This is a genomic window from Dactylosporangium sp. NPDC049742 (genome assembly GCF_040674675.1).
Classification (GTDB): domain Bacteria; phylum Actinomycetota; class Actinomycetes; order Mycobacteriales; family Micromonosporaceae; genus Dactylosporangium; species Dactylosporangium maewongense.
In genome coordinates this window covers 228,503-286,173 of record NZ_JBFANF010000003.1, presented here as the reverse complement: position 1 = coordinate 286,173, position 57,671 = coordinate 228,503, and the positions used below count along the sequence as shown (strand labels likewise).

Here is a 57,671-nt window from a genome sequence, read left to right as displayed (position 1 = left end):
GCGTCGAGCGTCCGGATGTACCCGGCCAGGTGCGCCGGGGTGTGCAGCGCCCGGGTCCGCAGCAGCTCGCTCAGCTCGCCCGCACCGGAAGGGGCGGTGCAGCGGCGCAGCGTCCGGGGCGCGGCGGCGGACGGGTCCGCCGCCAGCTGGGCGGCGACCGGGCCGGCGATGCCGGCCACCCAGACCCGGTCGGGGTCCAGGCCCGCCACCCGCTCGTACCATTCGCGGTCCGGGCAGGACCGCAGCTCGTGTCCGGCGGCGCGGATCGCGTCCACCAGGTCTCGGGTGCTGCCGACGGTCGCGGGGACGGCGTCGACGTAGCGGGCGCCCGCCGTGACGTGGCCGTCGCCGGCCAGCAGCACCGCCTCCGCGGCGGCGTCGGCGGGCAGCGCCTGGAAGAGCTCGTTGCCCTCCAGGGCGAAGCTCTCCGGGTGCTGACCGGTCTCGATCATCGCCCGCGACCAGCTCCACACGGCGTCGGCCGCGTTGATCTGGAAGCGTTCCTGGTCGCCGAAGACGCTCGGGATCCGCACCACCGCGGCGGGCACGTCCAGCTCGGCGGCGTGCTCGAGGTACAGCTCGGCGACCGCTTTGGAGCGCACGTAGCCGTTCGCCGCCGACGGCAGCGTGTGCAGCGGGCCGGGCGGCACGGTCCCGCCGGCCGGGTAGCCGGCGGAGTCGAACACCGAGCTGGTCGACACCACGGTCAGCGCGGCGCGGCGACCGGCGGCGGCCAGTTCGAGCAGGCCGGCCAGGCTGTGCGTGTTGGCGGCGGCCAGCTGCTCGTACGGGTAGACGTGGTTGACCCACGCGGCGGTGTGCACGATGCGCCCCGCCTCGGCGGCGAGCCGGTCGTGGTCGGCGCGGGACAGCCCGAGCCGCGGCGCGGCGATGTCGCCGTCGACGAGCTCCACCCGGGCGGCGTGCTCCGGGCGCCACAGCCCGAGGGCGGTCATCCCGTCGACCAGGTCGTCGCGGCGGCGCTCCCCGCCGCGCATCAGGCACACGACCCGCGCGCAGTCGCCGCCGTCGAGCAGCCGGGCGAGGACGAACCGGCCGACGAACCCGGTCGCGCCGGTGAGCAGCACGACGCCGGGGTCGGCAAGGAGGCGCTCCCCCGGCCGCGGGATCCCCGCGACCCGCCCGGCGATCTCGGCGCGCATGGTGGCGATGTCGTCGCCGGCACCGGCGGCGGAGGCCACGGTGGTGCCGGCGCGGACCTCGTCGACGGCGTCGGCGAGGGGCTGCAACTGCGGCGTGCGGAACAGGGTCTCCATCGGCATGTCGACGCCGAGCGACGTGCGGATCCGGGCGACCATGTGCATCACCATCAGCGAGTGGCCGCCGAGCTCGAAGAAGTTGTCCTCGGTGCCGACCGCGGGCACGCCGAGCAGGTCCTGCCAGATCGCGGCGAGCTCCTTCGCGGTCCCGTCCGCCGGCGTCCCGCCGCGCGGGCCGGTGCTCGCGCCCTGGTCGTGGCGGCCGGCGAGCGCCTGCCGGTCGAGCTTGCCGTTGCGGGTCAGCGGCAGCTCGTCCAGCACGGTGACCGTCGCCGGCACCATCCACTCCGGCAGGGTCCGCAGCAGCGCGCGGCGGATCGCGGAGCCGCTCGGGCTCGCCTCGCCGGCGGGCACGACGTACCCGGCGAGGGTGGCGGCGCCGACCCGGTCGCGTTCGAGGACGACGGCGGCCCTGGCGACGTCGTCGAGGGCGGCCAGGGCGGCCTGCACCTCGCCGAGCTCGATCCGGTGGCCACGCACCTTCACCTGGTCGTCGCCGCGGCCGAGGTACAGCAACTCGCCGTCGTCGCGGCGCACGGCGAGGTCGCCGCTGCGGTACATCCGGGCGCCGGACCGCCCGCTGAACGGGTCGGGCAGCATGCGCTGCGCGGTCAGCGCCGGGTTGGCGACGTAGCCCTGGGTGACGCCGTCGCCGCCGACGAAGATCTCGCCGGGGACACCGGGGCCGACGGGGTGCTGCGAGCCGTCGAGGAGGTACAGCGACAGGTCCGGCAGCGGCGGGCCGATCAGCGACGCGGTCTCGGCCAGGTCCGCCTCCCGCACCCGCCGGTAGGTGACGTGCACGGTGGTCTCGGTGATGCCGTACATGTTGATGAGCTCGGGCTGGGCGTCGCCGTGCGCGGCGATCCAGGGGCGCAGCGCGGCGTGGTTGAGCGCCTCGCCGCCGAACACGACGTACCGCAGGGCGGTGCGCTTTTCGGGGCGGTCCAGCAGCGCCGCGCTCACCTGGCCGAACGCGGACGGCGTCTGGCTCAGGACGGTGACGCCCTCGGTCTGCACCAGCTCGGCGAACACGTCCGGCGCGCGGGTCGCCCACTGCGGCACCACGAGCAGCCGGCCGCCGTGCAGCAGCGCCCCCCACAGCTCCCAGACGGAGAAGTCGAACGCGTAGGAGTGGAACAGCGTCCACACGTCGTCCGGTCCGAAGCGCATGTGCTCGTCGCAGGCGGACAGCAGCCGCAGCACGTGCTCGTGCGCGACGAGGACGCCCTTGGGCTTGCCGGTGGAGCCGGACGTGTAGATCACGTACGCCGGAGCAGACGCCGGCACGTCGACGGTGACCGGGTCAGGCGCCTCGGGCAGCTCGGCCCAGTCCAGCACGAGGGTGCGCGGCCCGTCGTCGCCGAGCGCGGGCGCCTTGCCGGTCGCGGGCGTGACGAGGACGGTGCTCACCCGGCACTCGGCGAACTGGTCGGCGGTGCGGTCGGCGGGGTTGTCCGGGTCGATCGGCAGGTACGCCGCACCCGCCTGGAGCACGCCGAGGACGGCGGCGGGCAGGTCCACGCTCCGGTCGAGGACGAGGCCGACGATGCTGCCCGGTCCCTCGCCGCGCTCGCGCAGGGCGGCCGCGATCCGGTTGGCCCGGCCGGCCAGCTCCGCGTAGGTCAGCCGGTCCTGGTCGTCGGCGACGGCGACCGCGCCGGCCCGCGCCGCGGCCTGGGCGGCGAACGCGCCGTGCAGGGTCTCGTGCGCGGGAGCGGCGGTGAGCCCCTGCGCCGGGATGACGGCCGGCTCGCCGTCGGCGAGGATCTCCAGGTCGGCGACCGGGACGTCCGGGTTCGCCAGGCCGGCCCGCAGCAGCGTCTCCAGCCAGCGGGCCCAGCGCGCGACCGTGGACGCGTCGAGCAGCTCGTCGTCGAAGGGCAGGTAGCCGACGACCTCGTCGCCCTCGCACCACAGCTCGGCCATCAGGTCGTAGTGCGTCGCGCCGCCGTCGAGCTCGGCGAAGGACACCTCGACCCCGGGCATCCTCGGCGGGGTGGGCGCGCCGTCGCGCAGCGAGAACGAGGTCTGGAAGATCGGGGTCACGCCGGGGCGGCGCGACGTCTGCAGCTCCCGGACGAGCATGTCGAACGGGATCTCCTGGTGGCCGAGGGCCTCGCCGAGCGCCGCGCCGGTGCGGCGGACCAGGGTGTTCAGGTCCGGCCGGTCCCCGACCCGGACGTGGATCGGCAGCCAGTTCAGGAAGTAGCCGATCATCCGCTGCGTCTCCGCGCGGGGGCGGCCGGCCACCGGTACCCCCACCACCAGCGACTCCGAGCGCACCAGCCGGGACAGGAAGGCGATGTAGCCGGCGAGGAACGCGCCGAGCAGCGTGGTGTCGTGCCGCTTGGCGAGGTCGCGCAGCCCCCGGACGAGGTCGGCGCCGAACCGGACGTGCTGGAACTGTCCCTGGCTGCCGCGGATCGCGGGACGGGGCCGGTCGGTGGGCAGGTCGAGGGCCTCGGGGGCGCCGTCGAGCCGCTCGCGCCAGTGCTCCAGCAGCCGTTGCATCGACGCGCCGTCGACCGTGGCCCGCTGCCACTCGGCGAAGTCCGGGTAGTGCACGTCGAGCGGGGCCAGCTCCACCGGCACGCCGCGCTCCCGGGCGTAGAGCCGGCCGAGGTCGTCCAGCAGGATCCCCAGCGACCAGTTGTCGGACACGATGTGGTGCTGGACCAGCGCGAGCAGGTGGGTGGTGTCGTCGATGCGGAACAGGGTGCAGCGCACCAGCGGCCCCTCGGCGAGGTCGAAGTCCTCGACGACCAGGCCGGAGGCGAGCCGCCGCGCGGTGCCGCCCGGGTCCTCCTCGCCCGTGCAGTCGACCTCGTCGAGCGGCAGCGTCATCCGGTCCAGGACCAGCTGGTAGGGCTTGCCGTCGCGCTGCCGGAAGACCGTGCGCAGGGACTCGTGCCGCAGGGCGAGCTGCTGCAGCGCCCTGCGCAGCGACTCGGCGTGCAGGTCGCCGTCGATGCGCAGCGCGACCGGGACGTGGAAGATCTCGCGGCGGGTGAGCAGTTCGTACATGAACCACAGCCGCTCCTGCTCGAAGGAGCACGGTGCCTCGTCGCTGCCGGCGGCGCGGCGGGTGATCCCGAGGTCCGCACCCTGACGGGCCAGCATCCGCTCCACCAGCCGGCGCTTCTGCGCGGGCAGCGCGGCCAGCTTCGACCGCAACGCGGCCAGGTCGGCCGGCGCGGCGTCCGGGGTGGCGTCCGGCCGCGTCTGCACGTCGGTCTGCTGGTCCATGGCAGGCAACTCCTTGTCCGTCTGGTTCCGTTCGGGGACGTCGTGCGTCAGCGGGCCGTGAAGCCGCCGTCGACCACCAGTTCGGTGCCGGTGACGCCGCCGGAGTCGGGGCTCGCCAGCCACAGGCAGGCGGCCGACACCTCCGAAGCGGTCACCAGGCGGCCGAGCGCGTGCAGCGACGCCGACTGGCGCTCGTAGTCGTCCAGGCCCGAGCCCAGCGACTCGGCGACCGCGCGGGTGCTGCGGGTGCCGAGCTCCGCGTCGTCGGCGACCGTGCTGGGGCTGACGGCGTTGGCGCGGATCCCATGCCGGCCGTACTCGAGCGCGATCGACTTGGTCAGCCCGACCACGCCGTGCTTGGACGCGACGTAGTTGGCGTACATCTCGAACGCGACGCGGCCGCCGGTCGACGCCGTGTTCACGATCCGTCCGCCGCCGCGCTCCACCATGTGCGGCAGCACGGCCCGGCAGCAGCGCCACGTGCCGCTGAGGTTCACGTCCAGCGAGAGCTGCCATTGCTCCTCGGTCAGTTCGTGCGCCCGTACACCGCCAGGACCCAGCACGCCGGCGTTGTTGAGCAGCACGTCGATCTGGCCGAACTCCTCGATGCCCTCGTCGACGACCTTGTCGACGCCAGCCTGGTCGCGCACGTCGGCGACGCCGGTCAACACGCGGCTGCCGTAGCGCCGGCACTTGTCGGCGGTCTCCTCCAGGTCGCGGCGGCCGGACATCTCGTACGGGCCGGCCTGCGGGTCGCAGTGGTCGACCAGGATGAGGTCGGCGCCCTCCCGGGCGAAGGTCAGCGCGTGGGAACGGCCCAGCGCACGGGCCGCGCCGGTGATCATGGCGACGTTCCCGTCGAGCAGCATCATGCCTCCAGAAGTTCGGGCGTTCTCGCGGCCAGCTGGCGCCCGAGCCGGGGCAGGGCGACGGTCAGGACGTCGATCGCGCGGTACAGCTCGCTGATCGGGATGTGTTCGTCGGTGGTGTGGTCCAGGTGGGCGTCGCCGGGGCCGTAGGCCGCCATCGGCACGCCCCACGGGTCGAGGGTGTTCATGTCGGAGGTGCCGGCCTTGCGCTTGAACGTCGGCCGGGCGCCCTGCGCGGCGATCGCGGCGCGCAGCTGGCTCACCACCGGGTCGGACCGGGTGCGGGTCACCCCGGGCACCCGCTCGTCGACCCAGATCCGGCTGTGCGTGCGGCTGCGGGCGAAGCGCTCCAGGGCGGCGAAGTCGAAGCCCGGCGGCACGCGGCAGGTCAGGAACGCCTCGGCGTCGGCGAGGTCACCGCACAGGCGGATCAGCGTGCCGGCGGCGACGCCGAACGCGACCGGGTCCGGATCGGGGTCCGGCGACAGCCCGCGCAGGTAGTCCTGCACGTCGCCGGCCCAGCGGGCGGCGCGCTCCACCGCGGTCGGCTCCGGGCTGCTGGTGTGCAGCGGCGGCTGGTGCATCTCGTACCCGAGGCCGATGCGCCCCTTGTAGCCCAGGCAGACCCCGTCCCAGCCGCTCGGCTCGCCGATGACCACGGCGTCCGGACGCGGGACGGTATCCATCACGTGCCGCGCCCCCCGCGAGCCGGCGACCTCCTCGCCGACCGCGCCGACGGCGTGCACCCGCACGTCCCGGCTGCGCGCGGCGGCGCAGATCATCGTGACGAAGGCGCCCTTGGCGTCCACCGAGCCGCGCCCATACAGCAGGTCGCCGACCTGACAGACCGGGACCTGCCCGGGGACGGTGTCGATGTGCCCGAGCAGCATCACGGTCGGGGCGTCGCCGGGGCCGATGACGCCGTGGACGTTGCCGACCTCGTCGACGTGCGCGTCGAAGCCGAGCGTGTCCATCTGCTCCGCCAGGAACCCCGCGAGCGGCAGCTCCTGCCCGGACACCGACGGGATGCTCAGCGCGGCGCGCAGCAGCCACGCCGGGTAGTCCTCGCGCAGGACTCCGGGGCGGGTGCGGCGCACGGCCCAGCCGGCGGTCATGCGACGCTGCCTTCGCGCAGGACGTTGCCGCTGCCGGCTTCGCGCAGAACGTTGCCGCTACCGGCTTCGCGCAGGGAGCTGCCGCCGCCGGCCAGGGCCTGGCGGATCGGCCGGTGCTGCCCCGCGGCGCCGATGACGACGCGCGCGACGGTCAGGCTGGCGCGCAGCCCGGCCCGCACCTTGTGCCGCATCCGGCCGCGGACGGTGTCGCCGTCGAGGTGCTGCGGGCCGACCTCGGCGATCCTGCTGCCCGGGTCGTCCGGGTCGGCGTACACCCCGGAGACGTCGGTGAGCAGGACCAGCGCCTCGGCGTCGAGCGCCACCGCGAGCCGGGCCGCCATCTCGTCGGCGTCGACGTTGAGCAGGTTGCCGTCGGCGTCGCTGGCCGGCGGGGACACCACGGGGACGTCGCCGCGCTCCAGCACCGCGCGCACGGGTGCGGGGTCGACGTGCTCGATCCGCCCCGACTGGTCGTCGCGGATCAGCACGGTCTTGCCGGCCTTGATCGACCGGATGGCCGGCTTGCGGGACGCGGTCGCCAGCCCGCCGTCCGCCCCGCTCAGGCCCACCGCCCGCGCGCCGCGTGCCCGCAGCCCGCTGACCAGCTCGGGCTTGACCCGTCCGAGCAGCGCCATGGTGATGATCGAGAGCATGGTGCGGTCGGTGCGCCGGCTCTGGGTGCCGTCGGGTGACCTGATGACCTCGCGTTCGATGCCGAGCTCGTCGGCGAGCTGGTCGGCGACGGCGCCGCCGCCGTGCACCAGCACGGTGGGCGTGCCGGCCGCGGCCAGCTCCGCGACCTCGTCGAGCAACGGTCCCGGGTCGGAGCCGCCGCCGATCTTGACCACGATGACCCCGCTGTGGGTGTGTCCGGCATCCTGTGCCATGCCCCGCTCACCTCCTCTGTGCTTGCTCGCTGCTTCGTGTGCCGTGCCGGATCAGGCCGGGTGCAGGCCCGGGAACTCCAGGCCGGCGTCCTCCGGCAGGCCGCGCGCCACGTTCAGGCTCTGCACGCCGCCGCCGGCGGCGCCCTTGACCAGGTTGTCCAGGGCGGCGACCACGACGATCCGGCCGCCGTCCTCGTCGACCGCGCAGCCGACGTCGACGAAGTTGGTGCCGGACAGGAACTGCGGGTCCGGCAGCCGGTGCACCCCGCGACTGCGGGCCACCACCCGGACGAACGGGCGGTCGCGGTACTCCCGCTGAAGCACCCGCAGCACGTCCCGGCGCTCGACCGGCTCCGGCGGCGTGACATGGCAGACGACCTGCGCGCCGCGGACCGACGGCACGGCCGTCACGGTCATGCGGGCCCGGACCTTGGCGTGCGCCGCGATCTCCTTCTCGTGCCGGTGCCCGGCGGGTTTGTAGACTCTGAACGCGTTGCCGCGCTCCGCGTGATGCGACGACGGGCCCGGCTCGGCGCCGGAGCCGGACGAGCCGGTCCGTGCGTCCACCACCACGTCACCGGCGACCAGGCCCGCCTTGCTCAGCGGGGCCAGGGCGAGGATCGCGGCGGTCGCCATGCAGCCGGGCACGCTGATCCGCTCGGCGCCGGGCAGCTCATCGGCGTACAGCTCGGGCAGCCCGGTCCGGTAGACGTCGCCGGACGCGGAGCTGGCGCCGGCCCGGAAGTCCGGGCTCAGGTCGACGATCGTGCCGGCCAGCTCGGCGACGCCGGCCTCCAGCTCCGCCGAGGCTCCCGAGGGCAGCGCCAGGAATGCGGTGTCGACCGGGGCCAGCTCCTGCGGCGGGTGGAACGTCAGGCCGAGATGGTGCAGGTTGGGGTGCACCTCCGCGACCGGCCGGCCGGCGTGCCGGCGGGAGACGGCCTGCACCAGGTCCAGTTCCGGGTGTGCGTGCACCAGCCGGAGCAGCTCCCCACCCGTGTAGCCGGCCGCGCCGACGACGCTCACCTTCACCCTGCCGCCCCTTTCCGTCTGCAGTCTTTGTCGCGTGTTCGGTGCCCGCCGTGGGGTGGGACCCGCCTCAGGCACCCACCACCCCGGCGAACGGGCGGCTACTCGCCCCAGTCCTCTTCCACCTCGGGCGCGAGCGCCAGCACGACCGGGTCGGTCGTGACCACCTCCAGCTCGCTGGAGCAGTGCTGGCAGATCACGATCTCGGCAACCATGAGCTCGTCGGAGACGTCCACCGCGCCACCGCACTGCGGGCACTGCACGGTCGTTGCAACAGTCATCAGTTGCCTCCTGCAGATTGTATGACTACTGTTTGGCCAACACTGCAGAAGCTAACACATGCTTCACGGTCGCACATCCCGAGAGACGCCGTGGAAGCAACATCGAGGCGACATCCCGCAGGTCACGGCAAATCGCTGGGAATATCCACGCCGGCGACTCTGTGACCCTTCCCCACGTCGCGTTTTGTCAAACAGGATCTGGAGCAGACGCCAGTGATCGAGTTGCGGACCGCGGCGTGCAGGGTGATGCTGGCCCTCGACACTGTTGCAGACTCTGCACGTTGAGGCGACGAATAGTCTGCAACAAAGGCTGCTCCTTGCGTGTCCTCCCGAGCGGCGACCCGACGAGCACACCGTCCGGAGGTGCCTGTTCATGGCCGAGACCACCCACACCTTGCTGACCGCGGAGCTGGCCCTGCTCGGCGGGGACCGCGCCGTGCCGAAGGACAGCGACGGCGGCACCTGGCCGGTCGTCACCGCGGACGACGAGCGGGCCGTCCTCCGGGTGCTGCGCGACGGTCCGCTGAACGCCGCGTCGCCCGGCGAGCCCGAGATCGGCCGCCTCGAGGCGGCGTGGGCGGAAGCCACCGGCACGCGGCACTGCGTCGCCGTCGCCTCCGGCACCGTCGCGCTGCACCTCGCGCTGCGCGGCTGCGGGATCGGCCCCGGCGACGAGGTGGTCGTGCCGGCCCTGACGATGAACGCGACCGCCCACGCCGTGCACGCCGCCGGCGGCACCGCCGTGTTCGGCGACATCGAGCCCGGCACCTACAACCTGGACCCCCGCTCGGCCGCCGCGGCCACCGGTCCCCGCACGGCGGCGCTGCTGCCCGTCCACCTGCACGGGCTGCCCGCGGACATGCCGGCGCTGCGCCGCCTCGCCGAGCGGCTGGACGTGCCGGTCGTCGAGGACGCCGCGCAGGCCCACGGCGCGCGGCTGGAGGGCCGCCGGGCCGGCGCGCTCGGCACCGCCGGCTGCTTCAGCCTGCACCCGCACAAGAACCTGCCGACGTGCGGCGAGGGCGGGCTCATCACCACCGACGACGACGAGCTGCACGAGCGGCTCGTCAGCCTGCGCAACTTCGGCGAACGGGCGCCGGTCGGGGCACGCACGTACATCAGCCACCATGCCGCCTTCAATGCCCGGATGGCACCCGTGGCGGCCGCCTTCACCCACTCGCAGCTGGCCCGCTTCGACGACTACGCCCGCCGGCGCGAGCCGGGCATCCGCGCGTTCCTGGACCGCCTGGTCCAGCTGCCCGGGCTGGGCGTGCCGCGGATCCCCGCCGGCCGCACGCACGCCTGGCACATCCTGCGCCTGATGCCGCAGCCGGAGGCGCTCGGCCTCGGACCGGAGCACCGCACCGGGCTGCGCGCCGCCCTGCACCGGGCGCTGCGCGCCGAGGGTGTGCCGGTCTCCCAGTACCAGGTCGCGCCGCTGCCCGCGCACCCCGCGTTCCGGCCCGCCGGCATGACCGAGGCCGACGCCCTCGACTGGGTGGCCGAGCGCTTCCCCGTGACCGCCGCGGTCGTGGACGGATCCCTGTGCCTGCAACGCCGCCACCTCGATCCGGCGGCCGGGCCGCTGCTGGCCCGCTACGCCGACGCCTTCGAGAAGGTGTGGCGGCACCTCGACCTGATCCGCCAGATGGCCCGCTCGCGCCCCGCGCCCGGCTGGCGCGAGGCGCTCCGCAAGGGCTGACCCACGCACACATTCACACCCACCGAAGGGAGCCAGACATGGCCGCGCCGACCACGACCGGCCCGCCGCACTCCCCCGCCGTTCAGGATGGCGCTGTTGACGGCGCTTCTGACGGCGCTGTTGACAGTGCTTGTGACGGCGCTTTTGACGAGGCGTCCGTCGCGGCGATGGCGCACCAGATCCGGCAGGACGTCATCCGGATGGCGGGCGGGCCCGAGGGTGCGCACGCCGGCGGCAGCCTGTCCTGCGCCGACCTGATGGCCGTGCTGCACGCGCGGCTGCTGCGTCCCGGCGACGCGTTCGTGCTCAGCAAGGGCCACGCCGCGCCGGCGCTCTACAGCGCGCTGGTCCAGCTCGGCCGGCTCCCCGCCGACGAGCTCGACAGCTACGCCCAGCCCGGCAGCAGGCTCTTCGGCCACCCCGCGCACGACCTGCCCGGCGTCGAGTTCGCCACCGGCTCGCTCGGCCACGGGCTCGGCCTGTCGATCGGCCTCGCGCTCGCCGAGCTGCTGCACGGCGGCGACCGGCGCGTCTACACCGTCCTCGGCGACGGCGAGCTGCAGGAAGGCAGCGTCTGGGAGGCCGCGCTGCTGGCCGGCCACCGCAAGCTGCCCAACCTGGTCGCGGCCGTGGACCGCAACGGGCTGCAGATCACCGGCGGCACCGAGGGCTGCGTCGCGCTCGAGCCGCTCGACGCGAAGTTCGCCGCGTTCGGCTGGCAGGTGCGCACCGTCGACGGGCACGACCTGGCGGCGCTGCACGAGGCGCTGCAGCCGTCGCCGGACGGCCCGGTCATGGTGATCGCCACGACCGTGAAGGGGCGCGGCGTGCCGTTCCTGGAGCGCAAGGTCGCCGGGCACTACGCCAAGCTCAAGCCCGCCCTGGTGCAGCGCGCCCTCGCGGCCCTCGCCCGCGCGGCGAAGGGGGAGCCGTCATGACGCAGACGATCGCCGAGGTGGAGCTCGGCCCGGATCCCCGCACGGCGTACCGCGACACGCTGATCGACCTCGCCGTCGAGGACCCCAGGGTCATCTGCCTGGACTCCGACACCGGCGGGCTGGAGAACACCTTCGCGGAGCGGTTCCCCGACCGCTACATCAACGTCGGGATCGCCGAGGCGAACCTGATGACCGTCGCCGCCGGGCTCGCCCGCCGCGGCTTCATCCCCTACGTGCACACGATGGCCACGTTCGCCACCATGCGGGCCGCCGAGTTCCTCAAGGTCGACGTGGTCGGCAACCGGCTGCCCGTCCGGGTGATCGCCACGCACGGCGGGCTGTCCGCCGCGCACTTCGGCACCACCCACTTCGCCCTGGAGGACCTCGCGGTCGCCCGGGCGCTCGCGGACCTCGCCGTCGTCGTCCCCGGCGACGGCCGGCAGATCGGCGCCGCCACCCGGCAGCTGCACGAGCTGCCCGGCCCCGTGTACCTGCGGCTCGGCCGGTCGGCGACACCGGTGCCGCCGGGCGACGCGCCCGACTTCCGGCTCGGCCGGGCCCGGACGCTGCGCGAGGGCACCGACGTGACGATCGTGGCGACCGGGGCGATGCCGCTGCTGTTCGCGCTGGAGGCGGCTTCGCTCCTCGCCGGCGACGGGATCGATGCGGAGGTCCTCGAGCTGCACACCCTGCACCCGCTGGACCGCGACGGGCTGCTCGCCGGCTGCCGCGGCCGGGCGGGCGTGGTGACCGTCGAGGAGCACCGGCCGCAGGGCGGCGCGGGCGACGCGGTCGCCGAGGTGGTGTCCGCCGACCTCGCCGTGCCCATCCGCCGGGTCGCCGTGCGCGGCCGGCCCGGCGCGCGGGTCGCCGGCCAGCGTGACGCCCTCGAAGCGCACGGGGTGAGCGCCGACGCGGTCGTGGAGGCCGCCGGCCGGCTGCTCGACCACACCCAGAACACCGACCGGAAGACGAGGTGATGACGATGGCCGGGACGGCCCTGATCCACGACGAGGACCGGATCCGCTACGTGCAGAGCGTGTTCCAGCGCGTGCTGAAGGTCGACAAGGGGGTGACGCCCGACGACGAGTTCTTCGCCCTCGGCGGCACCTCGCTGACGGCAATGGAAGTGATCGACCTGATCGAGGCCGAACAGGGCCGCCGCCTGCCGGTGCGCAACTTCTACCAGGCGACCGTGGTCCGCGAACTCGCCGGCGAGCTGACGCCCGCCACCGACTCAGACGGAGGTGCCCGATGATGCGACCGAGAGCGGGACTCGCCACCGAGGCGAGCACCGAGGTGGACCTCGCCGGAGGTGGCGGGCCACGGTCCGTGGCCCCGGCCGCCGACCGGCCCGCGCCCGGCCGGTCGAGCGCGAAGCTGCACTCGCTGACGGGCCTGCGGTTCATCGCCGCGTTCCTGGTCGTGCTGTGCCACGTCGGCATCAACCTGCTGCCGTTCGTCGCCAAGGACCAGGTCTTCGTGATCCACGTGTTCTACGGCTTCGGCTCCGTCGGGGTGTCGTTCTTCTTCATCCTGAGCGGGTTCGTGCTGACGTGGGTCGCCCGCGACATCGACACCGTGCCGCAGTTCTGGCGCCGCCGGTTCTTCAAGATCTACCCGAACCACCTGGTGACGCTGGTCGCGGCGGTCCTGCTCGCGGCCACCGCCGCGCACGCGCTGTCGACCCGCGACACGCTGGCCACGCTGTTCCTGGTGCACGCCTGGATCCCCGACCAGCAGCTGCTGTTCAACCTGTGGTCCAACACGCCGACCTGGTCGCTGTCCTGCGAGCTGCTGTTCTACCTCGCCTTCCCGTTCGTGCTGAGCCTGCTGCGCAAGGTCCGCCCCGAGCGGCTGTGGCGCGGCTTCTGGATCACGTTCGCCGCGATCTGCGCCGTGCCGTTCGTGGCGCTGCTGCTGCCCGCCGGCGGGACCCACCGCGGCACCGGGCTGCCCTGGCTGCACATGTGGTTCATGACGTTCTTCCCGCCGGTGCGGATGCTGGAGTTCGTGCTCGGCATCTTCACCGCGCTGATCGTCATCAACGGCCGCTGGCTCAAGCGCTGGCCGCTGCCGGTCGCCGTCATCGTGGCGACGATCGGGCTCATCGCCGCCGGTGGGGCCACGCCGCCGATCCTGGGCTTCGTCGCCGTCTCCGCGCTGCCGCTCGCGTTCCTGGTCGGCGCCGTCGCCACCCGCGACATCGACGGCCGCGGCAGCTCGTTCGGCAGCCGCACCATGGTGTTCCTGGGGGAGATCTCCTTCGCCCTGTACCTGGTGCACTGGCTCGTGGTCGTCTACGGCTGGATCGGCAGGCACTCCCCAACGTGGGGCGCGAACCCGGCCGACGCACCCACCACGTGGGGCACCGTGCTGACCTACTCGGGGCTGACGATCGTCACGAGCCTCGTGCTCGCGTGGCTGCTCTACACGCTCGTCGAACGCCCGATCATGCGGCGCTGGAGCCGACCTGCGGCGAAACGCGACACCCTGGAGGCCGCACAGGCGGACCGGGGCTGAGATTCCTCGACAAGGCTCCCACCCGAGCGGGTGGGGGCCTTGTCGCCTTTCGTGCAGTGTCTTTCGGCCCGGGGTAGGGTGAGGTGACTGCAGAGGGGGCACCGTGAACGTCACCTGGAAACAGGTCGCGACCTGGCGGATGAAGCGGCAGTTCGTGCACCCGCGCACGAAGGCCAGCGCGAGCGAGATCGTCGGCAGGCTGTGTGGTGTGCAGGCGCAGGTGTGGAGCGCCGCCGAGCTGGCCGTCGCCTTGCGACAGACGACACCCGACGGCGACGCAGTCGACCGGGACGTCGCCGACCTGACGCTGCTGAAGACCTGGGCGATGCGCGGCACGCTGCACCTCTTGCGCCCGCAGGACGCCGGCGCCTTCCTGTCGCTCATGGCCGCCGCGGGCAGCTGGCTCAAGCCGTCCTGGACGAAGGCGTCCGGCGTCAGCCCCAAGCAGGTGGATGAGCTGACCGACGAGGTGTCGCAGATCCTCGAGGGCGGCGCGGAGCTCACCCGCGACCAGCTGGTCACGAAGCTCATCGCCGACAAGCGCTTCGCGGGCATGGAGGAGCGGCTGCGCTCCGGGTGGGGCTCGGTGCTCAAGCCCCTCGCCTGGCGCGGCGCCCTCTGCCACGGCCCCAACCAGGGCAACAAGATCACGTTCACGTCGCCGGCGAAGAAGTTCGGCAAGGACTGGAAGGGCGTCCCCGAGCCCGACGATGCCGCCCCCATCGCGATCGAGGCCTATCTCGGCGCGTACGGTCCGGCCAGCCCCGACACGTTCGACCGCTGGCTGACGCTCAACAGCACGAGCAAGCCGAAGCTGCGCAAGTGGTTCGCCGACATGGGCGACAAGCTCACCGAGGTCGACGTCGAGGGCCGCAAGGCGATGATCCTGACCGAGCACGCCGACGACCTCGCCGGCTCCGCCGACTGCAAGGGCGTCAAGCTGCTCGGCCACTTCGACCAGTACATCCTCGGCCCCGGCACCAAGGACGACGTGCTGCTGGACGCCAAGCACCGCAGCAAGGTGAGCCGCACCGCCGGCTGGATCTCCCCGATCGTCGTCGTCGACGGCCGGATCGAGGCCGTCTGGGAGATCGAGGGCAAGGACCTCGTGGTGACCCCGTTCGACGGCGCCGTCCTGCCCGAGAAGGACCTCCAGAAGGAGGCCACCCACGTGGGCAAGGCCAACGGCGTCAGCGGCCTGACGGTCCGCGTCGTCTGACCCCGCCCACACACCGGACCACCACAACCGGCACCGCCACCCGCGCCCGCCGCTCGGCGCTCGGTGCTCGGCGCTCGGTGCCCGGTGCTCCGCAGTGAGTGATCGAAGGACGGATCTGGTTGTCCGGGCGGCCCGGAACGTCCTTCGATCACGGCGAATCGGAGACGGCAGCGGCCGTAACGCTCCGAAGCCCGCCCCTTGCGCCGCCCGCGGAACAGCAACCCACCACCCCAGGCACCAGCCCCGGCACCACCGCCGGCGACGAGTTCGTGGTGTTCGCCGAGCCGGTCCAGATACCGCTTGCCCGCACCCACCACCCGGCACGACCGCCAGGCATCTCCCGCCCGCACCCGCAGCTCGGCTCGGTGCCCCACCACCGTGATCCAAGGACAGAGCTGGTCGTCCGGACGGCCCGGGACGTCCTTCGATCACGGGAGAGTGGAGGGCCGCAGCAGGCATGGCGGCGCTCATGCGCACGGGCGGTGTCGCATCTGGAGATCCGGGGCACGCTCCGGACGTCGGATGGCGGTGAGGGCTGCTGTTTGCCGCGCCGGGGGGTGATCGGAGGACGGGTCAGGCGAAGTGGGTGCGGTAGAGGTCGCGCAGCAGGGCGACCTCCGCGCCGTGGTGCATGACCTCACGGTTGACGTGCAGCATCAGCGTCGCCATCGGGCGGTCGGCCCACGGGCCCTCCGTCTCGCCGATCGGGCGCTCCAGGGCGGCCTCGTCCAGTGCGCTCACCGCGTCGCGCCAGTCGCGGTAGTGGCCCTTCAGCGCGGCGACGGCCGCGTCCGCGGTCACCGGCAGCTCGGCGGTCGCCATCGTCAGCGAGCCGTCGCCGAAGTGTGCGCTGGTGCGGAGTCCCAGCACGTGCAGCGAGACGTGTGTCATCCGCCAGGCGATCGTCGTCACCGGCGGCGGGTCCGGGGTGTCGTGCCCGCCGTCGAGCGTGGCGCGGCCGTCCGCCGCGGTCCGCACGGACCAGCAGTCCTTGACCGGCTCCCAGAAGTACTCGTCGTCGGTGAGGCCGGCCAGCGCGGGCGTCAGGTTGTGCTCCCAGTAGAGGTCGAGCTGGTCGAGCACCTCTGCGCGCCAGTCCATGCGGCGGACTCCCGTCGGTCGTTGCGGTGATGCCTGCACCGTAGGACCGCCGCTTCGACCGCCGGGCCGGGTTCCGCGCGGGTTCCCTCATTCGGGAGAAGCCCGCCGAAAGGGCTGCCGATCAGCGCAGATTCTGCAGCCTGACCTGGCCCCGGGCGACGAGCCCGCCGGCCGCGTCGACCGTCTCCACCGCCCAAACCTGCTGCGTGGCGCCGCGGTGGATGGGCACCGCCGTCGAGGTGAGCCGGCCGTTGGCCGCGGTGACCGGCGCGAAGAAGTCGGTGGTGTTGCTGACCCCGACCACGGTGCCCTTGTCGCCGAGCCACCGGTCGGCGGCCACGCTCGCGACGGACTCGACCACCGCGCAGTGCACCCCGCCGTGCAGGATGCCGTGCGGCTGCAGCAGGTCGCCGCGGGCCGACCAGGCGGCGACCACCTGGTCGGGGCCGACCTCCTCGAACTGCAGGCCGAGGTGCTCGACATAGGGTCCGAGTCGCTGCGAAAGCTTGTCCACGGTCATCACTCGAGTATCCCAGTGTCTGCCGGAGTCTGCAGAGTCGACGATCAGCTGTCGAAGAACTCGAGCTGCCCGTTGCGCCGCAGCCGGTCCACCCAGGCCTGGGCCGTGTAGCGGGGGACGTCGAAGTGCCGGGCGAGCTGCCCCACGCTGCCGGTGCGGCGCAGCTCCGCGGCGACCAGCTCGGCGTCGGGCATGCGCCGGTACGGCCGGTCGGGCTTGGCGCGGCGGGCCTGCCGCTCCTCCGGCTCCGGCGGCGTCGCCCCGTTGAGCACGGTCGCGGCGACGGCGCTGCTGAGCGAGCGGGCGAGCATGTCGAAGTCGATCGAACGGGCGGCGTTGACCGGCAGTGCCCCGCCTTCGGGCGCCATCACCGACAGCTCGACGACCTGCGCCTCGAGATTCTGGTTGATCCGGACCCGCGCCGTGATGGTGGCGGGCTGCTTGTCGCCGTCCGGGCTCTCGGCCACGATCTTGACCGTGTAGTGCGTTTCAACGTACTCCTGATCGGAATCCATGGTGGTCCGCCTTATTCTTTGCAATACCTCGGGGCGAGCCGAGGAAATGGTGCATGTCGAGTGGCACAGCTATCCTGTCGATACTATACTGCGGTCGAATCTTGAGAGCCCGCCAAAGGCGACACCCTCCGAGGGCTCAAACCCCCGCCTGACCTGGTAAAGCTTTCGACAGGTCGGCGGCTCGCAGTCGCCACAGCCTGTTGACTCTCTGCAACGGACATACACCATAGGGTGACGCCATCACCGGCGCACCCCACCGAGCTCCCCGATCGGAGCCGCGGGTGACTCGGCGACGGCGGCCAGCAGCTCCAGCACCTGGTCGATGCGCTGGTAGCCGGACGCGTGGTCCCACAGGTCCGTGTTGAGCTCGAGCATCGCCGACAGCCCGGCCGGGCGCAGCAGCCCGTGGAAGGCCATGTCGTAGCGGGCCGTGCCGTGGGAGATGAAGCGGTATTCGCAGCCCAGCCCGGCGAGGTCGGCCGGCATCCACGACTCCAGCTGCAGCTCGCACGTGACCTGGTAGATCGGGTGCACGCCGGTGACCCGCCGGGGCTGCACGGTCTGCACGATGTCGGCGAACGGCGCCTGCTGGTGCTCGTAGGCGCGCAGCACCGCCGCGCCGACCCGCCGCACCAGCTCGTCGAAGCGCGGGTTGCCCGACAGGTCGAGCCGGACCGGGACCACGTTGAGGAAGCACCCGACGAGCTGGTCGGCGCCGCGCTGGGTCCGGTTCGCCGTGGGGATACCGATGACGATGTCGTCCTGGCCGCTGAGCCGGTGCAGCAGCACGCCGACGGCCGCGCAGAACACCGTGAACGGCGTGGTGCGCCCGGCGGCGGCCACCTCGCGCAGCGTGCGCGCCGCGGCGGCGGAGACGGGCCGCTCCAGGAACTCGCCCCGGAACCTCGCCTTGTCGCCGCGCGGGCGGTCGGTGTCCAGCCGCAGCGGCGGGGCGCCGGCGAGCTCGCGGGCCCAGAACCGGCGCAGCCGCTCGCCCTCGGGGCCGTCGAGCAGCTCCTGCTCGGCCCGGGCGAGGGCGGCGAAGCCGACCTCGTGGCGCGGCAGGGCCGGCGCGTGTCCGGCGGCCCGCGCCTCGTACGCGACGGCGAGGTCCCGCATGATCAGCGTCATCGACACCTCGTCGGTGACCAGGTGGTGGAACAGCAGCTGCACCTGGTGCCGCTCGGGTTCGAGGCGGATGATCCGCGCCCGCAGCAGCGGCCCGCGGGTGATGTCGAAGCCGGTGTAGGCGATGTCGTGCTCGAGCCGTCCGCGCTCGGCCTCCCGCGCGGCGTCGTCGAGGCCGGTCAGGTCGTGGACCGGCACGTCGATCCCGGTGTGCGGCTGGATCCGCTGTACCGGCTGCCCGCCGACCTCGACGAACGTGCCCCGCAGCCCCGGCTGGTGCGCGACCACGTCGTTGACCGCGGCCGCGAACGCCTCGGGGTGCATCGGCCCGGTGAGGTCGAGCACGAGGGGGATCGTGTGGGTGAGCGAGCCCGGGTCGGCCTGCTCGGCCAGCCACAGCTGCCGCTGCCCGGACAGCAGCGGCACCTCGACGACCACGTCGTCCTCCAAAGAGGAGTCCGATGAGTCGGGCGCCTCGTCAAGGTCCGCGGGCAGGTCGGCGACCAGTTCCAGCATGCCGTCCAGCTCGGGGTTCGCGGCGCGCAGCGCGCCGGTCAGCTCCACCGGGGTGGGGTTCTCGAACAGGGTGCGCACCCGCACCCGCACGCCGAGCGCCTCCTGGATGTCGGCGACGAGCCGGGTGGCGAGCAGCGAGTGCCCGCCGCTCTCGAAGAAGTCCGCGTCCGGCGCGAGGCCCGGCTTCTCCAGGGCCTGCGCCCAGATCTCGACGATCAGGTCGAGCAGCCGGTCGGGGCCGTCGGGGCGGGCCGGCCCGGATTCGACTGAAGCAGCCGCGGGCAGGCCGTCCACGATCTCGAGGCGGCCGCCGACGTCCCGGCGGGCCGTGAGCCCGGTGGGCGCGCCGCCGAGCAGCAGCGCCGTGGGCTGGTGCGGCGACAGCCCGTCGGCCAGCCGCAGCTCCTGGCCGGCGTCGACGCCGGTCACCACCGGCCAGTCCTGTGCGCCGCGGGAGCGGTCGAGGGTCAGCGTCACCGGCGTGCCGTCCGGCAGCTCCAGGCGCACCCGCTCGGCGCCGTCCCCGGCCAGGGGCGCCGGCTCCGGCGTGTGCAGGTCGAGCTCCGGCAGCCGCAGCTCCGGCCGCGCGAGCCACTGCCGCAGCACCTGGGCGTAGTCGTTGACGAGCGCCCGGACGCCTTCGGGAGTGTAGAGGTCGCCGTCGTACTCCAGCCACAGCCGGACCCGCTCGTCGGAGAACTCGATCTCCACGACGGTGTCGAACCGGCCCCGGCCGCGCTCGACGTCCAGGACCCGCACCGGCAGCCCGCCGAAGCGCAGGTCGCCGACCGCGTCCACGCGCGGCAGGAACAGGTGCTGGATCAGCGGCGTCCGGTCGGTCGGCCGCGGCGCGGCGGCGGCCCGCACGATCCGGTTGAACGGCAGCCGCACGTGCTCGATCGCCGCCGCGACCCGCTTCGTGCAGCGGGCCACCGTCTCGGGCAGGTCGGGGGCGCCGCCGAGGTCCAGGCGCAGCGGGACGGTGTTGGACAGCTGCCCGACCAGCGTCTCCAGCTGCGGCGCGCCGCGGTTGGCCGCGAGCACGCCGAGGATCAGGTCGTCGCGGCCGGTGGAGCGGGCGATCGTGGCGGCCCAGCCGGCGAGGCACAGCGCGTAGGGCGAGCTGTGCAGGTCCCGGGCGGCGGCGCGCAGCGCGGGCCCGCCGACGCCCGGCAGGACCAGCTCGACGCGGCTGCCGACGCCGCGGCGGATCCGCCGGCGCGGCCGGTCGGGGCGCACGTCGAGGCTGGTGGGCGCGTCGCGGAGGGTCTCGCTCCACCACGCGGTGTCGGCGTCCTGGGTGGCCGGCAGCAGCGCCTCGCGCTCCCAGAGGACGAAGTCGCCGTACTGCAGCTCGGGCTCCGGCACCGTCGAGGGGCGCCCGGCGAGCGCGGCGGTGTAGTCCGCGGCGAGCTCCGCCAGCAGCAACCGGACCGCGGTGGCGTCGGCGACGATGTGGTGCACCGCAAGCGCGAGCACGTCCTCACCGTCGGGACCGCCGCCGTGCAGCAGCAGGAACGCGATCCCGCAGCCGGACGACGGGTCGATCCCGGTGGCGGCGAACCGGACGAGCGCGTCGTCGCCCGAGGTGCGGTCGTCGAGCACGGTGACGGGCAGCGGGTCCGGCACCGGGAGCACGACCTGGCCCGGCTCGCCGTCGTGCAGCCGCAGCGCGGTGCGCAGGACCTCGTGCCGCGCCAGCAGCGCGCCGACCGCGGCGCGCAACGCGTCCGGGTCCAGGCGGCCGGGCACGGCGAGCGCCACGCACTCGGTCAGCGGGGCCTGCTCCGCCGCCGACGCGTCGGAGGACCAGAAGTGCTCCTGGATGACCGCGAGGGGCATGAAGTCTTCACAGTCTCTCATGGAGATACGATAACTCACTGCGTGCGAATCGCGCGCGAAGTGACCGGTTCGGGTGGCTTCTGGCCCCGCAAGATGCGCTGTCTGCAGAGTCGCGTTACGGTGAGGCCGTCGGCAGTTGTGGTGTGTGGGTGAAGACTCGTGCCGACAGCCGCGCAGACCCGCGCACCGGAATACGAGCGTCTCGCACGAATTCCCGCAGAGGAGTCATGGGGCATGACCTCAACCAACGCGCAAAACAGGACACACGCACCGGCGGAGCGGGCCGAGGCACGCCCGGAAGGCGCCCCCAGGACGCCGCAAGGCCCGGCCGGCGCCGGCGGGAAGCCGCCCGCCGCCGGCGGTCGCCGCCCCTCGGTGCTGCGCAACCGCGACTTCGCCCTCGTCTGGGGCGGCGAGTCGATCAGCCTGCTGGGCAGCGAGATCAGCGTCATCGCGCTGCCGTCCCTCGCCGTGCTGGTGTTCGGTGAGGGCGCACTCGGTGTCGGTCTGCTGATCGCGCTGCAGTGGATCCCGTTCGTGCTGCTCGCCCCGGTGATGGGGGTGCTCACCGACCGCCTGAACCGGCGGATGATGATGCAGATCTCCAACCTGGCCCGGTTCCTCATCCTCGGCTCGCTGCCGCTGCTGTGGGCCCTCGACGGGTTGACCATCACCCACCTGTACGTGGCGGCGGTGCTCAAGGGCATCTTCGACGTGGTCTTCCAGCTCGCCTACCAGGCGTACCTGCCGCAGCTGCTGCCGCGGGAGGACCTGGTCGACGGCAACGCCAAGACCCAGCTGAGCCGGTCCGTCGCGCTCATCTTCGGCCGTAGCGCCGGTGGTGCGCTGGTCGGCGCGCTCGGCGCGGCGCGGGCGATCACCGCCGACGCCGTCACCTACCTGTTCGCCGGGCTCTCGCTGATGCTCGTGAAGTTCAAGGAGCCGGCCCCGCAGCCCCGCCCGGGCGGCGTACAGGCGACCCTCAAGGACCTGCGCGGCGGCGTGTCGATGACCTTCGGCAACCGGCTGCTGCGCTACCTGACGCTGATGGCCACCTTCGGCAACACGGCCGTGTCCATGGTCCTCGCGATGATCATCGTGTTCGGCTACCAGGACCTGCACCTCAGCGCCGCGCAGATCGGTCTCGTGCTCGGTGTCGGCGGCACGCCGGTCATCCTCGGCGCGATCCTGTCCCGCCGGATCAACGAGCGTCTCGGCATGGGCCGCACGCTGCTGCTGACCCACTCGATGCTGGTGGTCGCGTTCCTGCTGCTGCCGTTCGCCCAGTTCGGCAACACCGCGACGGCCGTGACGATCCTGATCATCTCGCAGGGCATCTCGTCGTTCACCACGCCGGTCGGCAACGTCGGTGTGATGACGCTGATCCAGAAGGCCACGCCGCCGCAGGCGATGGGCCGCGTCGGTGGCGTCGCCCTGCCGTTCGTCTGGGGCGCGAACGCCGCCGGTCCGCTGCTGGGCAGCGCGATCGCTGTCGCGTTCGCCAACGTGACCGCCTTCTACCTGGCCGCCGCGCTGGCCGTGGTCGCCGTGTTCTGGGTCCTCGCGGGCCGGGTGCACAAGCTGATCGACGACGTCCCGGAGCAGGAGCGAGTGGTCGTCCCGGCCGCCTGAGAACCGGCCGCCTGAGAACCGGCCGACTGAGAAGCAGGGGAGGAATCGCAGACATGATCACCCAGCAGGAAACCCCGGTCGTCCGAGCAGGCACGACGACCCTGGTCTCCCGGATCGAGGGGTTCGCCCGCAGCGCCCCGGACTCGCCGGCCGTCCGGCACGGCGACCGGGAGCTGACCTACGGCGAGCTCAACCAGCAGGCCAACCAGCTCGCCCACGAGCTGTCGGTCCTGGGTGTGCGGCGCGGTGACATGGTCGCCATGTACCTGGGCCGCTCGATCGAATGGGTGGTCGGCATGCTCGGCTGCCTGAAGGCCGGCGGCGTCTGCATGCCGCTGGACCCTTCGGTGCCGGTCGAGCGCTTCAACCGGGCCATCGCGGCGGGGCGCCCCGCCGCCGTGGTGGCGGTCGCGCACTGCCCCGACGCGGCCGAGGTGCCGCCCGTCCCGGTCGGGGTGCCCGTGGCGCCCTGCCCGGGCGGCGGCAACCCAACGCCGCCGGTCCCGGGCGGGCTGCCCGTGGTCACCATCGACGCCGGCGTGCCGGCCCGCGAGCACCTGCCGGACCCCGGCCCGGCGGCGCGGCGGGACGAGCTCGCCTACGCCATGTTCACCTCGGGCTCCACCGGAGCCGCGAAGATCGTCCTCGCGCAACACTCGTGGTTGGCGCTCAGCGCCGCCCGCAGCGCCACCATCAACGGCACCACCGCCGCCGACCGCGGCTCGTGGCTGGGCGCGGCCGGCGCCGGGATCGCGATCCACGAGGTCGGCGGCCTGCTCTGGCAGGGCGCGCAGATCGTCATCGGCGAGCACGACGTGATCGCGTCGCCGCCCGCGCTGCGCGACTGGCTCCTGCAGGAGGAGATCACGCTCAGCTTCGTCATCACGCCGGTCGGCGAGGTGCTGCAGAACCTGCCGTGGCCGGGCCAGACCCCGCTGCGGCTGCTCACGCTCGGCGGCGACCGGCTCAACAAGTGGGGTCCGCCGGACCTGCCGTTCGAGGTCGCCGTCTCGTACGGCAGCCTCGAGGCCTTCCAGGTCGCCAACTCCGTCCACCCGTGGCCGCTGCGGTGCACGCCGTCCACGGCGACGGCCGCCGACCGCCGGTCCGCGCCGCCGGTCGGCCGCCCGATCGAGGGCGTCACCGTGCACCTGCTGGAGGACGACGGCCTGACCCCGGTCGGTGACGGCATCGGCGAGGTGTGGATCGACTCCGACTGCCTGAGCCTCGGCTACCTCGGCGACCCGGCGCAGACCGCGGACCGCTTCCGCCCCAACCCGTTCGGCGCGCGGGGCACCAGGATCTACCGCTCCGGCGACGCGGGCCGGTTCCGCCCCGACGGCATCCTGGAGCACCACGGCCGCATCGACGACATCGTGAAGATCCGCGGGCACCGCGTCGAGCTCGGTGACGTCGAATGGGTCCTCGGCCGGCACCCCGGCGTCCGCCAGGTCGCCGTCGTCGCGACGATGGACGGCGACCAGCGCCGGCTCGTCGCGTGCTTCACGGCCGAAGCCGGCGAGATCGAGATCGCGCCCCTCGAGCTGCGCGACTACGCCCTGGAGCGGCTGCCGGACTTCATGATCCCGGTCGCCTTCGTCCAGCTCGACGAGCTGCCCCTGAACACGTCGAACAAGATCGACCGCCGTCGGCTCCCCCCTGCGGACTGGGCCCGCGGCCGCCCCACGCGCTCCTGGCGGGCGCCCGCCCCCGGCACGGAGACCGAGCTGGCGCGGCTGTTCGCCGACCTGCTGCACGTCGAGAAGGTCGGCGCCGACGACCACTTCCTGGAGCTCGGCGGCGACTCGCTGCTGCTGGCCCGCCTGCAGGGCCACATCGAGCAGGACCTCGGCACCCGCGTCGAGATGAACGACCTGGTGACCGACCCGACCGTCAGCGGCCTGGCGCGGCTGATCGGCGCCGCACCCGAGGCCGCGGCGACCCCCGCGCTCCCCCCGATCACCCCGCGCCGCCGATAGACCCCCGTAGCGCGCCCAGCGCGGCTGCCCGTACACGAGACCCCAAGAACGTCAAGGGCCCATGGGAACCCCCATGGGCCCACCGACCCGGCTTGGAGGCAGGCATGGATGCCGGCACGACCATGGAAGCGGATGTCGCCACCGACAGGCTGGTGACCGCGTTCGACCATCACGACCCCGACTACACCCCGTACACCGCGCAGCGCGTCAACAGCGAGATCCGCGACCGCGGTGTCACCTACTCCCCCGCCTACGGCGGCGTGTGGATCCTGTCCCGCTACGCGGACGTCCGCGCGGCCCTCACCGACTGGCAGACCTACAGCTCGGCCCGCGGGGTGCACTTCCCGCGCGCCGAGGGCATGCCGATGTTCTCCCCCATCGACTTCGACCCGCCGCCGCAGCGCGAGATCCGCGACCGGATGGCCGCCCCGGTGACCCGCGAGTCGATCGCCGACCTGGAGCCGCGGCTGCGCGAGATGGCGCACCGGCTGCTCGCGCCGGTCGCGGCCCGCGGGCACGGCGACCTGATGGCCGAGCTCGCCGAGCCGTTCGCGATCGAGGTGCTGGGCGTGGCGTTCGGGCTGTCCGACGCCTGCCGCAGCCGCGTCCGGGCGGCGACGAAGACGATGTGGACCTACATCTCCACCGACAAGGACGCGAGCAAGTTCTGGCCCGCCTTCCACGACATCCTCGCCGAGGAGATCGAGCGGGTGCGGCGCGAACCCGACGGCGGCTACATCGCGAAGCTGGCCGCGATGGAGCGCGACGGGAAGCCGCTGCCGGACGAGGAGCTGTACTCCATCATCGTCAGCTTCTGCGTCGCCGGGCACGACAACACGATGAACTCGATCACCCGCCTGGTCCACACCCTCGGCCGGGACCCGGGGCTGCAGCTGCGGCTACGCCGCGAGCCGGAGCTGCGCGCGGCCGTCGCCGAGGAGGCGCTGCGGCGCTGGTGCCCCACCGACCGGTTCACCCGCATCACGACCCGCGAGGTCACGGTCGCGGACACCGTCATCCCCGCCGGCGCCCGCGTGGTGCTGCTCTTCGACGCGGCCAACCGGGACCCGGAGAAGTTCCCGGACCCCGACGCGTTCGACCCCGACCGCGGCAACTCCCACCACCACCTGAGCTTCGGCCACGGCATCCACCACTGCATGGGCGTGCATCTCGCCAGGGCGGAGTTCGCCGCGGTACTGGACGAGCTGGCCGAGCTGCCCGTCTTCGACCTCGCCGGCCCGAGCGAGCTGCACTTCGAGAACGGCCGGCACATCATGTACGACCGGCTGCCGGTGCGGTTCCGTGCCGAGGAGGGGCGCTGACATGACCGACGTGACCACCGCACCGCCGCCGACGCTGCTGATCGACCTGGCGACCGGCCTGTGGCGGTCCCAGACGCTCACCGCGGCGATCGAGATCGGCACGTTCGAGATCCTCGCCGGCGGCGGCGCCACCGCGGCCGAGTTCGCGAGCCGCGCCGGCATCGCCGGACGCCCGGCCGAGATCCTGCTGACCGCGTGCACCGCGCTGGGGCTGCTGGAGCGGCGCGACGGCCGCTACCACAACAGCGCCGTCGCGGACACGTACCTGGTGCCGGGCCGCCCCGACTACTTCGCCGACTACGTGCAGATGGTCGCCAAGTACACCGCGCCCGGCTGGCTCAAGGCGACCGAGGCGGTGCGCACCGACGCGCCGACCAAGCCGGTGCCGGACCCCGACCGCAACATGTTCGAGGAGGGCAACCGGCCGGACTCCTTCTGGGACGGGCTCTTCGCCTTCTCCACCCTCACCGCGCGGCACCTCGCCCGGGCCGTGGACCTGTCCGGGGTGCGGCGGCTGCTGGACGTCGGCGGCGGGGCCGGGGCCACCCTGCTGGAGCTGTGCCGCCAGTACCAGCACCTGCACGGCACCGTGCTGGACCTGGCGCACGTGTGCGGCCTCGCCCAGCGGCGCATCGACGCGGCCGGCATGTCGCGGCGCGTCGGCACCGCGGCGGCGGACTTCTTCAACGACGCGCTGCCGGGCGGGCACGACGCGGTGCTGCTGTCGATGATCCTGCACGACTGGGACGAGGCGCAGAACCGGAAGATCATCGCCGCGTGCCTGGACGCGCTGCCGTCCGGCGGCACGCTGCTCATCAGCGAGCTGCTCGTCGACGACGACAAGACCGGCCCCGCCGACGCCGCCCTCATGAGCATGAACATGCTGGTCGGCTGCTGGGGCCGCAACTACACCGCCGCCGAGTACAGCGGCTGGCTGCGCGACGCGGGGTGCGCACACGTGCGGACCGTCCGCTTCGACTCGCCGGGCGCGAACGGCGTGGTGATCGGGGAGAAGGTGTGATGGACGCGCAACAGCGGCGCTGGTTCCTGCGGGAGCCCTCCCCCGACGCGAAGATGCTCCTGCTGGCCATGCCGTACTCCGGCTGCGGCGCCTCGATGTACAAGGCGTGGCCGTTGACCGTCGGCGACGCCGAGGTCGTGCCGATTCAGCACCCCTTCCGGGAGAACCGGATGCGGGAGCCGCACTTCGGCACCTACCAGGACGTCACGAAGGCGATGCTCGACGACATCGGTGACCTCGTCACCGCGCGCCCGTGGGCCGTGTTCGGGCACTGCGGCGGCGCGCTGCCGGCGTTCGAGACGGTCATCCAGGCCGGCGAGCGCGGCCTGCCGCCGCCGCACCAGTGCTTCATGTCGAGCCAGGTCGCGCCGCAGGACGGCCCGTGGGGGCGGTTCCTCGGCCTCGACGAGGACGGGCTGCGCGCCGAGATCGCCGGGCTGCTGGGCGCGATGGGCGCCGGCGCCGCGCAGGCCGAGGAGCTCGTCGACCTGTTCATCGACACCATGGAGGCCGACGTCGAGGCGAACCGGGTGTACTGGCGCCCGGCCGGCACCGTGCGGTGCCCGATCACGGGCATCGGCTGGGACGCCGACGTCGAGGTGCCGCACGGCCTGATGACCGGGTGGCCGCAGTGGGCGCCCTACGAGAAGGTGCTCCTGTCCGGGACGCACTACAGCTTCCTGGAGGCTCCACCGTCGCTTCTTCAGGTGCTGGCGGACCGGCTCAAGGCCGGCTGAGCGTATTCCCGCAGGACGGGACCCCGGCACGCCCCCCGGTGCCGGGGTCCCGTCGTCTGCCGACTATGCAGTCTGAATGGCAGAGTCGGCGAAGTCTGTATAGTCTGTAATGAATCGACTGGGAGGACCGTGGCATGCCTCAACAGAGCGAACTGCTTCGTCGACTGCGCCAGCTCCCCGGGGACCGCCGGGACGAGCTGCTGGCCCGCCTGGAGGGCGTCTCCTCGGGGATCCGATCGGCCCCGCTGTCGTTCCGGCAGGAGCAGCTGTGGCTGTTCGACCGGTTCGCCCCCAGCAGCCGGGCCTACGGTCTCGGCTTCGCCTTCCCGATCGAGGGCCCGCTGAAGCCCGAGGCGCTGCGCGCGGCCCTGGCGGACCTGCAACAGCGGCACACGGTGCTGCGCTCGACGTTCCCCGACGACGACAAGCAGGGCACCCAGCACGTGCAGCCGGCGCCGCAGGACGTCCGGCTCGACGTCGAAGACGTCACTGACGGCACTGTCGACGCTGACGGCACCGGCGACCGGCTGCGCGCCCGTGCCGACGAGGTCGTGAAGGACGAGCTGCGCCGCGGCCTGGACCTCAACTCCGGCCCGATGGTCCGGTTCAAGCTGCTGCGCGCCGGCGACGAGCGGCACCTGCTGGTGCTCACCAGCCACTACATCGTGCTCGACCCCCGCTCCGCCCGCGTGCTGCAGCGCGACCTCGGCGTCGCCTACGAGGCCCGGGTCGCCGGCGCCGCGCCGCAGTGGAAGGAGCCGGCGGCCGACTTCGGCGCCTACGCGAGCTGGCAGCGCGACTGGTGCCGGCAGGACGGCGTCCGCGACGCGAGCGACCACTGGCGCGGCGCCCTCGCCGGCTGGGAGGGCACCGAGCTGCCCACCGACCACCCCCGCCCGCGCCTGCTGGACCTCTCCAGCGACGTGGTCCGGGCGCCGATCCCGGCGCCGCTCGGCGACGCCGGCCGGGACGCGTTGCTCGCCGCGTTCCTCGTCGTGGTCGCCCGGCACACCGCCCGCAGCGACCTCACCATCGGCGTGCCCACCGACGTCCCCGGCCCGTTCGACCCCGACCTGCTCGTCGGCGACTGCGGCAACCTGGTGCCGCTGCGGGTCGAGCTCGACGAGGCCGACAGCTTCGCCGCCGTCGTCGCCGAGGTCCGCGCCGCCCGCGAGGCCGGCGCCGAGCCCGCGGCGCTGCCCTTCAAGCTGGTCCTCGACGCGCTCGGCGTCGAGCCCGACGCCGGCCGCCTGCCCCTCGTGCAGATCGGCTTCGCCGACGCCGGCGAGCCCGCCGTCCCGGTCGAGGCCGACGGGGTGCGCATCGGCTGCGAGCAGGTCGACGCCGGCGCCGGCACGTTCGAGCTCGCCCTGGAGGTCGCCGGCGGCGAGCGGCCCACCGCGGCCGTCCGCTACGCGACCTCCCTGTACAGCCGCGACACCGCCACCCGTCTCCTGGACCGCTTCCTGCAGACCCTGGAAGTGCTGTCCGCCCAGCCGGACCGCCCCCTCGGCGACGCCCGGCTCGGCACCGCCGAAGAGCGCACGGACGTCCTGGACCGCTGGAACGCCCCGATCGGCGAGCCCGCCGACACGACGCTGCACGAGCTGTTCGCCGACGTCGTCGCGGCCGGCCCCGCACGGACCGCGCTGCGGTGGAAGGACGGCAGCGTCCCGTACCGCACGCTCGACAACTGGTCGTGCCGGATCGCCGACCAGCTCGTCGCCGCCGGCGTCGGCCTCGGCGACCTGGTGCCCGTCGTCATGGAGCGCGGCCCGGCGCTGATCGCCGCCGTCCTCGGCATCATGCGCGCCGGCGCCGCCTACGTCCCGATCGACACCGGCCAGCCCGACGAGCGGCTCGCCATGATCCTGGAGGACACCGGGGCGGACACCGTCGTCGTCTCCGCCGGCACCGCCGGCCGGGTCCCGGAGCCGCTGCGGATCGTCGTCGGCACCGACCCGGCGAGCGTGCCGGAGGACGAGGAGGCGTGCCACCGGTGCGGGCCCGCCGTCGTGCCGCCCGCCTCCGCCGCGTACGTCATCTACACCTCCGGCTCCACCGGCCGGCCCAAGGGCGTCATCGTCGAGCACCGCAACGCCGCGAACTTCGTGCGGACCGTGCGGGGCATGTTCGACCTCACCCCCGAAGACCGGGTGCTGCACTTCGCCTCGCCCGGCTTCGACGTGTCCGTGTTCGAGATCTTCGGCTCGCTGCTCAACGGCGCCGAGCTGTACGTCATGGACGAGGACCAGCGTCGCGACGTCGACGAGCTCGACCGGGTGCTGCGCGAGCAGCGGATCACCGTCGTGGACCTGCCGCCGGCCATCATGGAGCTGCTCGCCCCCGAGAACTACCCGGACCTGCGGATCGCGTTCGTCGGCGGCGAAGCGTTCACCGGCGAGCTGACCACCCGGTGGGCCCGCGGCCGCGGCTTCTGGAACGGCTACGGCCCGACCGAGACCACCGTGACCGTCGTCGCCAAGCGGTGCGAGGGCGAGTGGACGTCGTCGCCGCCGATCGGCCGGGCGATGGCCAACCACCGCGCCTACGTCGTCGACGCCGCCGGCGCCGGTGTCCTGCCCGCCGGCGCGATCGGTGAGCTCGCCATCGCCGGTCTCGGCGTCGCCCGCGGCTACCTCGGCCGGCCCGACCTGACCGCCGACCGGTTCCGCCCCGACCCCGACGGCCCGCCCGGCTCCCGCCGCTACCTCACCGGCGACCTCGCCGTGTGGAACGACGACGGCGAGCTGGAGTTCGTCGGCCGCGCCGACCGGCAGGTGAAGGTCCGCGGCGTGCGGATCGAGCTCGGCGAGGTCGAGGCCGCGCTGCAGGCCGTCGACGGCGTCGCCCAGGCGGTCGCCGAGGTCGCCAACGACCCTCGCACCGGTGCGCTGCTCATGGCGTACGTGGTGCCGGAGCGCGCCGGGGAGCTGCAACTGGACACCGTCCGCTCCGCCGTGGCCGGCCGGCTGCCATCGGCGATGGTGCCCTCCGTCCTGGTGCCCCTGGAGGCGGTGCCGCTCACCCCGAGCGGCAAGATCGACCGGCGCCGGCTGCCCGCGGTCGAGTTCGCCGCGGTCGAGGAGCTCACCGAGGCCGACGAGGAGAACAGCACGCCGACCGAGCGCACCATGCGCGAGGAGGTCTTCGCCCCGCTGCTGGGCGCCCGCATCGGCAACGACGTGAACTTCTTCGCCGCCGGCGGCACCAGCCTCCAGGCGATCCAGCTGTCGTCGCGGGTCAGCTCGGTGTTCGGGGTGGCGGTGCCGATCGCGGAGTTCTTCGCCAACCCGACCGTGTCCGGCCTGTCCGCGCTCGTCGACGCCGCCGGTGCCACGCAGGGCTCGCAGCGCGACGCCCTCGCCGAGGCCCTGGCGGCGGTCGAGGGGCGCAGCGACGAGGAGCTCGCCGAGCTCGCCGCCGAACTGGACGCGCGATGAGCGGGCCGGAGCGAAGCGGAGGAGCCGCGAATCAGCATCGCAGGGACGGGTCAGGCCGACGCCGGAGCGCAGCGGAGGTGGCGGCATGACGACAGCGACGGTCACGTTCACTGCGGACTCGCAGTGGGTGCGCCGGGTGCCCCGGGAGGGCGCCCGGCTCCGGCTGGTCTGCCTGCCGTTCGCCGGCGGCGGCGCGTCGGTCTACCAGGGCATGGCGGCGCTGCTGCCGTCCTGGATCGAGGTCATGGCGGTGCAGCCGCCCGGGCACGAGGACCGGTCCCGCGAGCCGCTGCCGGCCAGCATCCCGGGGCTCGTCACGGCGTGCGCGATCGCGCTGCGGCCGTACACGACGATGCCCTACGCGTTGTACGGCCACTGCGCCGGCGCCCTGCTGGCCCACGAGGTCGCGCACGAGATGGGCCGGCGCTTCGGGACCTGGCCGCAGCGGCTGATCGCCGCCGAGCAGCCGGCACCGCAGGCCCCGCCGCCCCCGGCGCCGCTGCACCTGCGGTCGGACGAGGACCTCCTGGCGTCCATCCGCGACCGTGGCGGGCTGCCCGCGGCGGTCGCCGGCAACGCGCAGCTGCTGGAGTTCCTGCTTCCCGTGCTGCGCCACGACTTCGCGCTCTGGGAGAACTACCGGCACCGGCACCGCCCGCCGCTGCCGGTCCCGATCACCACGGTCCGCGGCACGGCCGGCTCGGTCGACGAGACCGCCCTGGCCGGCTGGGCCGAGCAGACCACCGCCGGGCGCACCGGCGTGACCGTCGAGGGCGGCCACTACTTCATCGTCGGACTGACCGCGGCGGCCGCCGGGGGGATCGCCGCCGCCCTGGACGGAAGGACACCCCCGTGAGCACCACCGACACCATCGCCCGGATCGCCGCCGGAGCCGCCGGTGTGCAGGACGCCGCCGCCGTGTACGACCGCAAGCTCCGCGCCGCCGCGTCCCGCGTCTCCGGCGGGCAGGCCACCACCAGCCTCCCGTCCGGTGCGGAGATCCCCGCCGACCGCCCCGCCCTCGTGCACGGCCCCTCGCCGGTGCTGCCGCCCGACGCCGTGGCGACGCTGCCCGAGGCCCTCGAACGCGCCGCCCGCGTCGCGCCCGGCCGAGGCACCACGTACGTGCTCCCCGACGGCAGCACTGACCGGCAGACCTACGCCGAGCTCTACGACGAGGCCCGCCGCGTCCTGAGCGGCCTGCGCCGGCACGGCCTGACGCCCGGCGACGCCGTGCTGTTGCAGTGCGCCGACAGCCGCACGTTCGTCACCGCCTGGTGGGCGTGCGTGCTGGGCGGGTTCATGCCGACGGCGGTCGCGCCGGCTCCGGAGTACAACACCGACAACGCCGCCGTGCGCAAGCTCGCCTCCGCGTGGGAGCTGCTCGGCAAGCCGCCGGTCATCGCCGACGCCGCGCTGCTGTCCGGCGTGGAATCCCTCGCCGACCGGCTGCCCGCGCTGCGGGTGCTCGCCGCGGACACACTGCCTTCGGAGGAGCCGGCTTCCTGGGACGTGCCGGACCCCGAGGCGCTCATCGTCAACCTGCTCACCTCCGGCAGCACCGGCACCCCGAAGTGCGTGCAGCACCGCCACCGCACGATCGTCGCCCGCACGTACGCGACCATCGCCGCGAACGGCTTCACGCAGGACGACGTCTCGCTGAACTGGATGCCGCTCGACCACGTCGGCGGCATGATCATGTTCAACCTGCGGGATGTGTTCCTCACCTGCGAGCACGTCAACGTCCGCACCGAGTCCGTCATCCGCCGACCGCTGCTGTGGCTCGACTGCGCCGACCGCTTCGGCGCCACCTGCACGTGGGCGCCCAACTTCGCGTTCTCGCTCGTCACGCAGCGCGCCGACGAGATCGCCGCCGGCTCCTGGAAGCTCGGCACGCTCACCAACATCTGCAACGCGGGCGAGGCCGTCGTCGCCCGCACCGCCCGCCGGTTCGTGGAGCTGCTCGCGCCGCACGGCCTGCCCGCCGACGCCATGGTGCCCTGCTGGGGCATGTCGGAGACGTCGTCCGGCGTCACGTACTCCCGCATGCACCGCGACGACCCGGCCGCCGGCACGATCGCGCTGGTGCCCGCGTCCCTGGACGGCGCGCTGCGCGAGCTGCCCGCCGGCACCCCCGGCGCGGTCGTCGTCACCGAGGTCGGCGCGCCGATCCCCGGCGTGGCGCTGCGGATCGTCGGCCCGGACGGTGCGGTGCTCCCCGAGGGGCGCGTCGGCCGACTGCACATCTCCGGCACGACCGTCCAGAACGGCTACGCCCACAACGACAAGGCCAACGCGGAGAGCTTCACCGCCGACGGCTGGTTCGACACCGGCGACCTCGGCTTCCTGCGCGACGGCCGGCTGTTCCTCACCGGACGCCAGAAGAACATGGTCATCGTCAACGGGGCCAACTTCCCCGCGCACGAGATCGAGGCCGTCGTTGAGCAGGTCGCCGGTGTACGACCCGCGTGCTCGGCCGTCGCGGGCGTGCCCGACGAGGACACCGGCACCGACGCCCTGGTCGTCTTCTTCGTCCCCGACACCGACGACGTGCCGGCGCTCGTCGACGACATCCGCACGGCCCTGTCCCGGGATCTGGCGCTGCGCCCCACGTACCTGGTGCCGGTGACGGAGCAGGAGTTCCCGCGGCAGAACGGCGGGAAGGTGCAGCGGGAGCGGCTCCTGTCCGGCTGGCGCGCCGGCGACTTCGACGACCGCTGCTACGCCGACTCCACGGGCCCCTCGGACGCCGCGGACCCGGCCGGCACCGCGGCGCTCTCCGTCGTCTGGGAGCCCGCCGCCACGCCGTTGGAGCGCGGGCCGGCGACGCAGGTCCAGTTCGACGCCACCTCCGGTGACGATGACCGGGACGTGCTCGGCGACTTCCTCGCCGTCGCCCGGACGCTCGGGCCCGACGACGAGCTCGCCGTCCTCACCCGCGGCGCCGTCCACGCCGTCGAGGGCGACCTGGTCCAGCCGGACCGTGCCGGGTTGACGGCGCTCGTCCGGACCGCCGCCTCGGAGCGCCTCGCCGCGAGGATCACGCTCATCGACGCGCCCGCCGACGCGACCGACGCCGACCTCGCCGCCCTGGCGGGCATGCGACACGACGAGACCGTGGTCGCCGTGCGCGACGGCCGGCCGCTCGTGCAGCGGCTGCGCACCACGACGCTGCCCGAGGCGTTCGATGTCCCCGCCGACGTCCTGCCCCGCGGCGGCACCTGCCTCATCACCGGCGGCCTCGGCGGGCTGGGCCGCACCGTCGCCGAGCACCTCGTCGCCGGGCACGGGGCGCGGCTGCTCATCGTCGGCCGGACCCCCGCGTCGCGGCTCGACGACGGCTCCCGCGAGGCCCTGGAGATCCTCACGTCGATCGGCGAGGTCATGTACCGCGCCGCCGACGTCGCCGACCCCACCGCCCTGGCCGCCGCGGTCGCCGACGCCGAGACGTCCTGGGGCCGCGGACTGGACCTGGTGCTGCACCTCGCCGGCGCTCCCGTCGCGCCGCAGTGGGAGCAGCTGTCGCGGCACGAGCTGCGGGCCGAGTCCCCCGAGTGGCTCGCCGGCATGCTACGCCCGAAGGCCGGCGGCTGCGCCGCGATCGACCGGCTCCTGGCGACCCGCCCCGGCACCGCCGTCGTGCTCTTCTCGTCCGTCAACGGCCTCTTCGGCGGCACCGGCTTCGGCGCGTACGCCGCCGCCAACGCCGTCCTGGACGGCTGGGCGCACCGCTGGGCGGCGACCGGCCGCCGGGCGCAGAGCATCGGCTGGAGCATGTGGGACGGCCCCGGCATGAACGACGGCAGCCCCCTGGTCGCCGCCGCCCGGCACCGCGGCCTGTCCCTGATCGACCCCGCCCACGGCACCGTGGCGCTGCTCGGCGCCCTGCACACCGGCGCCGTGCACCTGCTGATCGGCGCCGACCCGGAGAACGAGCAGATCAAGCCGTTCCTGGCCGCGGACCAGCTGCGCGGCGGCACGATCGCGGTCGCCGTGGTGCCCTCCCCCGGCGAGGACCCGGAACGCGTCCGCTCCGCCGTCGCCACCCGCCTCGCACGCGAGGGCATCTTCGCCCGCGTCGGCGTGACGACCCGCATCGAACGCGACCGCAGCGGCGCCCCCGACCCGGCCGCGGTCCTCGCCGCGATCGGCACCGGCGGCGCCGGCTACACGGCCCCCGAGGGCCCCCTGGAGGAGCTCGTCGCGGACGCCGCCGCCGACGTCCTGGCGGTCCCCCGCATCGGCCGGGAGGACTCGTTCTTCAGCCTGGGCTGCGACTCGGTCCGCGCGCTGCAGCTCGCCCAGGCCCTCAGCGACCGCCTCGGCGCGCCGGTGACGGTGGGCTCGCTCTACGAGTCGCCGACGGTGCGCGCCCTGGCCGCCACCATCGCCGCCTGACCGCGCCACCCTGGACCCGGCGCCCCCCGCGCCGGGTCCTTCCGCGCCGCACTCATCTCTGCCCGACGCCTTGAAGCGACACACCCGATCCAGAACTGGGGCATCTCGGGGCATTGACCAACGTCTGAGTGGCGGAAGGTTTCGCCTTCGCACCGTGCCGGCCGGAAGAAGAGGCTTCTCGTTGGGCGGGCGGGGCGGGCTAGGGTGGGCGGATGGCGCGGCTGGACGGGTTGGGCGCGGGTGAGGCGCGGCGGTTCCGCAGCGGGCGGATGGCGCTCGATCTGGTGCACACGGCCGGCGACCGCGGGCGCGGGCGGGTGGAGCTGCTGAGCGGGCCGGACGAGCTGAGCCGCTGGCTCGGGGTGGTGACCGGGCTCGACCCGGTCGTGGCGACTGCGGCCGACATCGATCCCGTGCACGCGCTGCGGCATGCCGTGCGTCGCGCCGCCGCTCGTACAGTGGCGAAAACGGCGACAAGTGTCGTGGACCGGCTCGCGCTCAACGCGGCCGCGGTGCTCGCCCCTCCCGTGCCGGAGCTGCGAGCCGACGGCGTCGCCGCCGTGCGGGGCGTGGTGGGGGTGCCGGAGGTGTTGTCGCTGCTCGCCCGGGACGCGATCGAGCTGTTCGGCGGGCCGCTCGCGGCGCACGTCCGGATGTGTGGCGGCTGCGGGCTGCTGTACGTCGAGCCGTCGCCGGGCGGGTGTTCGCCTCGGCGCTGCGCGGCCCGGGTCAGGATGTCGTGGCTGCGGTCGGCGTAGCGCGTCCCGGATCAGGGCGCCACGGCTACGGTCGGCGTAGCGCGGGCCGGGTCAGGGTGTCGCGGTTACGGTCGGCGTAGCGCGCCGGTTGCGGTGGCTGCGGGCCTTGTTGCGGTTGCCGCACCGCTCCATCGAGCACCAGCGGCGGTTCCCGGGGCGGGACGTGTCGAGGAAGATCAGCTGGCACGGGTCGCCGGCGCACTCGCGGAGCCGGTCGCGCAGCGCGGGGGTGCCGATCACGGTGAGCGCGTCGCGGGCGAACGCGGCGAGCACCTGCCGCCCGGTGACCGGGGTGACCCACCGCCGGACCAGGTCGGCGGCGTCGACGCGGAAGCGGGGCGGGGCGTCCGCATAGCCGTTGAGGACCTCCACGGCGGCCGCGTCGACCGGGCGGCCGTGGGCGATGGCGGGCGCGATCAACCAGAACGTGTCCCGCAGGTGCCGGACCCGCTCCAGATCCGCCGCCCCGATCCGGAGGTCACTCACAGTGAGCGGCACGGGCGCGGCGAGCCGGGTGCGGGTCAACCAGTCCGCGAAGTCGGCGGGCCGGTGCAGGATCTCCCACCGGCGGCCCGCGCCGGGCCCGCCGGTGGCGAGCAGTTCGACGCCGAGACTGCCGGGATCGAACGAGAACCGTTGCCCATACGCACTGGTCAGCACGTGGATGCCTGGGTGCATGTAACCAGTTTAACCGGTGCGAACCCCGGGTATCCAACGTGCGGAAGGGGGGTCGACATGACCATCGCAACGGAGCTGAAGAACCTCGAGAAGGAAATGTGGCGGGCCAACCGCGAGGGCGACGGCGACTTCTACGAACGGGTCGTACGCGAGGACGCACTAACCGTCAGTAAACATGGCGTCGCCGGTAAGGCGGACATCGTCCCGAACGTCACCAAGAACGAGAACCCGTTCCTCAAGACCGACCTGAGCCACCTGAAGGTCGTGCAGATCAGCGAGGACAGCGCCCTGGTGACGTACAAGGCGACGGTGACCGCGCTGATCGACGACGAGCAGCAGAAGTTCCAGGTCCTCGCGACCAGCGTGTACGCCCGCGAGGACGACGAATGGCGCTCGGTGTTCCACCAGCAGACCGAGGTCTGAGCAGGGTCGGCCCCGGTCCGTTGACCGGGGCCTTACAGTCGGCGGGTGGTCACGTTCGGAGTCGATGACGTCACGCCCGCCGCCGCGCCGCTGCCGACCCGCCCGCTGGGCGGGCTGTTCCCGGACGCGCTGGCCGTCGGCGGCGACCTCGGGCTGGCGGTGCTCGAACCAGACGGGGTGCACCCGCTGCTGAGCGCCGTCGCGCGGGCGTTCGCCGACCACCGGCCGCTCGTCCTGTCGCCCGACGCGGTGTGGCTCACCATCGCGCAGGGCGTCGCCCAGCACATCCGCCTGCACGCCGAGGAGCTGCGCCCGCTGCTGGTCCGGCACGCCGGCCGCAAGAAGCTCGCCGTCACCATCGACGGTCCCGTGCCGCAGGACGCCGCCTCGTGGGCGGCGCTGACCGACCAGTTCGCCGGCCTGCTCGCGAAGGAGATCGAGGACGCCGAGCTGTTCGAGTGCGACTTCTCCACCAGTACGCCGGTCGAGCGGACCGCCGGGCGGGTGGTGCTGCTGGACGCGTACTCGCCGTACTTCGCGCTGTGGCTGGTCGCGGTCTGTGGCATCCCGTCGGTGACCCTGACCGGCACCGTCGAGGACTGGCGGCGCATCCGCGGACGGGTCGACGCGCTCCCGCGCTTCGGGTTGGACACCTGGTGCCGGTCGCTCGCACCGATCCTCGACGAGTTCGTCGGTGCCGCTTCGGGCGCGCCGGACGTCGCCTTCTGGCAGCGGATCTACAGCCCGGTCGACGCGTACGGCGGCGAGGTCGTCACCGGCTGGGTCACCCGCTTCTACCCGTACCTTGCCGACTCGGCCGTCGACCGCCCGAACCCGATGCTGGACCTGCCCGTCGGCGAACCACGGGACGTCCCCAGGAACCAGGGGCCCGGCATCCACAGCTCATCGGTGCCGGCGACGCTGTCGCGGGTGGTCGTGCACGTCAACGACCAGATCGGCGGCGACAACCGGGCCGTGGCACTGCATGCCGGGCTCGTCGCGGTCGCCCAGGACCCGGACGGCGCCCTGCGACCGGTCGCCGGCTGGCACCTGGCGGAGGCGGCGCTCGAGATCGACGACGTGATCGACCGGATGGTGCGCGACCACGACACGACCCCGGTGGGCGGGCTGCCCCGGTCAGGGTCCGTGGAGGGGACCGCCGAGGTCGTCGCGCTCTACCACCGCGTCGGCTCCGCGACCCTGTTCGACGGCGCGTGGCGGCTGCTGCCGGCGAACGAGCGCCGCTCGTTCACGACCGGTGACGACCAGCTTTGGGGCATCACGCTCTTCGAGCTGGCGGACGGTCGTACCATCGGCTCGATCGCGCACTGGCAGACGCAGACGGTGTCGTGGGTGCTGTGCCGGATCAAGGCCGCGATGCCGGGCGATCGCGACTTCCTGGCGAAGATGGTGGACGACCCAGCGGACGTGCCGGTGCTCGGCACGTCCCTCGCGATCCTGCTCTCCGCCGCCCTGGACTGCGGCGGCGACGTCGCGCACCTGGAGACCGGCCGCCTCTCACAGCTGGGTCAGGCGTAGCCAGCGGCAACTCCAGTCGTCGTCGTTGCCCTCGACCGGCGGCCCGTGCTGCTCCTCGGCCGGCGCGTACCGCCCCCGCCGGCCCTCCAGCCAGCCGCAGCTTGCCCGGTACCGGCCGGGGGCCAGCGGAAGGACGGCGCCGACGCCGAGCATGTGCTCCAGGTTGAGCCGGTTGTCGGTCCGCGTCGCCTCGGCGGCGTCGACCGGCGCCCACACCACCGCGACCTGCCCGCCGCCCAGCTCCAGCTCGGCGACCGTCCGCTCCCGCTCGCGCGCGGCGGGCCCGGCGGCGTACCGGCGCGGGGCGTCGCTGTTGCGCACCCATGACCGCACGACGAGCAGGCCGTCACCGCCGACAGCGACGTCCGCGCCACCCGGCCCGTCCATCTCCCACACCAGCCCCACCTGGTCCGCACCGAACCGGACCAGCCCCGCCTCGAGCTCGTCGTCGTCCTCCGGGTACAGGACGGCGTGGGCGCGCGCGTAGTCACACGCCGGGTCCAGCTCGTACTCGTCGTCCAGGACCGCCCCGCCCCACCCGGCGAACGACGCCTCGGCACAGACCAGCAGCGGCCCACCCTCACCGCCGACCCGGGCCACCCACTCGTACGCGCTCACCGGGCGGAGACCAGACCGGTCTGGTACGCGATGACGACGAGCTGCGCACGGTCCCGCGCCCCGAGCTTCACCATCGCGTGGCTGACATGCGTACGCGCCGTCGCCGGACTGAGAAACAGCGCCGCGCCGATCTCGTCGTTGCTCATGCCCTGCCCCACAAGCGTAAGAACCTCCCGCTCCCGCTGGGTCAACACGGCGAGCCGGTCCTCGGCCACCCGCACGGCTGCCCGCCCCGCGGTGAACTGCGCGATCAGCCGCCGGGTGATCCGCGGAGCGAGCAACGCCTCACCGGCAGCGATCACCCGCACGGCGTGCAGCAGCTCCGCCGGCCCCGCATCCTTGAGCAGGAAGCCGCTCGCCCCCGCCTGGAGCGCCTCGAACACGTAGGCGTCGGTGTCGTACGTGGTCAGGATCAGCACCCGCACGTGCTCAAGCCCGCGCATACCCGCGATCCGCCCGGTCGCCTGGATACCGTCGAGCTCAGGCATCCGGATGTCCATCAGAACGACATCAGGCCGGGTAGCCCGGGCCCGCTCCACCGCCTCCGCCCCATCGGCCGCCTCCCCGACCACGACGATGTCGTCCTCAGCATCGAGCAACATCTTGAACCCGGACCGCACCAACGCCTGATCGTCGGCAAGCAGCACCTTCACCGGCCCATCGCTCACACCATCACCTCCACCACGCTCCGACGCCGCCCTGAGCCGAACCGCGCACCCATGCTTCGCGTCCCTCCACTGCGTCCGGGCGCGCTCACGCCGTCACACCCACTGTGCTCCGGTACCGCGGCGCGAGTTCCAGCCTATGTTTCGCGGGCCTCCGCCGTGCTCGGGGGCCGCTCATGCCATCACGTCCGCTGCGCTCCGGCGCCCGCCTGAGTTCCAACCCATGTTCGCGGGCCTCCGCTGTTCACGTCTGGTGCCCCTTCGCCGTGCTCCGGCGCTGGCGTGAGCTGAACCCCGTGCTCATGGTTCCCGTCCCTTCCCCGCCTTCGGGCGCTCATGCCATCACACCCGCTGCGCTCCGACGCTGGCCCGGGCTCAACCGTGTGCTCATGGTTCGCGGGCCTCCGCTGCGTTCGGAGACGCTCATGCCGGCACCTCCGCTGCGCTCCGGCGTGAGCTGAACGGTGCGCCCATGTCGGCGGGCCTTCGCCGCGCTCGGGACGCTCATGTCATCACGCCCGCTGCACTCCGGCGCCCGTCTGAGTTCCAGCCCATGTTCGCGGGCCTCCGCTGTATTCGGGCGTTCATGTCCGTCACATCCGCTGCGCTTCCGACGTCGGCGTGAGCTGAACCCGGTGTCGATGGTTCGCGTCCTTCCCTGCGATCGGGCGGTCATGCCATCACGCCCGCTGTGCTTCGACGCTGGCCTGGGCTCAACCGTGTGCCCACAGTTCGCGGGCCTCCGCTGCGTTCGGAGACGCTCATGCCGGCACCTCCGCTGCGCTTCGGCGTGAGCTGAACGGTGCGCCCATGTCTGCAGGCCTTCGCCGCGCTCGGGGACGCTCGTGTCATCACGCCTGCTGCGCTTCTTTGAAGTCGGCGTGAGCTGACCCCGGTGCCCATGGTCCGTGGGCCTCCGCTGCGCGACAGGGCGCTCATGCCGTCACCTTCGCTGCGCTTCTTGACGTCGACGCGAGCTGAACCCTGTGCACATGGTCCATGAGCCTCTGCTGCGCGACGGGGCGCTCATGCCGTCACCTCCGTCGCGGTCCGGCACAGGTCTGAGCACCTGCCCATGGTTCGCGGCCTTCGCTGCGATCGGGGCGCTCATGTCTGGCGCCCTTCGCCGTGCTCTGGTGTTGGCGGGAGCTGAACCCTGTGCTCATGGTTCCCGTCCCTTCGCAGCCTTCGGGGCGCTCATGTCGTCACGTCCGCTGCGCTTCGGCGTCGGCGTGAGCTCCAGCCCATGGTCCGTGGGCCTCCACTGCGCGACAGGGTGCTCATGCCGTCACATCCGACGCGGTCCGGCACAGGTCTGAGCACCAGCCCAGAGTTAGCCGGCCTCCGCTGCGCGACAGGGCGCTCATGCCGTCACCCCTTCGCTGCGGTCCGGCGTCCGTCTGCGTTGCAGTCCGTGGTTGGCCGGGCTTCGTTGCGCGGCGGGGGTGGTCATGCGGGGACCGCTGCGTTGGTGACCAGCGGGAGTCTGGCGCGGACCTCGAAGCCGCCGGCCGGTAACGGGGCGGCGGTGAGGTCGCCGCCGAGGAGTTCGCAACGCTCGGTCATGCCCGTGATGCCGCGGCCGGGCTGTGTGGCGGCGGACTTCGGGCCTGTGTTGGTGACCAGGACCTCCAGGACGTCGGCGCGCCGGTTGAGTGTGACGGTCACGCGGGTGGGGCCGACGTGGCGGATCACGTTGGTGAGCGCCTCCTGCACGATCCGGTACGCGGTGGTGCCGACGGAGGTCGGGACCTCGCCCGCCGTGTCCGCGTCGAGGGTCAGGTCGAGGCCCGCGTCGCGGGCGACCACGGCGAGCTCGTGCACCTGCCCCAGCCCCGGGTGCGGCACCCGGCCGTCGTCGTCGTTGCGGAGCACGCCGAGGACGGTCCGCATCTCCTGCAGCGCCTGGGCGCTCGTCTGCTCGATCGTCACCAGCGCCTCGCGGGCCCGGTCCGGGCGCTGGTCCAGCATGTACGCCGTGACGCCCGCCTGCACGTTGATGATGGCGATCGCGTGCGCGACCGTGTCGTGCACCTCGCGGGCGATCCGGAGCCGCTCCGCGTCCACGCGCGACCGGGCCTCCTCCTCGCGGGTCCGCTCGGCCTGCGCCGCCCGCTCCAGGGCCTCCGCCACCGCGACCCGCCGCGACCGGACCGACTCGCCCAGGGCTGCCGCCATGACGGACGCCGCGATCCGGAAGAACACCCACCCGATCGCCGCCCGCGGCTCCACGTCGGCGCCCACGATCAGCCAGCCGGTGGCCAGCACGGCGATGCCGGCGCCCGCGATCAGCAGCGACCGGCGGCCGTCGCCATAGGCGGTCAGCGTGTACAGCGCGACGAACAGCCCGATCCACCCCGGCCCGTCGGAGAACCCGACGACGAAATACGCCAGGCTGATCAGCGCCGAGGTGACGAACACCGCGACCGGCCAGCGCCGCCGCACGGCCAGGATCAGCCCGCTCGCGACCAGCAGGGCGATGCCGAGGTGGCCCAGCTCGGCCAGCGGGCGCGACCCCACGTCCTGCGGCTTCGCGAGGGTCCCCTGCACCTGCATGACCGCCACGAAGCAGCCGAGCAGGAGGTCCTGCACCAGCGCCCCCGGTCGTCTCATACCCGCAGCTTAGTTGCCCGGCACGACAGAAAACCTACGACGAGGGGCGCGACCGGCACGGCACCGCCTACGCAGATCTGCGTACCGGTGGCCGCCGCCCGCCTGAGGACGCCGGCCGGGTGGCGCCGCGACGATCGTCAGCGTGAGCCCACCGCGGCAGCGTCAAGCCCCGGTCCTCGTCGCCGCCGTCGGACTGTCGGGGGCCTTCGGCGGCGACGCGGTGATGAGGCTGCGGTCGGTGGACGCGGTCATGCACCTGCTCGGGCGGCCGGGCGCTCCTCGAACGTCTCCCGGATCGCCGCGTCCAGAGGCTTCCCGGACGCCGGCTCGATGAACAGGTCGGCGAGCAGCACGTCCGCGAGGTGGGACGGGTTGACGCCGGACTCCTTGCGCCCCAGGGCCTGCAGCCCACCGCCGAGCTTCAGGGCGGCGCGGACCACGGCGGCGGGCAGCCGGCGGGCCTTGCGGGGGCGCCCGGCCGCCGTCGCGATGCGCTCCAGCATCTCGCCCCAGCGGAGGTTCTCGTCGGCGACGGGAATGTCCTCGCCGCTGCCCTGTTCGAGGGCGTCGGCGGCGACCTCGGCCACGGCGCGCGCCGAGGTCACGGCGGTCCCGCCGGTGGGGGCGAGCAGCGGCGACCGGGAGCGGGCCCACCCGTCCAGCGCCGGCGCCCAGTTCGGCAGCCGGTCCCCGGCCCGCCCGAACACGAACGGCAGCTCCAGCACGGCGACCGGCAGCCCGGGCCCGGCGGCCTCGCGCGCCTCCGTCGCCTGTTCGACCCTGCAGCGGATGTACGTGTGCCGCTCGGTCAGTCGCAGTTCAGGGTGCAGCCGGTCCCAGTACGTGTAGTACGAGCCCATGACGACGCCGCGGGTCAGGCCTTCCTCCCGGGCCGCCGCGAACAGCCGCACCACCGGCTCGACGATGTCGCGGCGGAACTGCGGATGGATCGGCTTGCGCAGGGCGCGTTGTTCGTCGGTACGGGCCGCGTACACCACCCCGTCATGCCCGGTGAGCACCTTGCGCAGCTCGTCGGCCGGCGCGACCTCCATGTCGAGCAGGTGGTCGACCCCCGGCTGCGCGCTGCGCGCCACGGTCGTCACCTCGTGCCCCCGCTCGCGGAGCACGTCCACGACGTGCGCCCCGATCAGCCCGCTGCCACCCACCACAAGAATCCGCACGCCGGATCATGCACGCGGGGCCCACCCCCGTGTCAAGGGATCGTTTCGAATACATCGATCACGGATGTCGCGGCCGCAGCGGGCGGGTCGACTCCCGCACGTGCAGGGTGCCCGGCGGCAGGGTGGTGTGGCTGACCTCGCCGGTGTGCAGCGTCCGCAGCAGGGCCCGGGCGGTCAGCTCCGCCTGGTGCGCGGGGGTCTGCTCGACGGCGGTGATCGCCGGGACGGTGATCTGGCACAGGTCGGAGTCGTCCCAGGCGATCACCGACACGTCCCCCGGCACGGAGCGGCCCAGGTCGTGCACGACCTTGAGGGCGGCGGCGGCCATGACGTCGTTGTCGAAGACGACCGCGGTCGGCGGGTCGGCGCCGCTCATCAGGTCCAGCATCGCCCGCATGCCGTCCACCGCGCTGTAGTTGGTGTGCAGCACGCGATGGCGGTCCAGGCCGGCCCGGTCCACGGCGGCGGCGAACGCCGCGTCGCGCTGCCGGGTGTGCAGCAGCTCCGCGACCCCGGCGACGCGGGCGAACGAGCGGTGCCCCAGCGCCCGCAGGTAGTCGGCGATGCGCGCGGCCGTGCCGGCGGCGTCGGCGTCGACGCTGCTGATGGTGTCCGGTCCGGTGTGCCCGCCGATGACGGCGGCGGGCAGGCCCAGCTCGACGAGCGCGTCGATGCGCGGGTCCTGCGGGCGGACGTCGGTCACGATGACGCCGTCGACGTGCCGGCCGGCGAACCACCGGCGGTACACATCCACGGTGTCGTCGACCTCGTCGACCAGGTGCAGCAGCAGGCTCATGCCGTTGCGGTTGAGCTCCGCCTCGACGCCGCTGAGCATCTGCGTCAGGTAGGAGTCGACGATCAGCACCCGCGGCGGGCGCACCAGCACGAGGCCGATCGCGTTGGCGCGGGACAGCCCGAGGGAGCGCGCGGCGAGGTTGGGCGCCCAGCCGAGCTCGCGGGCGGCGGCCAGGACCTTCGCGCGGGTCATCTCGGACACGCCGGAGCGCCCGTTGAGCGCATACGACACCGCCGCCTCGGAGACGCCCGCGCGGGTGGCGACCTGACGGATCGTGACCCGGCGACTGAAGCGCATAAGGCAGACCGTAAGACGATCAATGCGCCGTGTCAACGTCATCATTGACACGCCAGCGGCGCCAACTCTAGTCTCCGGACTGATTCGGTTAAGTCTACGGAAGGCAGCCGATGATCAGACCCCTTCTCGCCGCATGCGCCGGACTCGCCCTCGTGCTGGCCGCCGGCCCAGCGAGCGCGACCACGCACGGCGACACCGGCTTCGTCACCCGCCATGGCGACGACCTCACCCTCAACGGCAAGGAGTTCCGGTTCGCCGGCTCCAACAACTACCGCCTGATGTACCGCTCACCGGCGATGGTCGACGACGTCTTCGCCGACGCGAAGGCCGCCGGCTTCACCGTGCTGCGCACCTGGGGCTTCCTGGACATCGGCGCCCAGGACGACACGGGATCCGTGCACCACAAGGAGAACGGCGTCTACTTCCAGTACTGGGACGGCACGCGACCCGCCTACAACGACGGCCCCGACGGCCTGCAGCACCTCGACCAGGTGGTGAAGTCGGCCCGGGACAAGGGCATCCGGCTGGTCATCCCGCTGACCAACAACTGGAGCGCCTTCGGCGGCATGGACCAGTACGTGCGCTGGCGCGGCGGCGCCCACCACGACGACTTCTACACCGACCCGGTGATCCGCGGCTGGTACAAGGACTGGATCAGCCACGTGCTGAACCGCACCAACAGCCTCACCGGCGTCAAGTACAAGGACGACCCCACCATCATGGCGTGGGAGCTCGCCAACGAGCCCCGCTGCGTCGGCTCCGGCGTCTACCCGCGCTCGGCGGCGTGCACCGACGCGACGGTCACCGCATGGGCCGCCGACATCAGCGCCCACCTCGACAGCGTCGACCGCAAGCACCTCATCAGCCCCGGTGACGAGGGTTTCCTGTGTACCGACAGGGCCAGCTCCGACTTCACCGTCAACTGCGCCGACGGCGTCGACTCGGCGGCCCTCGCCGCGCTCCCGGCGGTCGACTTCATGTCCTTCCACCTGTACCCGGACCACTGGAAGAAGGACCCGTCGTGGGGCAGCGGCTGGATCACCACCCACGCCCGCCTCGCCGACCGGCTGCGCAAGCCGGTGATGCTCGGTGAGTTCGGCCTGCTGGACAAGGCGTCCCGCAACGTCGTCTACCAGCAGTGGACCGACGCCGCGGTCAGCGCCCGCCTCGACGGCTTCCTGTACTGGATCCTCTCCGGTGTGCAGGACGACGGCACCGACTACCCCGACTACGACGGCTTCACCGTCTACTGCCCCAGCCCGGTGTGCACCACCGTCGCCAACGCCGGCGACGAGCTACGGCACGGCCGGCGCTCCCGCCCGCCGGTCGCCGACCACGACACCGCGCAGACACTGCGCGACGACCCCGTGACGCTCACCCCGGCCGCGAACGACATCGCCTACCGCACCAGGGTCAAGGCCGCCACCATCGACCTGGACCCGGCCGCCGCCGGCCAGCAGACCACGGTGACCCTGCCCGGCGGCTCGTTCGGCCTGAACGCGAAGACCGGCGTCGTCACGTTCACGCCCGCCGCCGGTTTCGTGGGGCGGGTGGCCGCGCCGTACACCATCCGCGACGAGGCGGGCCGCACCTCCAACGTCGCGGAGCTGCGCGTCACGGTGAAGAACCGGCCCGGCGACGCCCTGGTCCTGGCCTCGTTCGAGGCGGGCACCGAGGGATGGGCCGCGGCGAGCTGGCAGTCCAACGCCGGCACGGTGGCGCAGACGACCGAGTTCCATCCCGAGGGCTCCGCCGGGCTGCGGGTCACCACCGCCGACGGCGGCTGGTTCGGCGTCGGCGGCCTGACGGGGGTCGACCTGTCCGGCAAGTCCGCCCTGCGGTACGAGCTGCACACCACCACCGGCACGTCCTACAGCATCGCCGTGCAGACCGGCGACGCCTACACCTGGTGCCAGTCGACCTGGGGCTACGCGAGCGCCGGCAGCACCACGACCGTCGAGGCGGACCTGGCCACCGCCATGTCCTGCGACGCCGCGGCGCTGGCGGACGTGCGGGCCGTCTACGTCTGGTTCGACGGCAACGGCACGCACGACATCGACCACCTCCGCGCCCAGTAGGCGGCGCCCGGCGACCAGGGGCAGGCCACCGTCAGTTGTAGACGGTGGCCTGCCTCGAGGTCTGCTTCCAGCCGTTGGTGCCCCAGATGATGCGGTCGCCCCACCAGGAGCGGTTGTTGACGTTGAAGCCGTACACCATGTCCAGGTACTCCACGCCGCCGCCGTTGCCGGACCACGACCAGGCGAGCCAGCCGATCCCGCGGTAGTTGGCGTGGTTGACGATCGCGTCCTCGTCGACCGGGCCGTCGGAGTGCCAGTGGCCGAACTCCCCGACGACGAGCGGCAGGCCCGCGTTCACGTAGGAGTCGATGTACGTGTAGACCTCCTGCGCGGTGTCGTACACCCCGTACATGTGCACGGAGAACACCGTGTTGCGCAACGGGTCGGCGGACAGCACGCCCGCCGCGTTGTTCCGCATGATCCACTGGTGGTCCTGGCCCCAGTTGGGGGCGTCGACGATGAGCGTGTGCTGGAGCCCGCCGTTGCGCAGCTTCTGCACCGCGGCGCGCGTCGCGCCCGCCCACTGGGAGGCGCTGTTGTTGCCGAGCGGCTCGTTGCCGATGTTGATGATCGCGTACGCCTCCTGGCCCTGCAGCGCGCTCTTCACCGCGAGCCAGTAGTTGGCGGCGGCGTCGAGGGTGACGGCGCCGCCCTGGTCGCCGTAGCCCGTCGTGTCGTGGTTCTCCAGGACGCAGACGAGCTTGTAGGCCTTGCAGCGGGAGATGACGGCGGAGACGTCGGCCGCGCTGCTGTAGCCGTAGCGGCCGCCGGTGAGCACGACCCGGATGGTGTTGGCGCCGGAGTTCTTCATGTCCGCCCACACCTGGGTCTGGCTGGTGTACCAGGCGTGGCCGTGGTTGGCGCCGCGCATGATGAACTGGTTGCCCCGCGCGTCGAGCAGCCTGGTGCCGGAGACCCGGAACCCGGTCGCCGCGGCGGCCGGCGCCGCCGGTCCCGCGACGACGAGTCCGGCGGCGGCGAGCATCCCCGCGGCGACAGCGGCCAGTGTCCGTCGTGCCATGACAGCTCCAATCTGTCCTGAACCGATGAAGCAACGGCAGGCAGCACTGAGCCAGTCGGGACGGAGAATGGCAGCGCTGGCGGGCGTTGCCATCCCAGTGGAGCACTTAACGGATTAAGTTGCAACCAGTCGCTGGTACTCGTGCTCAGCGAGGCCGAGCGCGCCGAGCACGCCGGAGAGACCGCCCAGGTCCGGCGGGACGATGTAGGTGGACAGGTCGGCGGTGGCGGGCACGGCGTCGAGGGCCTTGCCGAGCCGGTCGGCGGTGGCGGCCCGCACGGCGTCCAGGAGCCCGGGGATGTTCAGGACGCCGCCGCCGACGACGATGCGGTGCGGCATCAGCAGGTACAGGATGGACGTCATGAGCTGCGAGAGGTAGTGCGCCTCGAGCGCCACCGTCCGGGACAGCAGCGGGCCGAGGTCGTGGGCGGGGCGGCCGGCCCGGCGGGCGATGGCGGGGCCGCTGGCGAGGCCTTCGACGCAGTCGCCGTGAAACGGGCAGGTGCCGGCGAAGTCGTCGCCGGGGTGGCGCTGGACGTGCAGGTGGCCCATCTCGGGGTGCAGCAGGCCGTGCAGCGGGCGGCCGTCGACGACGGCGCCGCCGCCGATGCCCGTGCCGACGGTCACGTAGACGACGGTGCCCTGGCCGCGGCCGGCGCCCCAGCGGTGTTCGCCGTAGGCGGCGCCGTTGACGTCGGTGTCCAGCGCCACCGGGACGCCGAGCCCGCGCCGCAGCGCGCCCACCAGGTCGGTGCCGCCCCAGCCGGGCTTCGGGGTGGTGGTGATCCGGCCCGAGGCGAGGTCGAGCGGGCCGAACGAGGCGACGCCCAGCGCGGCGATGTCGCGGCCGGCGGCGCGCTGGGCGCGGAAGTAGGCGATGACCCGGTCGAGGGTCTCCCCCGGCGAGGTCGTCGGGATGGTGGTGCGGTCCACGACCGCGTCGGGGCCGACCCCCACCGCGCACACCACCTTCGTGCCGCCTGCCTCGACACCACCGAACAGCACGCTCACTTGCCGGCCCCCGCGGTGAATCCGTTGTAGATGAAGCGCTGCAGGGCGAGAAATGCAACGAGCGTTGGAATGATGACGAGGATGACGCCCGCGGAGATGACCTCCCACTGCGCCCCGAACGGCCCCTTGAAGCGGTACAGCGACGTGGAGATGACCCCGAGCTCCTGCGACGGCATGTACAGGAACGGGATGTAGAACTCGTTGTACATGGCGATGCCCTTGATGATGACGACCGTGGCGATCGCCGGCTTCAGCAGCGGCAGGATGATCCTCCAGTAGATGCCGAACGCGGAGGCGCCCTCCATCGCGGCGGCCTCGTCGAGCTCGCGCGGCACGCCGCGCAGGAACTGCTGGAAGATGTAGATGGAGATGATGTCGGTGCCGAGGAAGAGCACGATCGCCGACCAGCGGCTGTCGTAGAGGTCGAGGGCGTCGACGACCTTGAACGTGGCGACCTGGGTGGTCACCCCGGGCACGAGGGTGGCGAGCAGGAAGAGCGCGACGACCACCCCGCGGAGGCGGAACCGGAAGCGGTCGATGGCGTAGGCGGCCATCGACCCGATGAGGACCGTGCCGGCGAGCGAGACCGCCATGATGATGGACGTGTTCACGAAGCCGCGGAGCATGTGCCCCTTGGTGAAGGCCGTGACGTAGTTGTCGAGGTTGAACCAGTCGCCGGGCGGGTCGAAGGGGCCGCTGTTGAGGTACTCGGTGTTGGTTTTCAGTGACGCCATCACCAGCACGACGGGCGGCAGCAGCACCACCAGGCACGCGCCGGTCAGCGACAGGTACTTCAGCACACGGGCGATCACGAGAGGTCCACCTTCTCGTCGGGTGCGATGCGGCGCTGCAACCACGTCACCAGCAGGATGATCAGCAGCAGGACGACCGCCATCGCCGAGGCGAGGCCGAGCTTGTAGTACTTGAAGGCCATGTTCACGGTCTGGATGACGAACGTCTCGCTGTCGTTGGCGCCGCCGGTCATGATGAACGGGATCTCGAACACCGACAGCGAGCCGGAGATCGCGAGGATGAACGACAGCCCGACGATCGGCCGGATGCCCGGCAGGATGATGTGCAGGAACTGGTCCCAGCGGTTCGCGCCGTCCAGCTCGGCCGCCTCGTACAGGTGCGCGGGGATCGACTGGATGGCGCCGAGGAACAGCACGAAGTTGAGGCCCAGGTAGCGCCAGATCGAGGTGCCGGCGAGCGAGTAGTTGACCACCTCGGGGTCGCCGAGCCACTGCTGGGTCGCGCCGCCGAGGCCGACCGCCGACATCGCCGAGTCGAGGGTGCCGCCGGGCTGGAAGAAGAACAGGAAGATCATGCCGATGGCGACGCCGTTGATGAGGTACGGGAAGAACAGCACGCCCTTGAACAGGTTCCGGAAGCGCGTGTTGAAGCTCAGGATCGTGGCGAAATACAACGCGAGCAGGATTTGCACCACGGACGCGCCGATGTAGTACAGGCTGACCTTGAGCACGCCGAAGAGTTCCGGCCGGGTGGCGATCTCGACGTAGTTGTCGATCCCGACGAACTCCCGGCTCGGGCTCAGCCCGTCCCAGGACGTGACGCTGTAGCCGAACATGTTCACCACCGGGATGTAGGTGAACACGATCAGGAACGTCAGCGGCGCAACGAGAAACACGTAGGGGGTCAGCTTCCGGCCCACGTCTCACCTTTCGAGGACAGAGGCGTGCGGCCCGGCGAAGGGCCGCACGCCAAGCAGCACACCTACTTGAGCTTCGCCCGGGTGTCGGCCCACTTCTTGTTCAGGTCGGCGAAGATCTGTTCCTTCGTCTCCTTCTTCGCGCCGCGGGCCGCGTCGACGATCCGCTGGCGGTACTTGCCGTCGAACAGCGCGATCTCGGCGGTGTTGCCGATCTTGTCGGCGAGCCCCTCCTCGCCCTTCGGCGCCGGGTTCAGCTCGATGAACTCCGTCTTGGCCGCCTGCAGGTCGGCGAGGGACGCCGGCAGCTGCGCGCTCGTCACCACCGAGACGCCGCCCTGGTCGGTGGCGTAGTTCGACTCGTCGGCGAACCAGTCGACCCATGCCCGCGCGGTCGCCTTGTTCTTCGAGTTGACGTTGATGCCGTTCTTGTAGTCGCCGCCGACGACGGTGTGGAACTTGCCGTTGACCTGGTTGGGGAACGGCCAGTAGCCGATGTCGTCCTTGCTGGCGGCGGCCGCCTGCATCTGCACCACGGACCAGGAGCCGAGCACCATCGTGGCGATCTTGCCGGTGCCGAGCATGCCCTTGGACTGCTCCCAGTTGGTCGTCGTCGGGTCCGGCTCGGTGTAGCCGCCCTTGACCGCGTCGAAGAGCAGCGAGTCGATGATGTACTGCTCCTTGCCGGGGCTCCACGGCGCGTCGTCCTTGGCGAGCTTGGTGGCCGCCTCCGGGTCGCCGCTGACCGCGCCGCGCACGCCCTCCCACTGGCCGAGCGGCCAGCCGTCCTTGTAGTTGGTGTACAGCGGGATCACGCCGGTCTTGTCCTTGATGGCCTTCAGCGCCGCCAGGAAGTCCTCGGGCGTCTTCGGCGGCTCGGTGACGCCGGCCTGCGCCCACACCTTCTTGTTGAACACGTAGCCCTGGGCATTGCCGGTGATGGCGAGGCCGTACACCTTGCCGCCGAACGTCTGCTCGGAGCGCACGAACCGGTACTTGTCCTTCAGCGCGTCCACGGTGCCCAGCGGCTCGAAGAACAGCGGCAGCTGGTCGGCGGTGACGGAGTTCGGGATCGGCAGCACGTCGCCGTAGTTCTTCGTGTTCATCCGGACGCGCACCTCACCCTCGTAGTCGGTGATCGCCTCGAACTTGACGTTCGTGCCGGGATACTTCGCCTCGAACTTCTTCTTGTACTCCGGCAGCACGGTGTCGACGAGGTCGGTCCGCTGCGTCAGTACCGTGATGTCGCCGGCGATCTTGCCGTCCGAGCCGCTGCCCGCGTCGTCCCCGCAGGCGGTGAGGACGAGGGAGGTCACTGCGAGCAAGGCGACGAGGTGCTTCTTCATATGCACGGGTACCACCTTCCGATCTGAGGGGGTGTTATCGGTTGTGCCGCACAGGTGCCAGGTTCAGAACGAGCGCATGAGGTCGAGCAGGCGGACGTCGACGTCGAAACCGTCGCGCCGCTCGAACCGGGCGCCGGGCCGGTGGTGCCCGACGATGCCGAACGGGCCTTCGAACTCCCACAGGGCGTAGCCCCAGCCGAACTGCCCGAAGACGTCGAACAGGTCGGCGAACCAGGCCCGGGCGACCTCGTCGGGGGTGTGCTCGTAGCAGCCGAACTCACCGACGTGCACGGGGACGCCCGCCGCTTCCAGCTCGCGCCACGGCGCGTAGAAGTCGCGCAGCCCGGCGGCGTCCCACCAGCGCCCGTCGTAGTCGCACGGGTAGGCGGGCGCCGGGAGCCCCTGATGCCCGGGCCACCAGGGCGCCCGGTAGTGCGAGACGCTCATCGGCTGGTATCCGCGGACGCTCTGCGTGGCGCCGAGGTCGGCGAGCTCGGGCATGGCGAGGTTGCCGCCGTCGAGGCCGTCGATGACCAGCGGCCGGTCCGGCGAGATCGCCCGCACCGCGGCGGCCGCGTGCCGGATGACGGCCTCATGGGCGTCGCGGGTGAAGCCGCGCAGCCCCAACGCGGGGGGCTCGTTGACGAGGTCGAAGCTGAGCGCTTCCGCCGGGATGCCGCTGTACCGCTGGGCGAACCGCTCCCACGTGGCGACGAACGCGTCGCGGGCCGGGCGGTCCGTCCACAGGTTGTACGGCTCGGTCTCCCACCCGGTGATGATGTAGCCGGGCGCGCGGTGCAGGTTCAGTGAAAGATGCAAGCCACGCTGCCGGCACGCGTCGAGGATCTTGTCGACGCGGGCGAGCACCGACTCGTCGGCCTGGTGCGGGTCGCCGCCGACGCTCCACAGCCGGTAGTCCGTCGGCAGCCGGATGAAGTTGAATCCCCACGCCGCGACGGCGTCCAGGACCCGCTCGTCGGGCCCGGCCGCGCCGGCGTGCGCGTTGAACATCCACTGGACGTTGAACCCGTGGTGGGGCATCGCGGATCGACCCTTCAGGCGGTGCCGGCCCCGGCCGCGCGCCTGGGGTGGAGGCGCGCGCTCACTGAACCGGATAAGTTCCATCAACCTAGGCCCGCACATTGAAGCTGTCAATCCCACCCCGCCGCCACACGCCAAGACTGAAGCGCATAACCATGTCAGGCGGGTTGCGGCGGTGCTGTAGCTTCGCGGGTCGCCGACCGACGGCGCGTGCCGAAGCAGAAGCAGGAGCCACCGTGACCGACCGCACCGAAGCCACCGAGAGACTGCTGCGGCGACTGCGTTCCGACGCCGGAGTGGCCCCGGCGTCGCGGGACGTGGAGCCGCCCGAGCTGGCAGTGTGGCGGCAGATGCGCGACGACCCGTTCCTCGCGGAGTGCTTCACCGTCACCGACGACCCGCCCGCCGTCCACAGCTACCTCGCCGACGGTCACCCAGGCGTGGCCAGATTCCTGGCCGACATCCTCTGGCTGGGCGAGAGCGACGGCCGCCTGCCGATCGGCTACTGGAGCGCGGGCGCGGACACCTTCGCCGGCGCGCCGGTCATCTCCGTCGACGACGAGGCGAGCGTTGAACTGGTCGGCACCAGCCTGGTCGACTTCCTCGGCACGTGGGTCGGCGAACTCGGCGCCGAGGAACTGCTCGACTTCTGCCGCCGGGCAGGCCTGCGGCCGCCGATGTCGAAGGCCGAACGCGACGCGGCACTCGCGGACCACCCGGACCCGCAGGAGGTGTTCGACTTCTTCCTGGACTCGGTAGGGTCGCCGCCACCCGCGCCTTCCTGATCGCCCTCGCCCGGAGCCATGCCGGTCACGCCCGGACCCGCGGCGCGAGGGGCACCGGCGGGCGGGACCCCTCGCGGCGCAAGCTGCCCGGGCGGTGTGCCGGACCGAGGGCCGGGCTACACGCGGACCTGGTCGTCGGTGTCGGCGAACTGGGTGGAGTAGAGCTCGGCGTAGCGGCCGCCGGCGGCGAGCAGGGACGTGTGGGTGCCGCGTTCGACGATCTGGCCGGCCTCGACGACGAGGATGAGGTCGGCGGCGCGGACGGTGGACAGGCGGTGCGCGATGACGACCGCCGTCCGGCCGCTGAGGGCCTCGGCGAGCGCCGCCTGCACCGCGGCCTCCGACGTCGAGTCGAGGTGTGCGGTCGCCTCGTCGAGGACGACGACCTGCTGGCCGGCCAGGAGCAGGCGGGCGATGGTGAGGCGCTGCCGTTCGCCGCCGGAGAGGCGGTAGCCGCGCTCGCCGACGACGGTGTCGAGGCCGTCGGGGAGGGAGGCGACCAGTTCGTCGAGGCGGGCCCGGCGCAGGACCGTCCACAGCTCGTCCTCGGTCGCCGACGGCCGGGCCAGCAGCAGGTTGGCGCGGACCGACTCGTGGAAGAGGTGCCCGTCCTGGGTGACCATGCCCAGGGTGGCGCGGATCGCGTCGAAGGACAGGTCGCGGACGTCGATCCCGCCGAGGCGGACGGTGCCGCTGTCCACGTCGTACAGGCGCGGCAGGAGCTGCGCGATGGTCGACTTCCCGGCGCCGGACGAGCCGACCAGGGCGATCATCTGGCCCGGCTCGGCCTTGAACGAGACGTCGTGCAGGACCTCCACGCCGCCGCGGGTGTCCAGGGAGGCGACCTCCTCCAGCGAGGCGAGGGACACCTTGTCGGCGGAGGGGTAGCCGAAGCGGACGGAGGAGAACTCGACGGACACCGGGCCGGGCGGGACCTCGCGGGCGTCGGGCTTCTCCGCGACGAGCGGGCGCAGGTCGAGGATCTCGAAGACCCGCTCGAAGCTGACCAGGGCGCTCATCACCTCGACCCGGGCGCTCGCGAGGGCGGTCAGCGGCGCGTACAGCCGGGTCAGCAGCAGCGCGAGCGCCACGACCGCGCCCGCGTCGAGCCGGCCGCCGAGGGCCGCGACGCCGCCGACGCCGTAGACGAGGGCCAGGGCGAGCGAGGACACGACGGTCAGCGCGGTGATGAACACGGTCTGGTTCATGGCGGTGCGGACGCCGATGTCGCGGACCCGGCCGGCCCGGGCGGCGAACTCCACCGACTCGTCGGAGGGCCGGCCGAAGAGCTTGATGAGGGTGGCACCGGGCGCGGAGAAGCGCTCCGTCATCTGGGTGCTCATCGCCGAGTTGTGCGTGGCGGCCTCGCGCTGCAGGCGGGCGAGCCGGGTGCCCATCCGGCGAGCCGGCAGCACGAACACCGGCAGGAGCAGCAGCGCGAGCAGCGTGATCTTCCACGACAGGCTCACCATCACCGCGAACGTCAGCGACAGGGTGACGATGTTGCTGACGACGCCGGACAGGGTGCCGCTGAACGCGCGCTGCGCGCCGATGACGTCGTTGTTGAGCCGGCTGACGAGCGCGCCGGTGCGGGTGCGGGTGAAGAACGCGACCGGCATGCGCTGCACGTGGTCGAAGACGGTGGTGCGCAGGTCGAGGATCAGCCCCTCGCCGATCTGCGCCGACAGCAGCCGGGCGAGCAGCCCGACGCCGGCCTCGACGAGCGCGATGACCGCGATCAGCACCGCGAGGGTGACGACGGTGTCGCGGGAGCCGCCGCCGACGATCGCGTCGACGACGCGGCCGGCGAGCACCGGCGTGGCGACGGCGAGGAGGGCCGTCACGACGCTCAGCGACAGGAACCCGGCGAGCCGGGCCTTGTGCGGGCGCGCGAACGCGGCGATCCGGCGCAGCGTGGCGACCGAGAACGGCCGCCGGTCCTGGGTCGCGTGGATGGCTTGGTACATCTGGTTCCAGGCGGTGACTTCCATACTCACGTCCGCCACCGTACGACCTGGAGTGGGCTTCAGGTCCAATCGGTTTACAAGAGGCCGAGGTCGCGGGCGCGGCGGACCGCCTCGGCGCGGCTGGACGCGTCGACCTTGCGCAGCACCTCCCGGATGTGGGTGCGCACGGTCTTCACCGACACGTCCATGAGCTCGGCGATCTCCTCGGTCGGGGTCAGCGCCGCGAGGTGCCGCAGCACCTCCGCCTGCCGGAGGCTGAAACCGGGCACGGGATCCGCCGCCGTCGCGTGCCGGCGCAGCAGCTGGCGCACGACGCCGTCGGCCTCGTGGACGGCGCGGGTGCCGCCGTCGTCGACGGTGAACCCGACGGCGGTCCGCAGCGCCTCGGCGGCGCGCTCGTCGTCGCCCTGCCGGGCGGTGCCGGCCGCGAGCAGCAGCCACGCCTCGACGAGCACGCCGACCGACAGGCCCAGCAGGCACAGCACCTGGTGGGCGCAGTCGACGGCGCGCTGCGGGTCGCCGGCCGCGAGCAGCGCCGAGCCGCGGGCCAGGGTCGCCTCCGGCCGCCCCGGGTCGAGGCGGGCCAGGGCGGTGCGGGCCTCCTCGTGGCGGCCCATCGCGACCAGGACCCGCGACTCGGCGAGGTCCAGCTCGTGCCGCACCCAGAGGCGGGCCGAGGTCTCCGGCGACGCGCCGCGCAGCACCGACAGCGCCGCGGGCAGCTCACCGCGGGCGCGCAGGAGCCTGGACCGCACGATGGTCAGGGTGGCCGCGTAGGCGCTCTCCCGCGGCATGATGTCGGTGGCCAGCCCCTCCTCGGCGGTGCGCAGGTGACGCCAGGCCGCGGCGGTGTCGTAGCGTTCGGCGGCCACCCATGCGAGCGCGAGGTCGGCGATGTGCCGCGGGCCCCGGTTCAGCGCCTCGGTGCGCGCCACCACGTCGGATGCGCGATGGGCGGTGTCGTACGCCGACCGCAGCCTCCCCAGCAGCGCCTCCGTGAAGGCGAGATGCTGCGTGCAGTACGCGAGGAGGCCGCCGCACCGTTCGCTGCGGGCCGCTTGGATCGCCGCGGCGAAACTCCCGGCGGCCTCGTCGAGCCGGCCGGCCCGCAGGTGCGCCGTCGCGACGCCGGACAGGACGAACACCCGCAGCTCCGGCCGCACGGCGATCCTGCCCGGGTCGACCTGCGGCAGCAGCCGCGCCGCGGCGCCGGTGACCGCGTCGAGCCGCTCCGCGTCGCCGGTCTCGTAGGCGACGGACTGCTGGACCATGCACGCGGCGAGCCGGACCGGCAGCGGCGCGTCGGGGGCGGGGCGCCAGGCGTCGCCGGCGAGGAGCCGCTCGGCCCGCGGGAGGTCGCTGTGGGAGAGCGCGTGGGCGGCGGCGACGATCACGCCCTCCGGCGTCGCGGGCTCGGCCGGCATCCCGGCGAGCAGCCCCGTGAGCCGGCCCGCCGGCCCGTCCACGATGACCTCGCCGACCGCCAGGTCGTCGACGACGAACCGGGCCGCGTCCTCCCACGCGCCGACGGCCGCCGCGTGCCCGACGGCGCCGTCGAGGTCACCGTGCCGGGCGGACCAGCGGGCCGCGACGAGCCCGGCGGTCCTGGCCGCGGCGGGCGGCAGCGGGAGCCGGTCGCGCAGCACGGCACCGAACAGCGGGTGGAGGCGGTAGGTGCCCTGTGCCTCGCTCACCGTCTCCAGGAACGCGCCGGCCTCCTCCAGGTCGGCGATGACGTCGCCCTCCTCGACGCCGCCCACGATCGCGGCGAGCTCGGCCGTGAACGTGTCCAGGCGGGCCACCCCGGCCAGCAGGCGCCGCCGGCGCGGGGTGCACCGGTCCAGGATCTCCCCGGTGAAGTAGTCGACGACGTAGTCGTGCCCGGCCAGCACCGGCACCCCGGCGCCGTCCGCCATCGCCAGCGCGCACAGGCGCACCC

43 protein-coding genes (2 of these 43 running past the window's edge) are annotated in these 57,671 nt (G+C 73.0%); 19 read left to right on the top strand and 24 right to left on the bottom strand.

Annotated elements, in window-relative coordinates; all coding sequences use genetic code 11:
• From AB0J72_RS06570 to lysW, 6 genes are all read right to left on the bottom strand, one after another.
• Window positions 1-4,529 carry the 5' portion of an amino acid adenylation domain-containing protein gene (locus AB0J72_RS06570; RefSeq protein ID WP_363395142.1) on the bottom strand. It extends 7 nt beyond the left edge of the window, so 4,529 of the gene's 4,536 nt are visible here — the first part of the coding sequence; the start codon lies at window positions 4,527-4,529; its stop codon lies off the left edge, out of view.
• A 47-nt stretch (window positions 4,530-4,576) separates the two neighbouring features.
• On the bottom strand, window positions 4,577-5,401 hold the full coding sequence (locus tag AB0J72_RS06565) for an SDR family oxidoreductase (RefSeq protein WP_363395139.1): 825 nt from the start codon (window positions 5,399-5,401) through the stop codon (window positions 4,577-4,579).
• A complete protein-coding gene (locus AB0J72_RS06560) occupies window positions 5,398-6,513 on the bottom strand; it encodes a M20/M25/M40 family metallo-hydrolase (protein WP_363395136.1) in 1,116 nt (371 codons plus the stop codon). Before AB0J72_RS06560 ends, AB0J72_RS06565 begins: the two co-directional genes overlap by 4 nt.
• The gene (gene argB / locus AB0J72_RS06555; RefSeq protein WP_363395133.1) at window positions 6,510-7,400 is read right to left on the bottom strand and encodes an acetylglutamate kinase; all 891 of its coding nucleotides are present in this window, start codon (window positions 7,398-7,400) and stop codon (window positions 6,510-6,512) included. Before argB ends, AB0J72_RS06560 begins: the two co-directional genes overlap by 4 nt.
• A 51-nt stretch (window positions 7,401-7,451) precedes the next feature.
• Window positions 7,452-8,432, bottom strand: a complete 981-nt coding sequence (argC, locus tag AB0J72_RS06550; protein ID WP_344509526.1) for an N-acetyl-gamma-glutamyl-phosphate reductase — start codon at window positions 8,430-8,432, stop codon at window positions 7,452-7,454.
• Between the two features lie 98 nt (window positions 8,433-8,530).
• Window positions 8,531-8,710, bottom strand: a complete 180-nt coding sequence (lysW, locus tag AB0J72_RS06545; protein ID WP_344509524.1) for a lysine biosynthesis protein LysW — start codon at window positions 8,708-8,710, stop codon at window positions 8,531-8,533.
• A gap of 373 nt (window positions 8,711-9,083) precedes the next feature.
• Between lysW and AB0J72_RS06540 the strand changes: the two genes are divergently transcribed.
• From AB0J72_RS06540 to AB0J72_RS06515, 6 genes are all read left to right on the top strand, one after another.
• The gene (locus tag AB0J72_RS06540; RefSeq protein WP_363395129.1) at window positions 9,084-10,412 is read left to right on the top strand and encodes a DegT/DnrJ/EryC1/StrS family aminotransferase; all 1,329 of its coding nucleotides are present in this window, start codon (window positions 9,084-9,086) and stop codon (window positions 10,410-10,412) included.
• 38 nt (window positions 10,413-10,450) lie between these two features.
• Window positions 10,451-11,350: a transketolase gene (locus AB0J72_RS06535; protein WP_363395126.1), complete on the top strand. Its 900-nt coding sequence runs from the start codon at window positions 10,451-10,453 to the stop codon at window positions 11,348-11,350.
• Complete coding sequence (locus tag AB0J72_RS06530) at window positions 11,347-12,330, top strand: transketolase C-terminal domain-containing protein (RefSeq protein WP_363395123.1); 984 nt, start codon at window positions 11,347-11,349, stop codon at window positions 12,328-12,330. Before AB0J72_RS06535 ends, AB0J72_RS06530 begins: the two co-directional genes overlap by 4 nt.
• A gap of 5 nt (window positions 12,331-12,335) precedes the next feature.
• On the top strand, window positions 12,336-12,608 hold the full coding sequence (locus AB0J72_RS06525; protein ID WP_344509517.1) for an acyl carrier protein: 273 nt from the start codon (window positions 12,336-12,338) through the stop codon (window positions 12,606-12,608).
• Entirely contained in the window at window positions 12,605-13,873 is a 1,269-nt protein-coding gene (locus AB0J72_RS06520) for an acyltransferase (protein WP_363395120.1), read from the top strand. The genes AB0J72_RS06525 and AB0J72_RS06520 overlap by 4 nt, the downstream gene beginning before the upstream one ends.
• 103 nt (window positions 13,874-13,976) lie before the next feature.
• Window positions 13,977-15,092, top strand: a complete 1,116-nt coding sequence (locus tag AB0J72_RS06515) for a winged helix DNA-binding domain-containing protein (protein ID WP_363395117.1) — start codon at window positions 13,977-13,979, stop codon at window positions 15,090-15,092.
• Between the two features lie 573 nt (window positions 15,093-15,665).
• Here AB0J72_RS06515 and AB0J72_RS06510 read toward each other — a convergent pair.
• The 4 genes from AB0J72_RS06510 to AB0J72_RS06495 all read right to left on the bottom strand — a co-directional run bounded on the left by AB0J72_RS06510 (window position 15,666) and on the right by AB0J72_RS06495 (window position 20,735).
• Window positions 15,666-16,193 (bottom strand): DinB family protein, encoded by a 528-nt coding sequence (locus tag AB0J72_RS06510; RefSeq protein WP_363395114.1) that lies wholly within the window; start codon window positions 16,191-16,193, stop codon window positions 15,666-15,668.
• 121 nt (window positions 16,194-16,314) lie between these two features.
• Window positions 16,315-16,713, bottom strand: coding sequence for a PaaI family thioesterase (locus AB0J72_RS06505; RefSeq protein WP_363395111.1), 399 nt, complete (start codon window positions 16,711-16,713; stop codon window positions 16,315-16,317).
• Between the two features lie 44 nt (window positions 16,714-16,757).
• Entirely contained in the window at window positions 16,758-17,228 is a 471-nt protein-coding gene (locus tag AB0J72_RS06500; protein ID WP_363395108.1) for a hypothetical protein, read from the bottom strand.
• Between the two features lie 240 nt (window positions 17,229-17,468).
• The gene (locus AB0J72_RS06495) at window positions 17,469-20,735 is read right to left on the bottom strand and encodes a condensation domain-containing protein (RefSeq protein ID WP_363395105.1); all 3,267 of its coding nucleotides are present in this window, start codon (window positions 20,733-20,735) and stop codon (window positions 17,469-17,471) included.
• 213 nt (window positions 20,736-20,948) lie between these two features.
• Here AB0J72_RS06495 and AB0J72_RS06490 point away from each other — a divergent pair, with 213 nt between their 5' ends.
• The 9 genes from AB0J72_RS06490 (at window position 20,949) to AB0J72_RS06450 (ending at window position 36,004) form a co-directional block, all read left to right on the top strand.
• Window positions 20,949-22,346: an MFS transporter gene (locus AB0J72_RS06490; protein ID WP_363395102.1), complete on the top strand. Its 1,398-nt coding sequence runs from the start codon at window positions 20,949-20,951 to the stop codon at window positions 22,344-22,346.
• 53 nt (window positions 22,347-22,399) lie between these two features.
• A complete protein-coding gene (locus tag AB0J72_RS06485; protein ID WP_363395099.1) occupies window positions 22,400-24,325 on the top strand; it encodes a non-ribosomal peptide synthetase in 1,926 nt (641 codons plus the stop codon).
• A gap of 104 nt (window positions 24,326-24,429) precedes the next feature.
• The gene (locus AB0J72_RS06480) at window positions 24,430-25,647 is read left to right on the top strand and encodes a cytochrome P450 (RefSeq protein ID WP_363395096.1); all 1,218 of its coding nucleotides are present in this window, start codon (window positions 24,430-24,432) and stop codon (window positions 25,645-25,647) included.
• 1 nt (window position 25,648) lies between these two features.
• Entirely contained in the window at window positions 25,649-26,668 is a 1,020-nt protein-coding gene (locus AB0J72_RS06475) for a methyltransferase (RefSeq protein ID WP_363395093.1), read from the top strand.
• On the top strand, window positions 26,668-27,405 hold the full coding sequence (locus AB0J72_RS06470; protein ID WP_363395090.1) for a thioesterase domain-containing protein: 738 nt from the start codon (window positions 26,668-26,670) through the stop codon (window positions 27,403-27,405). Before AB0J72_RS06475 ends, AB0J72_RS06470 begins: the two co-directional genes overlap by 1 nt.
• 134 nt (window positions 27,406-27,539) lie before the next feature.
• A complete protein-coding gene (locus tag AB0J72_RS06465; protein ID WP_363395088.1) occupies window positions 27,540-30,848 on the top strand; it encodes an amino acid adenylation domain-containing protein in 3,309 nt (1,102 codons plus the stop codon).
• An 85-nt stretch (window positions 30,849-30,933) separates the two neighbouring features.
• Window positions 30,934-31,704 carry a thioesterase domain-containing protein gene (locus AB0J72_RS06460; RefSeq protein WP_363395085.1) on the top strand — a complete coding sequence of 257 codons (771 nt, stop codon included), beginning with the start codon at window positions 30,934-30,936 and terminating at the stop codon, window positions 31,702-31,704.
• On the top strand, window positions 31,701-35,246 hold the full coding sequence (locus AB0J72_RS06455; protein ID WP_363395082.1) for an SDR family NAD(P)-dependent oxidoreductase: 3,546 nt from the start codon (window positions 31,701-31,703) through the stop codon (window positions 35,244-35,246). Before AB0J72_RS06460 ends, AB0J72_RS06455 begins: the two co-directional genes overlap by 4 nt.
• A 212-nt stretch (window positions 35,247-35,458) precedes the next feature.
• Window positions 35,459-36,004, top strand: coding sequence for an ABATE domain-containing protein (locus tag AB0J72_RS06450; RefSeq protein ID WP_363395079.1), 546 nt, complete (start codon window positions 35,459-35,461; stop codon window positions 36,002-36,004).
• A 51-nt stretch (window positions 36,005-36,055) separates the two neighbouring features.
• On the opposite strand, the gene AB0J72_RS06445 is transcribed toward AB0J72_RS06450, so the two are convergent.
• Window positions 36,056-36,682 (bottom strand): CGNR zinc finger domain-containing protein, encoded by a 627-nt coding sequence (locus AB0J72_RS06445; protein ID WP_363395076.1) that lies wholly within the window; start codon window positions 36,680-36,682, stop codon window positions 36,056-36,058.
• 57 nt (window positions 36,683-36,739) lie between these two features.
• On the opposite strand from AB0J72_RS06445, the gene AB0J72_RS06440 reads away from it, so the two are divergent.
• A complete protein-coding gene (locus AB0J72_RS06440) occupies window positions 36,740-37,105 on the top strand; it encodes a nuclear transport factor 2 family protein (RefSeq protein ID WP_363395073.1) in 366 nt (121 codons plus the stop codon).
• Between the two features lie 45 nt (window positions 37,106-37,150).
• Window positions 37,151-38,644, top strand: a complete 1,494-nt coding sequence (locus tag AB0J72_RS06435) for a DUF4419 domain-containing protein (RefSeq protein ID WP_363395070.1) — start codon at window positions 37,151-37,153, stop codon at window positions 38,642-38,644.
• Here AB0J72_RS06435 and AB0J72_RS06430 read toward each other — a convergent pair.
• The 5 genes from AB0J72_RS06430 to AB0J72_RS06410 form a co-directional block, all read right to left on the bottom strand.
• The gene (locus AB0J72_RS06430; protein ID WP_363395068.1) at window positions 38,624-39,262 is read right to left on the bottom strand and encodes a hypothetical protein; all 639 of its coding nucleotides are present in this window, start codon (window positions 39,260-39,262) and stop codon (window positions 38,624-38,626) included. The genes AB0J72_RS06435 and AB0J72_RS06430 overlap by 21 nt on opposite strands.
• Window positions 39,259-39,930, bottom strand: coding sequence for a response regulator transcription factor (locus tag AB0J72_RS06425; protein WP_363395065.1), 672 nt, complete (start codon window positions 39,928-39,930; stop codon window positions 39,259-39,261). Before AB0J72_RS06425 ends, AB0J72_RS06430 begins: the two co-directional genes overlap by 4 nt.
• Before the next feature lie 1,446 nt (window positions 39,931-41,376).
• Window positions 41,377-42,540, bottom strand: a complete 1,164-nt coding sequence (locus tag AB0J72_RS06420) for a sensor histidine kinase (protein WP_363395062.1) — start codon at window positions 42,538-42,540, stop codon at window positions 41,377-41,379.
• Window positions 42,541-42,788: 248 nt separating this feature from the next.
• Window positions 42,789-43,721, bottom strand: a complete 933-nt coding sequence (locus tag AB0J72_RS06415) for an NAD-dependent epimerase/dehydratase family protein (RefSeq protein ID WP_363395059.1) — start codon at window positions 43,719-43,721, stop codon at window positions 42,789-42,791.
• Window positions 43,722-43,779: 58 nt separating this feature from the next.
• The gene (locus AB0J72_RS06410) at window positions 43,780-44,814 is read right to left on the bottom strand and encodes a LacI family DNA-binding transcriptional regulator (protein WP_363395056.1); all 1,035 of its coding nucleotides are present in this window, start codon (window positions 44,812-44,814) and stop codon (window positions 43,780-43,782) included.
• Between the two features lie 110 nt (window positions 44,815-44,924).
• On the opposite strand from AB0J72_RS06410, the gene AB0J72_RS06405 reads away from it, so the two are divergent.
• A complete protein-coding gene (locus tag AB0J72_RS06405; RefSeq protein ID WP_363395052.1) occupies window positions 44,925-46,892 on the top strand; it encodes a cellulase family glycosylhydrolase in 1,968 nt (655 codons plus the stop codon).
• A gap of 31 nt (window positions 46,893-46,923) precedes the next feature.
• Here the strand turns inward: AB0J72_RS06405 and AB0J72_RS06400 are convergent, their stop codons facing one another.
• From AB0J72_RS06400 to AB0J72_RS06375, 6 genes are all read right to left on the bottom strand, one after another.
• Window positions 46,924-47,913, bottom strand: coding sequence for a cellulase family glycosylhydrolase (locus tag AB0J72_RS06400; RefSeq protein WP_363395050.1), 990 nt, complete (start codon window positions 47,911-47,913; stop codon window positions 46,924-46,926).
• 114 nt (window positions 47,914-48,027) lie between these two features.
• The gene (locus tag AB0J72_RS06395) at window positions 48,028-48,924 is read right to left on the bottom strand and encodes an ROK family protein (RefSeq protein ID WP_363395047.1); all 897 of its coding nucleotides are present in this window, start codon (window positions 48,922-48,924) and stop codon (window positions 48,028-48,030) included.
• Entirely contained in the window at window positions 48,921-49,736 is an 816-nt protein-coding gene (locus AB0J72_RS06390; RefSeq protein ID WP_354891510.1) for a carbohydrate ABC transporter permease, read from the bottom strand. The genes AB0J72_RS06395 and AB0J72_RS06390 overlap by 4 nt, the downstream gene beginning before the upstream one ends.
• The gene (locus AB0J72_RS06385; RefSeq protein WP_344509465.1) at window positions 49,733-50,596 is read right to left on the bottom strand and encodes a sugar ABC transporter permease; all 864 of its coding nucleotides are present in this window, start codon (window positions 50,594-50,596) and stop codon (window positions 49,733-49,735) included. Before AB0J72_RS06385 ends, AB0J72_RS06390 begins: the two co-directional genes overlap by 4 nt.
• A 62-nt stretch (window positions 50,597-50,658) precedes the next feature.
• Window positions 50,659-51,939, bottom strand: a complete 1,281-nt coding sequence (locus tag AB0J72_RS06380; protein ID WP_363395328.1) for an ABC transporter substrate-binding protein — start codon at window positions 51,937-51,939, stop codon at window positions 50,659-50,661.
• A 63-nt stretch (window positions 51,940-52,002) separates the two neighbouring features.
• Window positions 52,003-52,980: a cellulase family glycosylhydrolase gene (locus tag AB0J72_RS06375; protein ID WP_363395043.1), complete on the bottom strand. Its 978-nt coding sequence runs from the start codon at window positions 52,978-52,980 to the stop codon at window positions 52,003-52,005.
• A gap of 236 nt (window positions 52,981-53,216) precedes the next feature.
• Here AB0J72_RS06375 and AB0J72_RS06370 point away from each other — a divergent pair, with 236 nt between their 5' ends.
• Window positions 53,217-53,765: a hypothetical protein gene (locus tag AB0J72_RS06370; RefSeq protein WP_363395040.1), complete on the top strand. Its 549-nt coding sequence runs from the start codon at window positions 53,217-53,219 to the stop codon at window positions 53,763-53,765.
• A gap of 116 nt (window positions 53,766-53,881) precedes the next feature.
• Here the strand turns inward: AB0J72_RS06370 and AB0J72_RS06365 are convergent, their stop codons facing one another.
• Both AB0J72_RS06365 and AB0J72_RS06360 read right to left on the bottom strand, forming a co-directional pair.
• On the bottom strand, window positions 53,882-55,732 hold the full coding sequence (locus AB0J72_RS06365; protein WP_363395325.1) for an ABC transporter ATP-binding protein: 1,851 nt from the start codon (window positions 55,730-55,732) through the stop codon (window positions 53,882-53,884).
• Between the two features lie 74 nt (window positions 55,733-55,806).
• Window positions 55,807-57,671, bottom strand: partial view of a LuxR C-terminal-related transcriptional regulator gene (locus tag AB0J72_RS06360; protein ID WP_363395037.1) — the 3' portion only. It continues 667 nt past the right edge of the window; the window shows 1,865 of its 2,532 coding nt (coding positions 668-2,532); the start codon falls outside the window, past its right edge; it ends in the stop codon at window positions 55,807-55,809.

Excerpts from the sequence above, each read along its gene's own strand:
- AB0J72_RS06565 (WP_363395139.1), bottom strand. The coding sequence starts at position 5,401 with ATGATGCTGCTCGACGGGAACGTCGCCATGATCACCGGCGCGGCCCGT.
- AB0J72_RS06560 (WP_363395136.1), bottom strand. The coding sequence starts at position 6,513 with ATGACCGCCGGCTGGGCCGTGCGCCGCACCCGCCCCGGAGTCCTGCGC.
- argB (WP_363395133.1), bottom strand. The coding sequence starts at position 7,400 with ATGGCACAGGATGCCGGACACACCCACAGCGGGGTCATCGTGGTCAAG.
- lysW (WP_344509524.1), bottom strand. The coding sequence starts at position 8,710 with ATGACTGTTGCAACGACCGTGCAGTGCCCGCAGTGCGGTGGCGCGGTG.
- AB0J72_RS06540 (WP_363395129.1), top strand. The coding sequence starts at position 9,084 with ATGGCCGAGACCACCCACACCTTGCTGACCGCGGAGCTGGCCCTGCTC.
- AB0J72_RS06535 (WP_363395126.1), top strand. The coding sequence starts at position 10,451 with ATGGCCGCGCCGACCACGACCGGCCCGCCGCACTCCCCCGCCGTTCAG.
- AB0J72_RS06530 (WP_363395123.1), top strand. The coding sequence starts at position 11,347 with ATGACGCAGACGATCGCCGAGGTGGAGCTCGGCCCGGATCCCCGCACG.
- AB0J72_RS06525 (WP_344509517.1), top strand. The coding sequence starts at position 12,336 with ATGGCCGGGACGGCCCTGATCCACGACGAGGACCGGATCCGCTACGTG.
- AB0J72_RS06520 (WP_363395120.1), top strand. The coding sequence starts at position 12,605 with ATGATGCGACCGAGAGCGGGACTCGCCACCGAGGCGAGCACCGAGGTG.
- AB0J72_RS06510 (WP_363395114.1), bottom strand. The coding sequence starts at position 16,193 with ATGGACTGGCGCGCAGAGGTGCTCGACCAGCTCGACCTCTACTGGGAG.
- AB0J72_RS06505 (WP_363395111.1), bottom strand. The coding sequence starts at position 16,713 with ATGACCGTGGACAAGCTTTCGCAGCGACTCGGACCCTATGTCGAGCAC.
- AB0J72_RS06500 (WP_363395108.1), bottom strand. The coding sequence starts at position 17,228 with ATGGATTCCGATCAGGAGTACGTTGAAACGCACTACACGGTCAAGATC.
- AB0J72_RS06495 (WP_363395105.1), bottom strand. The coding sequence starts at position 20,735 with ATGAGAGACTGTGAAGACTTCATGCCCCTCGCGGTCATCCAGGAGCAC.
- AB0J72_RS06490 (WP_363395102.1), top strand. The coding sequence starts at position 20,949 with ATGACCTCAACCAACGCGCAAAACAGGACACACGCACCGGCGGAGCGG.
- AB0J72_RS06485 (WP_363395099.1), top strand. The coding sequence starts at position 22,400 with ATGATCACCCAGCAGGAAACCCCGGTCGTCCGAGCAGGCACGACGACC.
- AB0J72_RS06480 (WP_363395096.1), top strand. The coding sequence starts at position 24,430 with ATGGATGCCGGCACGACCATGGAAGCGGATGTCGCCACCGACAGGCTG.
- AB0J72_RS06475 (WP_363395093.1), top strand. The coding sequence starts at position 25,649 with ATGACCGACGTGACCACCGCACCGCCGCCGACGCTGCTGATCGACCTG.
- AB0J72_RS06470 (WP_363395090.1), top strand. The coding sequence starts at position 26,668 with ATGGACGCGCAACAGCGGCGCTGGTTCCTGCGGGAGCCCTCCCCCGAC.
- AB0J72_RS06465 (WP_363395088.1), top strand. The coding sequence starts at position 27,540 with ATGCCTCAACAGAGCGAACTGCTTCGTCGACTGCGCCAGCTCCCCGGG.
- AB0J72_RS06460 (WP_363395085.1), top strand. The coding sequence starts at position 30,934 with ATGACGACAGCGACGGTCACGTTCACTGCGGACTCGCAGTGGGTGCGC.
- AB0J72_RS06450 (WP_363395079.1), top strand. The coding sequence starts at position 35,459 with ATGGCGCGGCTGGACGGGTTGGGCGCGGGTGAGGCGCGGCGGTTCCGC.
- AB0J72_RS06445 (WP_363395076.1), bottom strand. The coding sequence starts at position 36,682 with ATGCACCCAGGCATCCACGTGCTGACCAGTGCGTATGGGCAACGGTTC.
- AB0J72_RS06440 (WP_363395073.1), top strand. The coding sequence starts at position 36,740 with ATGACCATCGCAACGGAGCTGAAGAACCTCGAGAAGGAAATGTGGCGG.
- AB0J72_RS06420 (WP_363395062.1), bottom strand. The coding sequence starts at position 42,540 with ATGAGACGACCGGGGGCGCTGGTGCAGGACCTCCTGCTCGGCTGCTTC.
- AB0J72_RS06410 (WP_363395056.1), bottom strand. The coding sequence starts at position 44,814 with ATGCGCTTCAGTCGCCGGGTCACGATCCGTCAGGTCGCCACCCGCGCG.
- AB0J72_RS06405 (WP_363395052.1), top strand. The coding sequence starts at position 44,925 with ATGATCAGACCCCTTCTCGCCGCATGCGCCGGACTCGCCCTCGTGCTG.
- AB0J72_RS06400 (WP_363395050.1), bottom strand. The coding sequence starts at position 47,913 with ATGGCACGACGGACACTGGCCGCTGTCGCCGCGGGGATGCTCGCCGCC.
- AB0J72_RS06380 (WP_363395328.1), bottom strand. The coding sequence starts at position 51,939 with ATGAAGAAGCACCTCGTCGCCTTGCTCGCAGTGACCTCCCTCGTCCTC.
- AB0J72_RS06375 (WP_363395043.1), bottom strand. The coding sequence starts at position 52,980 with ATGCCCCACCACGGGTTCAACGTCCAGTGGATGTTCAACGCGCACGCC.
- AB0J72_RS06365 (WP_363395325.1), bottom strand. The coding sequence starts at position 55,732 with ATGTACCAAGCCATCCACGCGACCCAGGACCGGCGGCCGTTCTCGGTC.